Below are 55103 nucleotides of genomic sequence, written 5' to 3' on the forward strand. Positions count from 1 at the left end.
CGCGACTCCGGTACCTCGCCGCCGTGTTCCTCGATCAGGATGCGGCAGGTCTCGATGACGTTCTTGGCCTTGGTGCGATACAGTCCGATGGTCTGGATATAGGGCATGAGCTGGTCCACGCCCATGCGGTAGATGGCCTCGGGCGTGTTGGCCACCGGATAGAGCTTGCGCGTGGCCTTGTTCACCGACACATCGGTCGCCTGGGCTGACAGCAGCACGGCGATCAGCAGCTCGAATGGCGTGGTGTATTCCAGTTCGGTAGTGGGCGTGGGGTTGGCCTGGCGCAGGCGCTCGAAGATCTCGCGGCGTTTGGTCGGATTCATGGTTGTGGGCTGTCGGGCTGGGGGCTGGCTTGTTCGGCTTGCAGTTTCTTCAGGCGCGCGCGTTCCATGGCGGCCTGGATGATGGCTTTCTTGCGGGCCAGTTCGGCTTGTTCCTCGGGCGTGCCGGCCGCCGCTGCTTCCACTTCCTTGAGCTTGGCCGCGGCCTTGGCGGCCAGACGGGCATCGTTCTCTTCCTTCTCGCGCTGCAGGCGCAGGGTGCGCCAGTCATGTCGCGCGCGGGCGGCATCGGCTTGCTCCTGGCTCCAGGCTTGCCAGCCGGTGCGCCCCGGCGTGGCTTCGACCATGCTGATGCAATCGACCGGGCAGGGGGCCACGCACAGGTCGCAGCCGGTGCAGAGCGATTCGATCACCGTATGCATCTGCTTGGCCGCACCGGCAATCGCATCGACCGGGCAGGCCTGGATGCAGAGCGTGCAGCCGATGCAGATGGCTTCATCGATCAGCGCCAGGCGGCGTGGCTGTTCGCTGCCGTTGGCGGGATTGAGCGGGATCACCGGTTTGCCCAGCAGTTGTGCCAGCCGCGCCACGCCTTCCTGGCCACCGGGCGGGCACTGGTTATAGGAAGCAAGTCCCTCGGCCATGGCCTCGGCATAGGGACGGCAGGCCGGGTAGCCACATTTGGTGCATTGGGTTTGCGGCAGCAGGTCTTCGAGGCGGTCGGCCAGGGTGGCAGAGGCGGTGATGGCGGATGGCGGCACGGCGGTCAGGCAATTCAACGGGACAAGGGCGCTATTATCCGGCCAAACCGCCGTCAAGTCATGCCGCAGCCACAAAGCAAAACGGCACCACCGTGGAGACGGGGTGCCGTTGTTGCCGCAACGCGCTGCCTTACGCGTTGGCGCGGATGAATTCGCCGATCTTCGGACAGACGATTTCGCGCCAGCGGCGGCCCGAGAAGATGCCGTAGTGGCCTGCCTTGGGCACCGTGAAATGCTGCTTGCGTGTCTTCGGGATGCTGCTGCACAGTTCCTGCGCCGCCTGGGTCTGGCCGGAACCGGAGATGTCATCGAGCTCGCCTTCGATGGTGAACAGGGCGACCGACTTGATGTCCTGCGGGCGCACCAGCTTGCCTTCGATTTCCCAGGTGCCACGGGCCAGGTTGAAGTCCTGGAACACCACCTTGATGGTCTCCAGGTAGAACTCGGCCGGCATGTCCAGCACGGCGTTGTACTCGTCGTAGAACTTGCGGTGCTCTTCGGCGGAGGCATCGTCGCCATCGCGCAGGTGCATGTAGAAATCCCAGTGGCTCTGGGCGTGGCGACGCGGGTTCATGGCCACGAAGCCGGCATGCTGCAGGAAGCCGGGATAGACCTTGCGGCCGAAGCCGGGGTAATTGGCCGGCACGCTGTAGATCACCGTGTTTTCGAACCAGGAGAAGGGCTTTTCGGTGGCCAGGTCGTTGACGGCGGTGGGCGACTTGCGGGCATCGATGGGGCCGCCCATCATGGTCATGCTCTTGGGCAGCTTGGGATCGTTGGCGCTGGCCATGAGCGAAATGGCCGCCAGCACCGGCACGGTGGGCTGGCAGACGGAAATGACGTGCACGTCCGGGCCCAGGGTGCGGATGAAGTCCTGCACGTAATAAACATAATCGTGCAGGTGGAATTCACCGGCTTCGACCGGCACCATGCGGGCGTCGGTCCAGTCGGTGATGAAGACGTCATGTTCCTGCAGCAGGGCGCGCACGGTCTCGCGCAGCAGGGTGGAGTGGTGGCCGGACAGGGGCGCCACCACCAGCACGGTAGGCTGCTTCAAGGCGGCGCTCTGGCGGGCCGACAGGTCCTTCTTGAAATGGATCAGGCGACAGAAGGGCTTCTCTTCGACCACTTCCTCGGTGATGCCGACCGGCTTGCCGTCCACGGGCACTTCACCGATGTTGAAGAGGGGCTTCTCGTATTCCTTGGAAAGGCGATAAAGCAACTCGTAGCCGGCGGCGATACGTTGCGAGAAAGGGGTGTGGGCGAGCGGGGAAACCGGGTCCGAGAACAGTTTGGCCGAGGTTTCGGCCCATTGCATCATGGGGTTCAGGAACGCGCGATTGAGTTCATGCAGTTGATAAAGCATAGCTGACCTTTATACAAGCACCGGCTGGCTTTCCCGTCCGGATGGATAACCCGGACCAGGTGCGCAGCAAGCATGTGCCACAAACGTTTGGCGACGATCATCGGCTGACAGACTTCATATTATGTCTACTCTGTCAACTTTTTCCTTGTTGCGACGCGGTAGCATAGCACGCTTTGCCTTACGCCCCGCTTGCTGGTCAGACCAGTGGTGCGGGCCCCACAGGTTTCTGCAAAAACCTTCATAAACAAAAAGCCCCCGTACCGGACGGGGGCTCTGCAGGCCGCTTGCAGCGGCACGGGTGGTCAGGCGACGGAAAATCAGTCGAAGACCGGGCTTTCCACGCCCAGGATCTTGTGCAGCTTGGGCGAGGTGGTGGTGTACTGCATGTGGATCTTCTTTTCCGGGAAGATGTAGGGCGCAGCGCCGAAGGCGGCCAGCGCGGCTTCGTGGAAGCCCGACAGGATCAGCTTCTTCTTGCCCGGATAGGTGTTGATGTCGCCCACGGCGAAGATGCCCGGGACGTTGGTCTCGAACTTCTCGGTGTCCATCACCTTCAGTTGCTTGCGCTCGATTTCCAGGCCCCACTCGGCGATCGGGCCCAGCTTGGGCGACAGGCCGAAGAATACCAGCAGCATGTCCAGCGGCAGGCGGCGGGTGACGCCGTCGGCACCCGTGACCTTGACTTCGGACAGCTTGCCATCCTTGATCTCGGTGCCGGTGACCTGGCCGATGACCAGCTGCATCTCGTACTGTTCGCACAGTTCCTTCATCTTGGCCACGGACGCGGGCGCGGCGCGGAATTCTTCACGGCGGTGCAGCAGGATCACCGATTCAGCCTTGCCCACGAAGTTCAGGGCCCAGTCCAGGGCGGAGTCGCCGCCGCCGCAGATGACGATGTTCTTGCCTTCGAACAGCGCCGGGTCCTTGACGCGGTAGAACACCTGCGAACCTTCGAACTGCTCGATGCCTTCGACCTTCAGGGTGCGCGGCTGGAACGAGCCCACGCCGGCCGCGATGAAGATGGTCTTGGTGATGAACTTGGTGCCGGTGGAGGTTTCGACGTCGAAACGGCCATCTTCGCGCTTGTTCACCAGGGTCACTTCCTGGCCCAGGTGGAAGGTGGGCGAGAAGGGCTCGATCTGCTTCAACAGGTTGTCGGTCAGTTCCTGGCCGGTGCACACGGGCACGGCCGGGATGTCATAGATGGGCTTGTCCGGATACAGCTCCACGCACTGGCCGCCGACCACCGGCAGCGAATCGATCACGTGTGCCTTGATTTCCAGCAGGCCGAGTTCGAACACCTGGAACAGGCCGACCGGGCCGGCGCCGATGATGACGGCGTCGGCATCGATGACACCGTTGACTGCCGCAGTCTGGACATTGTTTTCCATGATTTTCTTGATATTCCTGTTTCAGTAGATCAGATCAGTAGAGCGGCTTTTCCCTCTTGCGCTGGGCGCTGGCTGGCGGCGGGGCCGCTGGCGGGGGAGAGGCCAGGTAAATGCGATGCGAAATGCTTGCCGAGAGCGCCACAGGACGGTAAGGCAGCGGGCAGTTCAGCCCGGCCATGAGGCTCTCAGGGGTATTGCTGGCGGCCAAATGCAAACGGCTGCGCATCTGGCGTGGCGATGAAACTGCCGGGCTGGATGCGCAACCGCCATGGCTGGCCGGGACAGGCCCGGCCAGCTTGATTCTTCGCAGGAATCAGCGCTGCAGGTATTGCAGCTTGTCGGTCTTGTCCTTCCATTCCTCGGCTTCCGGCAGCGGTGCCTTGGTCTTGGTGATGGAGGGCCAGCTGCGGGACAGATCGGCGTTCAGGGCGATGTATTGCTGCTGGTCGGCCGGCACGTCTTCTTCCGCGTAGATCGCATTGACCGGGCACTCGGCCACGCAGACGGCGCAGTCGATGCACTCGTCCGGGTCAATCGCGAGGAAATTGGGGCCTTCGCGGAAACAATCCACCGGGCAAACATCCACGCAATCCGTATAGCGGCAACGGACGCAGGAATCGGTGACAACGTGGGTCATAACTGTCCTATCTGTAAAATTTCTTCAAACCGATGGCTAACTGCGCCGCAATTGATGGCAATATGGCACGGTTAAAATCATGTTGCGGCTGGTCAACCTGTGGTTGAGGTGCTTGGGCCGGCATCCGGCGTCTTGTGGACGCTGTCGTGAAGGACTCTGGAAGCCTCTCATGATGCTGCTGCGCAACCCGCCGCAAAGCCTTGTATTTTAAGGTAATTCGATTTTTCCCACAAATGAGGCTTATACAGATTACGTATAAGTAAATAAACAAGCTCGCGATAAGCCCAGCCGCCGCCAGGGTCTTGTGGCCTGCGGTTCCAGCCCATGGAGCCAGGTCCGCCGGCATGGCGCCGCTTGTCGCACATCACCAGAAGGAAGTCCCGGCGTGAACGCTGCAGGCCCCCAGTCCTCCCCCCGATTCCGTCTTTCGCTGCTGCCGGCCTTGCTCGGTGCGCTGGCAGTGGCCATGTCCCTTGCGCTGCCCGTGGGCGCTGTCGCCGCCGAGCCCATCCGCATCGGCGAGATCAACAGCCAGGGGCGAGCCTCCACCGCCGGCCAGGCCTATCGCAATGGTTTGTCGCTGGCGCTGGAGCAGATCAACGAGTCCGGCGGCATCCATGGCCGCCCCTTGCAGCTCATCAGTCGCGACGACCAGGGCGATGCCGACCAGGCCGCCCGCAATGCCCGCGAACTGGTCAGCAAGGAGCATGTGGAGGTGCTGACCGGCACCATGCTCTCCGATGTGGCCCTGGCCGTGGCGCGCGAAGCCGCGCGCAGCAAGACCGTGCTGGTGGTGGGCGATGCCCTGTCCGATGCGGTCACGCTGGACAAGGGCAATCGCTACACCTTCCGCGTGCGTCCCTCGACCTACATGCTGGCCGCGATGCTGGCCGAGCAGGCCGCACGCATGCCGGGGCGGCGCTGGGCCATGGTGGCGCCCAACTATGAATATGGCCAGAGCGCCGTAGCCAGTTTCAAGATGCTGTTGAAGCAGGCGCGTCCGGATGTGGAGTTCGTCAGCGACCAGTGGCCGGCCATGGGCAAGATCAAGGCCGACGATGTGGCGCGGGCGATCCGCCAGTCGCGTCCGGACGCCATCTTCAATGCCACCTTCGGCGAGGACCTGCAGAAGTTCGTGCAGGCCGGCAATCGCCAGCAGTTGTTTGCCGGCGTGCGGGTGGTGTCGATGAGCTCGGCCGGTGCGCAGAGCCTCGATCCCAGCCAGAGTGAAGCCATTCGCGACTGGGTGGCCGTAGGTTACCCGTGGGACCAGATCAATACGCCCGAGCATCAGCGCTTCCTGGAAGCCTATCTGAAGAAGTTCAGCGAACGTCCGCAACTGTCGGCGGTGCTGGGTTACAGCACCATGATGGCCATTGCCGGCGGCCTGAAAAAGAGCGAAGGCGGGGATGGCGAAGTGCTGCTGGAATCCCTGCGTGGCCTGCACTGGTCCTCGCCGCTGGGTGAGTTGAGCTTCCGCGCGCTGGACCAGCAATCCACGATGGGTGCTTTCATCGGCCTGGTCTCCCAGAAGGACGGGCGCAGCACCATGCGCGAATGGCGCTACCTCGATGGTACGGCCTACCTGCCGCCGCCGACCTATGTGCGTGGACGCCGTCCGGCTTCAGCGGGCAAGTGATCCGGTCTTTCGCCGCCCTCGGCCCTGTCAAAGCCCCCTCATGGCAGGGGGCTTTGCTTTGTGCGATCTCGGTTAAGATAGCGGTCGCGACGCTTCAGGGCGTGGCCAACGCATGACGCGGCGCGCTCCGGGGCAGCCCTCATGCACGTGGACCATCAACATGGCAGCATGCGGCATGTCCGCATCCGGACTTCATGATCATCACATCCTTACTCGACACCGACCTGTACAAATTCACGATGATGCAGGTGGTCCTGCATCACTTCCCCGGCGCGCAGGTCGAATACAAGTTCAAATGCCGCAACGAGCACATCGACCTGACGCCCTATGTCGACGAGATCCGTGCCGAGATTGCCGCACTGTGCCGCCTGCGTTTCAAGGAAGATGAACTGAATTACCTGCGCGGCCTGCGTTTCATCAAGAGCGACTTCGTCGACTTCCTCGACCTGTTCCACCTGAACGAAAAATACATCACGGTCCAGCCTGATCCGGCCGGCAATGGCGAGATCGAGATCCAGGTGAAGGGGCCGTGGCTGCACACCATCATGTTCGAAGTGCCGGTGCTGGCCATCGTCAATGAAGTGTATTTCCGCGCGACCCAGCGCTCGCCCGATCTGGAAGAGGGCAGGGCGCGCCTGCGCAAGAAGATGTCGGTCATCACCGATGATGCCGAACTGGCCGGCTGCAAGATCGCCGATTACGGCACCCGCCGCCGCTTCTCGCGCAGCTGGCATGCCGAGGTCATCGACGAGATGAAGCAGCACATGGGGGACCACTTTGCCGGTACCTCCAACGTGATGTACGCCATGCAGCATGACCTGACCCCGCTGGGCACCATGGCGCATGAATACCTGCAGGCCTGCCAGGCACTGGGTCCGCGCCTGCGTGATTCGCAGACGTTCGCCTTCGAGATGTGGGCGCGCGAGTATCGCGGCGACCTGGGCATCACGCTCTCGGACGTTTATGGCATGGATGCCTTCCTGCGCGACTACGACATGTATTTCTGCAAGCTCTTCGACGGCGCGCGCCATGATTCGGGCGATCCGTTTGAATGGGGCGAGCGCCTGATCCAGCATTACCGTGACAACCGTGTCGATCCGTCCAGCAAGGTGCTGGTGTTCTCCGACAGCCTGGACTTCGACAAGGTGCGTGCGCTCTACCTGCGCTTCAAGGATCGCGCCAAGGTGGCCTTCGGCGTGGGTACCAATCTCACCAATGACCTGGGCTACACGCCCCTGCAGGTGGTCATGAAGATGGTCCGCTGCAATGGCCAGCCGGTGGCCAAGCTGTCCGATACGCCTTCCAAGAACATGTGCGATGACCCGGCCTATGTGAATTATCTGCGCCAGGTGTTCCAGATCAAGGCCTGACCGGAGACGGAGTGATGCGGCATCGGGGAGGCGGGGCTTGAAGAAGCCGATGTTGTTCCGTCGGGTACGGACGCTGCGGTTGAGCCGCAAGATCAGCCATCGGGGCTTCCCGCGCCTGTTCATGCTGCTGCTCATCACGCTCGCCGCCAGTCTCGGATTGCTCGCCTCGGCATGGATGCTGCGGCATGGCTGGCACAACATGGGACTGCGCTATGGGCTGGCCTGCCTGGTGGCGTATCCGGGTTTCCTGTTGATGCTGTCGGTCTGGCTGTGGCTGCTGCGGCGGCGCGACCGGCGCAGGGCGCTGGCCGGGACCGGGGTGGCGGCCAGCGCGGGCGCGCAGTTCGCGTCAGGCGTGCAGCCGGAGCAGGACGGGCGCAACCGCCGCAATGACGGCTCCGGAATCGACGCCGGTTTCGTCGGCGATATACCCCTCAATATTTCTCTGTCCAAGTCTGCGCAACAGTGGCAGGGCGGTGGTGGCAGCTTCGACGGCGGCGGGGCCAGCGCCAATGTGGATTTCAGTCTTGCTGACGGGGGCGATGCGGCGGGCCTGGCGGACGGCATCGACCTGGGCGAAGCACTGGGCTTGTTGATCTTCGCAGTGTCGGTGGTCTCGCTCATCGCTGCCGCGCTGTATTCCGTCGTCACCATGCTGGGCATGGCCCCCGTGCTGTTTTCCGAACTGATCTTCGACGCATTGCTGGCGGCCGGGCTGTATCGGCGCTTCGGCTACCGTACCGATCGCCACTGGCTGGAGACGGCCGTGCAGCGCACCTGGCGACCCTTCCTCGCGGTCCTGCTGCTGGTGAGCGCGAGCGGACTGTTGCTGTCCTTGATATGGCCCGATGCAGTCACGCTTGGTGAGGTGTGGCGCCAGCTGCGCAGTTGACGCAGGGGCATGCATACTTGAAATTTTTTCGCATGCCCGGCTTTCGCTTCGGACGCGCTCGCGTGGCTGGTATAGTGTGGCTCCCTCTGGCCGCAGATTCTCGCGTGACGGCCACCACCTCTATTTGCCATCAGGACCTTCATTTGCAGATCAGAGCTCTCACAATTCGTCTCTCCGCAATCCTGGCATCGATGCTGCCCGCCGTTTCCCAAGCCGCCGATCTGGACGGTGCCGGGCTGTCCCTGGCCTGGGCCTTGCCGTTCGCGGGCGTTCTGCTGTCCATTGCCGTACTGCCGCTGCTGGCCCCGGCCATGTGGCATCACCATTTCGGCAAGATCGCCGGGGCCTGGGCGCTGGCCTTCCTGCTGCCGTTTGCGGCCCTGCATGGTGCGCATGCGGCCCTGGCCATCAGCGTGCATGCGCTGGTGGCGGAATATCTTCCCTTCATCATCCTGCTGACCGCGCTCTTCACCGTGGCCGGTGGGATCTGCGTACGCGGCAACCTGCATGGCACGCCCGCACTCAATACCGGACTGCTGGCACTGGGCACCTTGCTGGCCAGCGTCATGGGCACGACCGGTGCGGCCATGCTGTTGATCCGCCCGCTCATCCGCGCCAACGATGACCGCAAGCACACGGTCCACGTCGTGGTGTTCTTCATCTTCCTCGTTGCCAATGCGGGCGGCTCACTGACGCCGCTGGGCGATCCGCCGTTGTTCCTGGGCTTCCTCAAGGGCGTGGATTTCTTCTGGACCGCGCGCCATCTGCTGGGTCCGATGGCCTTCCTGTGCGGTGCGTTGCTGCTGATCTTCTATCTGCTGGATCGCCATTTCTATCTCAACCACGAAGAGCGCCGCCCGCTCGATCCCACGCCGGACTCGGCGCTGCGGCTGGAAGGCAAGTTCAATTTCCTGCTGCTGGGCGCAGTGGTCGGTCTGGTACTGATGAGCGGCTTGTGGAAACCTGGTGTGGCGACCGAGGTGCTGGGCACGCCGCTGGAGTGGCAGAACCTGCTGCGCGATGGCGCGCTGCTGGGCGTGATCCTGCTGTCGCTGTGGCTCACGCCCACATCTGCCCGCGCTGGCAATGACTTCGGCTGGGGGCCCATGCTGGAAGTGGGCAAGCTTTTTGCCGCCATCTTCCTGACCATCGCCCCGGTGATCGCCATGCTGCGGGCGGGCGAGCAGGGCGCGTTTGCCGCCGTGGTGCGCGCCGTGACCGGTCCGGACGGCAAACCGGACGACGTGATGTATTTCTGGATGACGGGCGTGCTGTCTTCCTTCCTCGACAATGCGCCGACCTACCTGGTGTTCTTCAACACCGCCTCCGGCGATGCGCGGGAACTGATGGGGCCGCTGGCCTCGACGCTGGCGGCCATCTCCGCCGGCGCCGTCTTCATGGGGGCCAACAGCTATATAGGCAATGCGCCCAACATGATGGTCAAGGCCATCGCCGAGGAGCGCGGCATCCGCATGCCGAGCTTCTTCGGCTACATGGCATGGTCGGTGGGCATCCTGGTGCCGCTGTTCATCGTCATGAGCTTCCTGTTCTTCTGAGTGCTAACCCCGCTTTCTTCCGATAACGAAACCGAGACCACGAGACCCGCATGAAACCCAAGATCTTCGTCGCCCGCGCCGTCTTCCCTGAAGTCCTGGCGCGCCTGGAGCAGCATTTCGAGGTCGAATCCAACCAGGATGACCGCATCTACAGCGCCGATGAGCTGCTGGCCAAGGCCAATGGCAAGGATGGCCTCTTCACCACCCCGAGCGAGCCGGTGACGGCCGCGCTCTTCGCCGCCAATCCGCAACTGAAGGCGGTCTGCAACATGGCCGTGGGCTACAACAACATCGATGTTGCTGCCGCTACAAAAGCCGGCGTCATGGCCACCAACACGCCCGACGTGCTCAATGAAACCACCGCCGACTTCGGCTGGGCCCTGATGATGGCGGCTGCGCGCCGCATCACAGAATCCGAGCACTTCCTGCGCGCCGGCAAGTGGAAGAAGTGGAGCTATGACAGCTTCGTCGGCCCCGACATCCATGGAGCCACCCTGGGCATCATCGGCATGGGCCGCATCGGCCAGGCCATCGCCCGCCGTTCGCTGGGCTTCGACATGCAGGTGCTGTACCACAACCGTTCGCGCCTGGCACCCGAGCTGGAAGCGCGCGCCAACAACGCCCGCTACGTCAGCAAGGAAGAGCTGCTGCAACAGGCCGACCACGTCGTGCTGGTGCTGCCTTACTCGAAGGACACGCACCACACCATCGCCGCCCCCGAGCTGGCGCTGATGAAGCCGACCGCCACGCTCACCAACATCGCGCGCGGCGGCATCGTCGATGATGCAGCGCTGATCGCCGCCCTGCGTGAAGGCCGTATTGCTGCCGCCGGGGTGGATGTGTTCGAGAATGAACCTTCGTTCAAGCCGGAATTCCTCGACCTGAGCAACGTCGTGCTGACCCCGCACATCGCCAGCGCCTCCACCCCCACGCGCCTGGCCATGGCCAACCGTGCGGCTGACAACCTGATCGCGGCGCTGTCGGGCCAGCGTCCACCCAACCTGCTCAATCCGGACGTGGCGGCACGCTGATTCGCCGCGCCTGCTGAAGCATCAAACAAAACGGGCGCACCTGAGACCAGGTGCGCCCGTTTCTTCATCGACAGGCGGCGGGCATCCGGGGATGCCGCCGTCATGCCCGCATCAACCCTTCAGTTCATTGAAGATGTCGATGTATTCCTGCTGCGCTTCGGCTTGCGGCTTGCCCTTGAGGGCGGCCCAGGCGTCGAACTTGGCGCGGGCCACGAAGTCGGTCATGCCGGGGCGCTCGCCCTGCACGTCGCCGTTGCTGCCCTGCTTGTAGAGGCCATACATCTTCAGCAGGGTCATGTTGTCGGGACGCTCGGGCAGGCTCTTGGATTCTGCGACCGCGGCTTCGAACTGTTCTTGCAGGGTACTCATGTCTCTCCTCCCTCGGGCTCAGACGGCCAGCAGTTCGACTTCGAAGATCAGGGTGGCATTCGGGGGGATCACGCCGCCCGCGCCACGGGCACCGTAGCCCAGGCCTGCCGGGATGATCAGCTTGCGGGTGCCGCCGACCTTCATGCCTTGCACGCCTTCATCCCAACCCTTGATGACGTGGCCAGCGCCCAGCGGGAAGGCGAACGGGTCATTGCGGTCCTTGCTGGAATCGAACTTGCTGCCGGCGGTGCCGTCCGTGTTCTGCAGCCAGCCGGTGTAATGCACGGTGACGTGGCTGCCGGCCTTGGCTTCATCGCCAGCGCCAACGTTGATTTCTTCATATTGCAGCCCGGAAGCTGTGGTGATGATGGACATCGGTTTCCTTTCGGTGAGGGGATCGGTTGGCGGCCGCATGGCCAGATTCCTGACGACTGCTGACCATGCAAAATGCTTCATGGAAACATTGCGTGTGCCAGACCGTGCATCAGGCGTCGCAGGTGCGTTGCGACTGGCGTTCAGGCCGCCCCGGTGGCGTCATGCGACCGGATCGGCAGGCAGTGTAAACCAAAAATCTAGAAATTTTTCATATTGCTTCAGTGGGCTGTCAGCGGGATCGTTGCAGCGAGCGTTAAGAGCCGAGGACGTGCTCCAGGGGCTGCTCTGGCACGATAGATCAGGCATTTTTGAGTAAAGTTCTTCATGTTGCGTCGATTCAGCCAACTTTTATCCCTTTCCCTGCGCGCCGCCTGTGTCTCGGCCGTGCTGGCCTGTATGGCCGCCCCGGCCCATGCCAACGTCGTCGTGGTACTCAACTCCGGTGACGCTTCGGTATCGCTGCTGGACGAAACCGGCGAGAAGGAGTTGTCGACCTTCTCGGTGGGCAAGGAGCCGCACCACCTGATGGCCACGCCGGACAACAAGTCCTTGATCGTGGCCAGCGCCACCGGCAACCAGTTGCTCTTCCTCGATCCCAAGACCGGTGCTGTGCAGCGCAAGCTGCGCGACATCATCGATCCCTACCAGATCGGCTTCACGCCCGACCAGAAGTGGTTCGTTGCCACCGGCCTGCGCCTGGACCGGGTCGATGTCTACAGCTATGACGGCCAGGACCTGAAGCTGTCCAAGCGCATCCCGCTGGCCAAGACCCCCAGCCACATCGCCTTCGACAACGCCAGCACCACCGCCTTCATCACCCAGCAGGGCAGCGACCAGATCAGCGCCATCGACCTCGCCACCCAGCAGGTCAAGTGGACCATGCCGGTAGGCAAGCTGCCGGCCGGCATCATCATGACCCCCGACAACAAGTACCTGATGGTCGGCATCATGGGCAGCGACTACGTCGAAGTGATCGACTGGCGCACCCAGAAGATGGTCAAGAAGATCAAGACCGGCATCGGTGCCCACAACTTCCGTGGTCAGGGCGACAAGCGCTACGTCTACGTCTCCAACCGCGTGGCCAACACCATCAGCGTGGTCGATATGACCACTTTGGAGAATGTCGGCACCATCAAGGTCCCCGGCGGCCCGGACTGCATGGAAGTGACCGCCGATGGCAAGACCATGTGGGCCACCCTGCGCTGGAGCAAGAAGGTCGCCGTGATCGACCTGGAAACCCGCTCGGTGACCAAGGTGATTCCGGTAGGCCGCTCGCCGCACGGCATCTACCTGTACAACCGCGCGCCGGATCTGTAATGGCGGACGCATCGTGGAGGACCTGCCGATGACGTTGCGTCCTTTGAAACCCTCCCTGCGCGGCCTGTGCCTGTTCGCCATCCTGGCGGCCGGCCAGGCCGTTGCGCAATCGGCGGCGCCGGAAGCACCCGCCTGCAAGGGCAGGATCTACCTCACCTTCGATACCGGCAGCCAGTCCCAGGCCGAACTCATCGAGCAGACCCTGCAGCGCCACCACATCAAGGCTACTTTCTTCCTCGCCAACGAGAAGACCATCCACGGCGACTATTCCCTGGATCCTGCCTGGGCACCGCTGTGGAAGCGGCTGGTGGCCGAAGGGCACGCCTTCGGCACCCATACCTTCGACCACGTCTACGTGGTGCGCGACCTGCCCGAGGGCAAGATCGAGGTACGTCCGCAGTTCGGGGCGCAAGCCGGCAAGAAGCTGCAATGGACGCCGGCCCAGTATTGCGAGGAAATGAAGCGTGTCGATCAACGCTTCCAGCAACTGACCGGCCACAAGCTTGATCCGCTCTGGCGTGCGCCCGGTGGCCGACTGACCCACAACCTGCTCAAGGCCGGCGAAGCCTGCGGCTATGCCCATGTGGCCTGGGCCCCCGCTGGTTTCTCGGGCGATGAACTGCCCAGCGACAAATTCCCCAACGAGATGCTGTTGAAGAAAGCCCTGGACGGACTCAAGGATGGTGATATCTTCCTGGCCCATATGGGTATCTGGTCGCGCCAGGATCCGTGGGCGCCAGCCGTGCTGGAGCCGCTCATCAGCGGGCTGGAGCAGAAGGGGTTCTGCTTTGCCACGCTGCGCGAGCATCCGTCCTACCGCCACCTGTTCGCTGCCGGGAAGGAACACTGACCCCGGACACCAGTCCAAACCGGCGCCGGCCCAGGGGAGGGGAGCTGCCGCCGCCACCGTCACACCGAATCAACGCTATCCATGATCCAGACCATTTCCGACCTCTTTGCCACCGTCCAGGGCTGGCTCTTCGAAACCCTGGTGCAACCACTGGTGTTCTTCATCGGCATGGGGGAATTCGTCGAAGAAGCTTTCACCGGCACTGAATTCGTCCTGGTAGGCATCTGTGAGCTGGTGATCCTGTTCCTGATCCTGCGCCCGCTGGAGTCTGCCATCCCGGTGCATCCCATCACCGACCCGCGCGCCCGCTGGAACGATTTCATCTACACCGTGCTGCAGCGCCTGGGCATCATCCCCATCATCGCCTTCCTGCTGCTCGATCCGGCGCTTTCGTATCTTTCCGAAGCCCTGCACCTGGAAGGCTGGGGCACCTTCAACCTCGACCAGGTCTGGCCCGGCGTGACCGACCGCGCGCTGGTGAGCTTCCTGCTCTACATGGTGGTGCTGGACCTGTGTGAATACATCTACCACTGGGCCCAGCACAACGTGCGCTGGATGTGGGCGCTGCACAGCCTGCACCACAGCCAGCAGAACATGAACCTGTGGAGCGACGACCGCAACCACATGCTGGACAACCTGGTGCACGACATCATCTTCGGTCTGATTGCCGTCCTGATCGGCGTGGAACCCTCGCAATACATTCTGCTGGTGTCGCTCTCGCGCATGCTGCAAAGCCTGCAGCATGCCAACGTGCGCATCCACTTCGGCCGCCTGGGCGAATACCTGCTGGTGTCGCCGCGCTTTCACCGCACCCATCACGCCATCGGGCTGGGCCATGAAAGCCGGGGCCGCAATTCGCTGGGCGGACACAACTTCGCGGTGCTGTTCCCGATCTGGGATGTGCTCTTCCGCACCGCCCACTTCAGCCAGGGCTTCGCCATGACCGGCGTGCGCGACCAGCTGCCGCCGCCGGCCGGCAAGGGACGCGACTACGGACGCGGCTTCTGGGCGCAGCAATGGCTGGGTTTGAAACGCCTGGTCGAATTCACCCGCAGGAAGCCCCGCTGATGCGCCTGTTCATCGCTTCCTTCGGGCGTGCCCTGCTGGCGCAATTGCATATCCGCATGTTGTGGCTGACAGTGCTGCCCTTCGTCGTGTCGCTGGGCTTGTGGGCGGTTTGCCTGTGGCTGGGGCTGCAACCCATCATCGACTGGCTGCAGGGCTACTTCGTCTCGCACGGCATGTTCGGCGAGATCGGTGGCATGCTGGCCTGGTTCGGCATGGGGGCGCTCAAAACGGTATTGGTACCCTTGCTGGCCATGTGGACGCTGCTGCCGCTGATGATCCTGACGGCGCTGGTGTTCGTCGGCTTGTTCACCATCCCTGCCATCGCCCGTCACATCGGCATGCGCCACTATCCCATGCTGGACAAGCGCCACGGCGGCAGCGTGGCCGGCAGCCTGTGGACCTCGCTGTGGTGCTTCGCCGTCTTCACGGTGCTGTGGCTGGCCACGATCTGGGTATTCCTGATCCCGCCGCTGGCCTTCGTCATTCACTCGCTGCTGTGGGGCTGGCTGACTTATCGCGTGATGGCCTATGACACCCTGGCCGACTACGCCAGCACCGAAGAACGGCGTGCCGTCCTGCACCTGCATCGCTGGCCGCTGCTGGCCGTGGGCACCATCGCCGGTGCGCTCGGTGCGGCACCGACGCTGCTGTGGCTGGGCGGGGTGCTGTCGGTGATCCTGCTGCCGGCGCTGGCGGCGGTGGCGATCTGGCTGTACGTCGTGGTGTTCGTCTTCACCGGCTTGTGGTTCCAGTTCTATTGCCTGGAAGCGCTGCTGCGTTATCGCAGCGGCCAGGCACCCGATGGTCCTGCCGACACCAACGTCATCGACGTGACGCCACGTTGACGCCGGTTTGATGGTCCCTGCCCGAGACGAACCCGGGGCAGGGCAATCCGTCCCGGCCCGAATCGGGCATAATCGCCGCAATGTTTCATCAACCTATCGGGCAGACAGACTCATGGCATTCGGACTCATCATCATCGGCGACGAGATCCTCTCGGGCCGCCGCATCGACAAGCATTTCCCCAAGGTCCTGGAGCTGCTCAGCCAGCGCGGACTGCAACTGTCCTGGGCCGAGTACCTCGGCGACGACCCCGAGCGCATCACCGCCACCCTCAAGCGCACTCTTGCCACTGGCGACGTGGTGTTCTGCACCGGCGGCATCGGCGCCACCCCTGACGACCACACCCGCCAGTGCGCGGCCGCTGCACTGGGCGTGCCGCTGGTGCTGCATCCCGAAGCCAAGGATAAGATCCAGGAGCGCATCGCCGACATGGCCCGCGAAGCCGGGACCACGCCCGACTTCAACGCAGCGGACAACCTGCACCGCCTCAAGATGGGCGAATTCCCGCAGGGCGCCTCCATCATCCCCAACCCCTACAACAAGATCCCCGGTTTCTGGCTCAAGAACACCAGCGGCACCGGTGCCCATTACTTTGCGCCGGGCTTCCCGGTGATGGCCTGGCCGATGTTCGAATGGGTGCTGGAGACCCATTACGCCGACCAGTTCCACCGCCAGGCCTGGGCCGAGCGCTCCATGCTGGTGTTTGAAGCGATGGAGTCGACCCTGACCCCGCTGATGGAAGCCATCGAAGCGCAATTCCCGCTGGTGAAGGTGTTCAGCCTGCCGCACGTGGGCGACGACAAGACCCGCCGCCACATCGACCTGGGCGTCAAGGGTGACCCGGCCCAGGTGGAACCGGCTTTCGAGAAGATGCAGGAAGGTCTGCGCGCGCTGCACGCCGAGTATCAGATCAGCAACTGAGGCCGCTGCCGGCGTTGGCGCAGGTCAAAAAAAATGCCCCGGCCAGACCGGGGCATTCATTTCTGCGGGAGAACCCGGAGATTACTTCTTGGTTGCGCGGGTCACCTTGGCGCCGGCCTGGGAGATCTGGTCCACGGCGTTGGTCACGTTGGCTTCCAGCACTTCAGCGGCTTGCTTGGCGTTCTTGGTGAACTGCTCGTAGCCGGCGCTCATGTTGCCGATGGCCGACTTGAACATCGAAATGGCCTGCTCGGAACCGGCGGGGGCGTTCTTGGCCACTTCGTCGATCATCGCCACGACCTTGCGGTTGACTTCGGCGATCTGGGCTTCGGCAGCCTTGGTCAGTTCAGCCTGGGTGCTGGAGAAGATGCCGCTCAGGTGACGGCTGTAGGCCACCGACTTTTCCAGCGTCGGCTGGGCGTGCGAGCTGGTCAGGGTGAAGAATTCCTGCGGGTCCTTGGCCGAGAACAGCTTTTGCGCAGCAGCCTGGGTTTCTTCGAGCGAGGACTTGGCAGCCTTCAGGTTCAGGTCCACCAGTTTTTCCACGCCTTCAAAGGTCTTGCTGGCCAGCTGGTTGAACAGGGCGATTTGCGCTTCAGCGTTGGCTTTGGCAGCGGCGGAAAATTGCTCGGTGTAGGTCGTCATGTTGAAACATCCTTCTCGTTGATGGGTTGATGAACAAGGCAGCGACAGTGATTGCTTACGGACCGATCAGTGTTGACAGGTGGATCCCCGATGTAATTTCTTCTTTGAATATGATGCGATGCACAAGGCGGATTCTAGTTCAATCGTGCATAAAGTCAAACGTTTCAATGCACGGGAATCATAAAAAGCGCTTCAAAATTGATCCAAGTCTAATCAAGGACTTAGCGCTGTTTTAGGAATTTTCTGAAAAGAGATGCCATTCCGGATGAGCTTTTGCGTCGCAGCATCAAAAGCGGTTATCGTTGCGGGGCGCGCAATCGTTTGCGCTGCGCAGCAAAGCGTTTTGTTGCAATGCGGCAATCACATCAACGTAACGGAAAATCAATGTGAAAGCGTACTACAGTGATCACTTCGTTTTACCCCTGCCACCGGGCCACCGCTTCCCGATGGTGAAGTACCGGATGATCCGGGAGGCGGCTGCGGCTGCCGTGCCGGATCTGGACTTTCACGAGGCTCAGCCCGCCAGCGACGGCGAACTGGCGCTGGCCCACCATCCGGACTATATCGCCCGCGCCAGTGCCGGCCAACTGTCCGCCGTCGAACAGCGCGAGATCGGCTTCCCTTGGTCGCCGCAGATGGTAGAACGCTCGCGCCGCTCTTCCGGTGCCACCATTGCCGCCTGCCGCGCCGCCTTCAGCGAGGGAATCGCGATTAACCTGGCCGGCGGTACGCATCACGCCTACGCCGATCATGGTGCAGGTTTTTGCGTCTTCAATGACGCCGCCATCGCGGCCCGGCTGATGCAGGCGGAACGCCGTGCGGCGCGGGTGGCCATCGTCGATCTGGATGTGCATCAGGGCAACGGCACCGCTTCCATCCTGGCGCGTGATGATTCAGTGTTCACCTTGTCGCTGCACGGAGAGAACAATTATCCTTTCGAGAAAGAGCAGAGCGACCTCGACGTGGCCTTGCCAGATGGCGTGGGGGATGCCGATTACCTGCAAGCTCTGCGCGACGCCCTGCACACCCTGCAGCAGCGCTTCGCCCCGCAGTTGCTGATCTACCTGGCCGGGGCCGACCCGCATGAGGGCGACCGCCTGGGCAAGATGAAGCTGACCCTGGGCGGACTGGCGGCCCGCGACGAGACGGTCTTCGCCTATGCCCGCGAGCATAAAATCCCGGTTGCGGTTACGATGGCGGGCGGTTACGGACGAGATATCGAACAGACCGTCGCCGTACACATACAAACGATAAGACTCGCCAGCCTCCACGCTGCCCGCTGGAGCGCACGTTGAGATGACCCGGGCAGCACCCCCGTGCGCCCGCTGATGGAAAAGAAATGATGCAATCCGCCGCCGGTGCCCGCCGGCCTCGCCAGCTCCTGATGAGCCTGGTGCCTTTGTTGTTCGTGCTGATCTGGAGTACCGGCTTCATCGTGGCCAAGTTCGGCCTGCCGTATGCGCCGCCGTTGACGTTCCTGCTGCTGCGCTTCACCGGGGTGCTGGTGGTCCTGCTGCCGCTGGTGCTGTTGTTCCGCGCCCCCTGGCCGCACGGCCGCATCCGCCATGTGGCGGTGGCCGGTGTGCTGCTGCAGGCGGGTTACCTGGCCGGGGTCTGGTGCGCCATCAAGGTCGGCATGCCGGCCGGCTTGTCGGCCCTGATCGTCGGGCTGCAACCCATCCTCACCGCCTTCGCCGCCCCCTTGCTGGGCGAATCGGTGAAGGGCCGGCAGTGGATTGGCCTGGCGCTGGGCCTGTGCGGGGTAGGGCTGGTGGTGGCCAACAAGATTTCACTGATTGGCCTGTCCACTGCCAGCATCGCGCTGTGCGTCTTTGCCTTGCTGTGCATCACGGCCGGTACGCTGTACCAGAAGCGTTATTGCGCCCACTTCGATTTGCGCACCGGCACGGCGATCCAGTTCATGGCTTCCATCGTCGTCGTCTTGCCCTTTGCCGTGGCCGTCGAAGGACTGGACTGGCAGTTGAGCAACGTCCATTGGACACCGCAATTCATCGGCGCACTGCTGTGGTCGGTGCTGGCGCTGTCGATTGGCGCGATCTTCCTGCTGTTTGCGCTGATCCGGCGCAGTGCTGCCACCAGCGTCACCAGTCTGCTGTACCTGACGCCGCCGACCACGGCCGTCATGGCCTGGCTGATGTTTGGTGAAGCGTTCAGCCTCATCGGTGCGCTGGGCATGCTGGTAGGCGTGATCGGCGTGGCCTTCGTGGTGCGCAAGTAAGCCGACCGGTGCCTTGCCTTCTTCAGCCGGGCGTCATCGCGCCCGGCATCAGCGTCACCAGCTTCAGGTCGGGGCGGTTGGCCACGCGGAAATTGACCTGACGGTACAGCAGTTCCCCCAGCTGCGGATGCTGGAAGCGGCGCTCGCCGCCTTCACGTTCGATCACATCCTGCAGGTGCCAGGCCCGCTGGAAAAGCGGGCTGGCGGCCGACAATTCCTCCACCAGCCCCAGCAGTTCCGGATCATCCAGCAGGCTGGCGCTATCGGCGCGGAATTCGGCCACCAGCCGCCGCGCCCGTTGTTCCCATTCCACCGTCAATGATTGCGCGGCCGCGCTGCTGAACATGAAGCGCAGCAGGTTGGGCGGTTTTTCCTTGCCATCCAGCCACCCTGCAAAGAGCTTGCGCGCGGCCGGATTCCAGGCCACGGCATTCCAATAGCGGTCCAGCAAATAGGCCGGGGCGCGGAACTGGCTGACCACTTCCAGGATTTCCGGCGCCACCGCGGTGGCGGCCTGCTGCTCCGGCAACACCGGATCTTTCTTTCCCGCCAATTCAAACAGATAGGCCCGTTTGGCACGCGGCAGGTGCAGCGCATCGGCGATGCGCGCCAGCGCCTGGGGCGAAACCGAATCCGTGCGCCCCTGTTCGATCCAGGTGTACCAGGTCACGCTGATGCCGCACAGTTGCGCCACTTCCTCACGCCGCAGGCCGGGCGTGCGGCGTCGCCCATGGGCCAGATGCGGCAGGCCGGCCTGGGCCGGTGCGGTCTGTTCGCGCTGGGATTTGAGGAAGTCGCCAAGGGCGCGGCGGGCGAGGTCGGGTTCCATGAAGGCGGGCAGGGTGGTGGTCGGGGTAATAGTATAAATGCTTCACTTGTAACAGGATAAGAATTCGCTAGACTGGCGTTTCCTTCACAGCACTGCTGTCTTTTCCTTCATATCGCCCCGGAGCCCCGCCATGCGCAGCCATCAGCAAGTCGTCACCGAACAGTTCGGCAGTACCGCCGCCGCCTACCTCACCAGCAGCGTCCATGCCCAGGGAGCCGACCTGCAGGAGCTGGCGCAGATTGCCGCCTCCATCCCCGGTGCACGCGTGCTGGATCTCGGCTGCGGTGGCGGCCACGCCAGTTTCGCCGTGGCACCGGTGGTGGAGAAGGTGATTGCCTATGACTTGTCCGAAGAGATGTTGAAGGTGGTGGCCAGCGCCGCAATCGAGCGCGGCCTTGAGAATCTGGCCGTGCGCCAGGGCAGTGCCGACCGGCTGGATTTTCCTGATGCCAGCTTCGACCTGATCTGCACGCGCTTTTCGGCCCACCATTGGCGTCAGTTGCCGCAGGCCTTGAATGAAGTATTTCGCGTGCTCAAGCCGGGCGGGCGTTTCATCGTCATCGACACCGCCGCGCCGGCGGATGTCCTGGCGGATACCTATGTGCAGGCCATCGAATTGTTGCGCGATACTTCACACGTACGCAATGTCAGCCTGAACTCCTGGCGCAAGCTGCTGCGCGGCGCCGGCTTTGCCATCGCCAGCGACAAGACCTGGAAGCTGCGCCTGGAATTCGATTCCTGGGTGGCCCGGATGCGTACTCCGCAAGACAGCATCACTGCCATTCGTGCCCTGTGGCAGGCTGCGCCCGGCGAGGTGAAGGAGTATTTCGACCTCGACGCGGCTTGTTCCTTCTCCATCGACGTGGCCATGCTGGACGCCCGCAAACCTTGACCGGCCAGTGCCGGTGCCTGCGATTCGGGCCAATGGAAACGCCCCGTCCCCCGCCCTTGAAGGCAGGAGACGGGGCGTCAACGATATGTGACACTGCCTCGTTATCATTTCACTTTGGATTATGGTAAAGCGAACATCTGGGGTCAGTATTGCCGTCTGTTATCGTGATTGTGACCGAAAGCTGACAGCTAGACTGGTAATATGCCGTGTCGTTGGCCTGGGTTTTGCTTGAGAAAATTCGAAAAACATCGAGCAGCCACCCGGCAAATTTGCAGTAAATCCCGAAAAAGTGTGGGGCACCGGATCGGGCGCGGAGATAGAAACGCGTTTAAAAAAATGCGCTAACGTCTTAATTCTCTTGCGAAAAATCTGCATTTTGCTACACTGCCAACGTTTCTCTTGTGTACTTTCAGGGTAAATTGGGGGGAGTTCCACCTATGATCAAATCAGCGCTGGCCATTTTCACATCACTACTGTTCATCCACGCTGGTTTGGCTCCTGCCGCTGCCCAGACGGTCAACAATGCCGCCAAGAAAGCGCCGGCCAAGAAAGTCGTGGCCAAACGCTCGGCCCAAGCCGTCAGCAAGACGGTGGCCAAAGGCTCCCTGAACAACCGCGAAAAACTGGTCCGCAAGGTCAGCGTGGTCAAGGGCAAGCGTCACATCAGCTACCAGCGCGTTTCGGCCGCGCCGTCCATTCCGGTGGTGCCGCCGGTGATGACCGCCGGTGATCTGGCCGGCCTCAATCTCACTCCTGATCCGGTCGGCCTGCGTTCCAACGTGGCGCTGGTGATCGACCAGGCCAGCTCGCAAGTCCTGTTCGAGAAGAATTCTTCAGTTGCGCTCCCCATTGCCTCGGTCACCAAGCTGATGACCGCGCTGGTGGTGGTCGAAGCGCGCCTGAACATGGAAGAAACCCTGACCGTCACCGATGACGACGTCGACCGCGAAAAGCACAGCAGCTCGCGCCTGCGCGTGGGCGCGACCCTGAGCCGCGATGACATGCTGCACATCGCCCTGATGAGCTCCGAAAACCGTGCTGCCTCCGCGCTGGGCCGCAACTACCCGGGTGGCCTGCCGGCCTTCGTGGCGGCCATGAACGCCAAGGCCCGTTCGCTGGGCATGACCGATACCCGCTATGTCGATTCGACCGGCCTGTCCAGCCAGAACGTGGCCAGCGCCCGTGACCTGGCCAAGCTGGTGGTGGCGGCGTACAACTATCCGATCATCCGCCAGTACTCCACCGATCCCAAGTACATGGTCGAGCCCAGCGGCCATGCCATGCAGTACAACAGCTCCAATCGCCTGACCTCCAACAAGGAGTGGGATATTGGCCTGCAGAAGACCGGTTTCATCAACGAAGCCGGCCACTGCCTGGTCATGTATACCCGTATCGAAGGCCGTCCCATCGTGATGGTGTTCCTCGACTCCAAGGGCCGCCTGTCGCATGTGGGCGATGCCGCGCGCATGCGCAAGTGGCTGGTGGAAGACCAGCCCAACCTGACCCGCGTGAAGATGGTGCGGGCGGACGAGGGTTGATTCTTTCTTCATCTGCTTCACCGGCTGCAAATAAAAAGCGAACCTGATGGTTCGCTTTTTTAATGCCCGTCGTTTGCCATGCAAGCTTTGTGATCACGCCTGAGTGTCCGAAACGCTTGTATCAATTCAATATTTCAACAATAATTGAAATGTTGAATTAACAGGAGAAGCGTATGGAAACCGGCCCCGTCATTGCGGCCTTGGCGGCCCTGGCCCAGGAATCGCGACTGGCGATCTTCCGTCATCTGGTGCAAGTCGGGCCCGCGGGCAGCGCCGCCAGCAAGATCGGCGAGGCCTTGGCCATCGCACCGTCCTCGCTTTCCTTCCATATGAAGGAACTGTCGCACGCCGGACTGGTGACTTCCCGCCAGGAGGGGCGCTTCGTCATCTACGCGGCCGATTATTCCCGCATGAATGAAGTCTTGCGCTTCCTGACCGACAACTGCTGCGGCGGCAATCCCTGTACGCCCGTTGCCGCCTGCTGCGAACCCTCCAGCGGCATCGCTGGAGCGGCGGCCAAACCGTGTTGAGCCAGGAGAGAACGTGCTGACCGCTTTATTCATCTTCCTGCTGACCCTGACGCTGGTGATCTGGCAGCCCAAGGGACTGGGCATCGGCTGGAGCGCCTGCGGTGGTGCCGCCCTGGCGCTGGCCTGCGGCGTGATCCACCTCGCCGACATCCCGCTGGTCTGGCATATCGTCTGGAACGCCACCGGCACCTTTGTTGCCATCATCATCATCAGCCTGTTGTTGGACAAGGCCGGCTTTTTCGAATGGGCCGCCTTGCACGTGGCCCGCTGGGGCGGCGGACGTGGCCGCATGCTGTTCGTGCTGCTGATCCTGCTGGGGGCGGCGGTCTCGGCCTTGTTCGCCAACGACGGCGCCGCGCTGATCCTCACGCCCATCGTCATCTCGATGCTGCTGGCACTGCGCTTCTCGCCAACGGCGACACTGGCCTTCGTCATGGCGGCGGGATTCATCGCCGATACCGCCAGCTTGCCGCTGGTGGTATCGAACCTGGTCAATATCGTTTCGGCGGATTTCTTCAACATCGGCTTTGCGCAATACGCTTCGGTCATGGTGCCGGTCAACCTGGTCTCGGTGGCGGCAACTCTTCTGGTGCTGCTGATCCATTTCCGCCGCGACCTGCCAGAGCGCTACGACCTGGCGCAGCTGCGCACGCCCGCCTCCGCGATCCGCGATCGCGCCACGTTCATTGCCGGCGGCTGGGTGCTGGCGCTGCTGCTGGCCGGCTTCTTCTGGCTGGAAGGAAAAGGCTTGCCGATCAGTGTGGTGGCGGCTGTCGGGGCATTGATCCTGTTGCTCGTGGCCGGCAGAGGGCGCGTCATTTCCACCCGTGCGGTCATCAAGGGGGCACCGTGGCAGGTGGTGTTCTTCTCGTTGGGCATGTATCTGGTGGTCTATGGCCTGCGCAATGCCGGGCTCACCAACGCTCTCACCGGTGTACTGAATGAATTCGCCACGCACGGCGTCTGGGGTGCCGCCCTCGGCACGGGTGTGCTGACGGCCTTGCTGTCGTCGATCATGAACAACATGCCTACGGTGCTGGTCGGTGCGTTATCCATCGACGCCACGTCGGCGCAAGGTGTGGTCAAGGAAGCGATGGTCTACGCCAACATCATCGGCTGCGACCTCGGCCCCAAGATCACGCCCATCGGCAGCCTAGCGACCTTGCTCTGGCTGCATGTGCTGGACAGCAAGAACATTCATATCTCCTGGGGTGCCTACTTCCGCACGGGCGCCTTGCTGACGCTGCCGGTGCTGCTGGTCACCTTGTCGGCACTGGCGCTCAGGCTGGGTGCCGGGGCCTGATCATCCCGGGATGCAATCCACTTCAACACGGACCTTCACCATGACTACCATCTATCACAATCCTGCCTGCGGAACCTCCCGCAATACCCTGGCCATGATCCGCAACAGCGGTGAAGAACCGACCATCATCGAGTACCTGCAGCACCCGCCCAGCCGCGAACAATTGGAGACGATGATCCGCGAGGCTGGTCTTGCGGTGCGCGAAGCCATCCGCCAGAAGGGGACGCCTTATGCCGAACTGGGCCTGGACCATCCGGCCTTGACGGACGCGCAGTTGCTGGATGCGATGCTGGCCCATCCGATCCTGATCAACCGGCCCTTCGTAGTGACTTCGAAGGGGACGCGCCTGTGCCGTCCTTCCGAACTGGTGCTGGAGATCCTGCCGCATCCGCAGCAAGGTCCGTTCACGAAGGAAGATGGGGAAGTGGTGGTGAATGCGGACGGCCAGCGCGTTGCTGCCCGGTGAGTCTGCAGAGGGTCGTGCTCAGCCGCGATCCTTGCGATACCCCAGTGCCGAGGAAATCTGGCTGGCCGTGCTCACCAGGTCATCCACCCATTCATCCTGCAGGCGGTCGGCCGGGGCCGAGATCGACAGGCCCGCCACCAGCTTGCCGCTGTCGTCGCAGATGCCGGCGGCCATGCAGCGCACGCCCAGTTCCAGTTCCTCGTTGTCGCGCGCATAACCCAGCGCGCGCACCATGGACAGTTCGCGCTCCAGCTTGGTCAGGTCGGTAATGGAGTTCTTGTTGTGGCCAGCCAGCCCGGTGCGGGTGGCATAGGCGCGCACGTTCTTGGGATCGTCCACCGACAGGAACAGTTTGCCGGTCGAGGTCAGGTGCAGCGGCGCGCGGCCGCCGATGGCGCGTACCACCTGCATGCCGGAACGTTCAGAAAAGGAGCGGTCGATATAAACGATTTCATCAGCCTGCCGCACCGACAGGTTGATTGTCTGGTGCGTCTTGCGATGCAGCGCCCGCATGAAGTCCAGTGCCGCTTCCCGCACCGACAGCCGGCTCTTGACGATGTTGCCCAGTTCCAGCAGGCGCATGCCCAGGCGATAGGTGCCCGGCTCCACGCGGTCGACGAAGCGCTTCACGACCAGGTCATTGAGGATGCGGTGCGCCGTCGACGGATGCAGGTCGGTCGCCGCCGACAATTCCTTCAGGCTCACCGGGTCGGGATACTCCGCCAGCGCGTCGAGCAGCGACACCATGCGCTCGATGACCTGGATTGAAATCTGTTCTGTCTCGCCTGCAGCTTCTTTTTTCATGGCGCGGCCTGGTGCGTTGCAATATGAAGGTTATACCACAATGTGAAAAGAACAAAAAGTCCGGTCGTGCTTTTCTTGCGTGACGGGAGCTTCACATGGCCCGATGTGAGGGGCGCAAAGCCGCGTCGGGCGGGGAGGGCGGCCTGGTACGATTTCAGCACGCTCGTCCCCTCAACCAAGACTTTGGTTATATAAACCGGGATCCTTATTCCGGCGCCGTGTTCTTTCATATCTGTTTTTCGCATATCGAGAGAAGAAAGTATTCGTTCTTTTTGGACAGCAGGCTCATTAACCTGTGTGCTCCAAAACAACAGAACATTCGGGAACGGATATGCTGAAGAAGATCATCAAATCGGTCGCTGCCGCTCTGGTGCTGGCGCAAGCCGCCTCGCTGGCGCACGCGGCCGATATTTCGCTGCTCAATGTCTCTTATGACCCGACGCGCGAACTCTACGCCGACTACAACAAGGCCTTCGCCAAGTACTGGAAGGAAAAGTCCGGCGACAACGTCACCATCAAGGCCTCTCACGGCGGCTCCGGCAAGCAGGGCCGTTCTGTGATCGACGGTATTGATGCCGACGTGGTGACCCTGGCCCTGGCCTATGACATCGACGAAATCTCGGAAAAGGCCAAGCTGCTGCCGGCCGACTGGCAAAAGCGCCTGCCGCACAACAGCTCGCCCTATACCTCCACCATCGTGTTCCTAGTGCGCAAGGGCAACCCCAAGGGCATCAAGGACTGGGGCGACCTGATCAAGCCGGGCGTCTCCGTCATCACCCCCAACCCCAAGACCTCGGGCGGTGCCCGCTGGAATTACCTGGCGGCCTGGGCCTATGCCAAGCAGAAGGGCGGTAGCGACGACGCCGCCCGCGACTACATCGCCAAGCTCTTCAAGAACGTGCCGGTGCTGGATTCCGGTGCCCGTGGCGCCACCATCACCTTCGTCGAGCGCGGCATCGGTGACGTGCTGCTGGCCTGGGAAAACGAAGCCCTGATCTCCTTGAAGGAATGGGGGCCGGACAAGTTCGACATCGTCGCTCCCTCGGTTTCCATCCTGACCGAGCCGCCGGTGGCCGTGGTGGACAAGGTGGCTGACCGCCGCGGTACTCGCAAGGTGGCCGAGGAATACCTGAAGTACCTGTACTCGGAACAGGGCCAGGAAATCATCGCCAAGAACTACTACCGTCCCATCGATCCCAAGATCGCCGCCAAGTACGCTTCGCAATTCCCCAAGCTGAACCTGGTGACCATCGACAAGGATTTCGGCGGCTGGCAGAAGGCGCAGAAGACGCACTTTGCTGACGGCGGTACTTTCGACCAGCTCTACGCTCCCAACAAGAAGTGATCTGAACCTGCAAGAGGGACCGGCCCGGCCGGTCCCATCCACCCCTCAGCACAAGCACACGACATGACCATCCTGTTACTGGCCGGCAGCCCCTCGGCGCCTTCCCGCTCCACCCGTCTGTTGCACCACGTCGGCGACAAGCTGGCCCATCTGGGCCACCGCTATGCACGCTTGGATGTGCGCGACCTGCCGGGACAGGCCATCCTGCGCGCCGACTGGAACGATCCGGACATCAAGGCGGCCCTGGCTACCGTCGAAGAAGCCTCGGCCGTGGTGGTCGCCACCCCGGTCTACAAGGCGGCCTACAGCGGCATCCTGAAGGCTTTCCTGGACCTGCTGCCGCAGTTCGGCCTGACCAACAAGCTGGTGCTGCCGCTGGCCACCGGTGGCAGCCAGTCGCACATGCTGGCGCTGGACTATGCGCTGCGCCCGGTGCTGTCGTCGCTGAACCCCAAGCACGTGCTGCCCAGCATCTACGCCACCGAGGCGCAGGTGACCTGGAGTGAAGAAAACGGCCTGGTGCTGGATGCGCCCATCGAAGCCCGCGTCAATGAAGGCGTGGAGCAGCTCTCGGCCAGCCTGCAGGCCCTGCACAAGGTGGCACCTGAACAATTCCGCGAGATTCCCTTCTCGCAGTTGCAATACAGCGTTTCCTACTGAACCTGGCCGGATTCATTCCGGCTTTGCCCTCGACTGAAAAATCACCGGCTGGTGCAGCGGAAGGCCCGCTGTACGCCTGAATTTCTGGAATCTGGAGAAAACATCGTGTCCGCCAACAAGAACAAGACCCTTCGTTCCCCGCGTCGCCGCACCCTGCAGCGCCTCTCTGCCATCGCTTTGGGCGCACTGGCCTTCTCCCTGGGCGCGGCCCCGGCCCAGGCGCAGGAAACCAAGCTGCTGCGCATCGGCTATCAGAAAGCCGCCAATACCCTGGTGCTGCTCAAAGCCCACGGCGCGCTGGAAAAGCGCCTGCAGCCGCTGGGCGTGGAAGTGAAGTGGGCCGAGTTCGCGGCGGGTCCGCAACTGCTGGAAGCGCTCAACGTGGGCTCGGTCGATTTCGGCTACGTCGGTGAAGCGCCGCCGGTCTTTGCGCAAGCGGCCGGTGCCGACTTCGTCTACACCGCCTATGAAATCCCGACCCCGGATGCCGAAGGGCTGCTGGTGCAAAAGGATTCACCGATCAAGAGCGTGGCCGAACTGAAGGGCAAGAAGATCGCCTTCAACAAGGGTTCGGACGTGCATTGGCTGGTAGTGGCCTTGCTGAAAAAGGCCGGTCTGCAGTACAGCGACATCCAGCCGGTCTACCTGGCCCCGGCTGACGCCCGTGCCGCCTTCGAACGTGGTGCGGTCGATGCCTGGGCGATCTGGGATCCGTTCCAGGCCGCCGCTGAAAAGCAGGTCGGCGCACGCCGCCTGGCCTCGGGCGTGGGGGCGGTCAGTCACCACCAGTTCTTCCTGAGCGCGCGTCCCTTTGCGTCCAAGAATCCACAGGTCCAGAAGATCCTGCTGGAAGAGATCACCCGTGAAGGCGAATGGGTCCGTACCCACACTGCAGAAGCCGCCGCCCAGCTGGCGCCCATCCAGGGTCTGGATGCCGACATCATTCAGACGGGCCTGAAGCGCTATGCCCACGTCTACAAGCCGGTCGATGCCCAGGTGCTGGCCGAGCAGCAGAAGATCGCCGACGCCTTCTTTGAGCTCAAGCTGATCCCCAAGCAGCTCAAGGTCAGCGACGCCGTCCTCAAATAAACAACATAGTGATCGAACACCCCTAGTCCAGCAGCACAGGAGTCAAGCATGAACGTTTTCTGGTTTATCCCTACCCACGGCGACAGCCGCTACCTCGGCACCTCCGAAGGAGCGCGCCCGGTGACCCACGACTACATGAAGCAGGTCGCCGTGGCGGCCGATACCCTCGGGTATGACGGCGTGCTGCTGCCCACCGGACGTTCCTGCGAAGACGCCTGGGTGGCTGCGGCCAGCCTGATCGATGCGACGCAGCGCCTGAAATTCCTGGTGGCGGTGCGTCCCGGTCTGACGGCGCCCACGCTGTCGGCGCGCATGGCCGCGACCTTCGACCGCCTTTCCAATGGCCGCCTGCTCATCAACGTGGTCACCGGTGGCGATCCGGTCGAGCAGGAGAGCGATGGCATTTTCGGCAGCCATGCCGAGCGCTATGAAATCTCTGACGAATTCCTCAAGATCTGGCGCGACGTACTGGCAAAAACCCGTACCGGCGAAGAGACCAACTTCGAGGGCAAGCACCTGAGCGTCAAGGGCGCCAAGGCGCTCTACCCGCCGGTGCAGACACCCTATCCGCCGCTGTACTTCGGTGGCTCCTCGGACGAAGCCATCGACCTGGCCGCCGAGCAGGTCGACGTCTACCTGACCTGGGGCGAACCCCCGGCGGCCGTGGCCGAAAAAATCGCCCGCGTACGCGAACGCGCCGCCAAGGCCGGCCGCACGCTGCGCTTCGGCATCCGCCTGCACGTGATCGTGCGCGATACCAATGAAGCCGCCTGGCGCGCCGCCGACGAACTCATCAGCCGCCTGGACGACGAGACCATCGCCAAGGCCCAGGCCAACTTCGCCCGCATGGACTCGGAAGGGCAGCGCCGCATGGCTGCCCTGCACGGCGGCCGCCGCGACAAGCTGGAAGTGAGCCCCAACCTGTGGGCCGGCGTCGGCCTGGTGCGCGGCGGTGCCGGTACTGCGCTGGTGGGCGATGGCCCGACCGTGGCTGCCCGTATCAAGGAGTATGCGGACCTGGGCATCGATACCTTCATCCTCTCCGGCTATCCGCACCTGGAAGAATCCTACCGGTTTGCCGAACTGGTGTTCCCGCTGCTGCCGCGCACCCAGCGCGAAGGCCTGGCCGGTCCCTTCGGCGAGATCGTCGGCAATACCGAACTGCCCAAGCCCGCGCCGGTGCGCGTGTCGGCAAGCTGAGGCCGGCATGACCAGTGCATCCAATCCCGTGCTCGCCAACACTGCTCCGCAGGAGCAGGCGCGCCCCAAAGCCGCTGCCAAGGCCGCACGCAAGCCGCGTGGCGCCTGGGTCGGCTGGCTGCTGCCGGTCCTGCTGCTGGTGTGGTGGGAGATCGCGGCACAGGCCGGCTGGCTGTCCAGCCGCATCCTGCCGGAACCGTTCGCGGTGTTGAAGGCCGCGTGGAACCTGTCCGCCTCCGGCGAGCTGTGGCGCCACCTGGCTGTCTCCAGCGGCCGTGCGGCTTCCGGCTTTGCCGTCGGCGCAGGACTGGGACTGATCCTGGGCCTGCTCTCCGGCAGCCTGCGTTCAGCCGAACTGCTGCTTGATACCACCCTGCAGATGGTGCGCAACATTCCGGCACTGGCCCTGATTCCACTGGTGATCCTGTGGTTCGGCATCGACGAGACGGCCAAGCTGTTCCTGGTCTCGGTGGGCGTGTTCTTCCCGGTCTACCTGAATACCTTCCACGGCATCCGCTCGGTGGACCAGGGTTTGATCGAGATGGCCAAGAGCTACGGCCTGTCGGGCTGGCCGCTGTATCGCGACGTGATCCTGCCGGGCGCCTTGCCCTCCATCCTGGTCGGCCTGCGCTTTGCGCTGGGTCTGGTGTGGGTGCTGCTGATCGTGGCCGAGACCATCTCGGCGCAGGCCGGCATCGGCTACATGACCATGAATGCCCGCGAATTCCTGCAGACCGATGTGGTGCTGGTGGGCATCCTGCTCTACGCCTTGCTGGGCAAGCTGGCCGATACCGCGGCGCGGGCACTGGAACGCTTCTTCCTGCGCTGGCACCCCGGCTACCAATGACGAGCCCCATGAATGCATCAGGAAACCATCATGCGCAATGACACCCAGGAACACCAGCAAGTCAGCCGTGCCGCCGGCCGGGGCGTAGGCCTCAGGCTGCGCGCCTTGTCGAAGTCCTTCAGCGGACGCACGGTGCTGCACGACATCGACCTCGACATCGAACCCGGCGAATTCGTCGCCATCGTCGGCCGCAGCGGCTGCGGCAAGAGCACCTTGCTGCGTCTGGTGGCCCAGCTCGATGGCGCCAGCGGCGGCGAGGTCGTCTATGAACACGAAGGCAGCGGCGAGCCCGAGATCCGCATCATGTTCCAGGATGCGCGCCTGCTGCCCTGGAAACGGGTGCAGGCCAACGTCGCGCTGGGCTTGCCCAAGCAGGCCGCGCCGCAGGCGCTCAATGCCCTGCGCCAGGTCGGCCTGGACCAGCGTGCCGGCGAATGGCCGGCGGTGCTCTCCGGCGGCCAGCGCCAGCGCGTGGCCCTGGCGCGCGCACTGGTCCACGACCCGCAATTGCTGCTGCTGGACGAGCCGCTGGGCGCGCTCGATGCGCTCACCCGTATCGAGATGCAAGCCCTGATCGAATCGCTCTGGCGCGAACGTGGTTTCACCGCCTTGCTGGTGACCCACGACGTGCAGGAAGCCATCGCCCTGGCCGACCGCGTGCTGCTGATTGAGGACGGCCACGTGGCACTGGACCAGCGCATCGACCTGGCGCGCCCGCGTTCACGCGGCCAGGCCCAGTTTGCCGCGCTGGAGGAAGCCATCCTGGCGCGCGTGCTGCGGCACCCCGGCAGCGAGGCGGCTACGGAGCCATCTGAAGATTTCTTCACGCCACGCGGCGTACATCAGGTGCAGTGGGCGGTGTGAGTTTGACCGCATGAAGGTTTGACCCGATTTTCAGTTTTTTAGTGGTACCCCATTTCAACCCATGCGGCGCGGCAGGTGCCGACGCCGTTTCATCAAGGAGCAGAGCATGACCATTCAAGCAATCAACGTCCGTAACCAGTTCAAGGGCAAGGTCAAGGCCATCATCGAAGGTTCGGTGGTGTCCGAAGTGGATGTGGAAACCCCGGCCGGTATCGTGACCTCGGTCATCACCACCCGCTCCGTGAAGGACCTGGGCCTGACCATCGGCAGCGAAGTGGTGGCACTGGTCAAGGCCACCGAAGTCTCGATCGCCAAGCTGTGATCGTCTGGCCGTCCTGGCCGGTGATGCCGGCCGGGCGGTGTCTTTTTTTCAGGAGCAGGCCCGATGGCATATCAGGCACTGAAGGCTTATCTGGCCCGCCTCGATGCGCAGCATACTGGCGGCACCGCGTCCGCCAAGGTCTGGCTGGATGAACAGGGGCGCGCCGCGGGGCGTTTCTTCAATACTTCGCTGACCTCGGCCTTCCAGCCGGTGCGCAGCTTCGACGATGGCCACATCGTCGCCTGCGAGGCCTTCGCCCGCAGCCACTCGGCCGTCGACGACGGCCTGCATCTGTGGAAATTGCTGGACCAGGCCGCCAGCGACGACGAGTCGGTGGAACTGGACCGGCTGTGCCGCATGCTGCACGCCATCAACTACTACCGCCAGGTCGGCGAAGATGCGCCCGAACTGCACCTCTCGGTGCATGCGCGCCTGCTGGCCGCCGTCAACAACAATCACGGCGTGGCCTATCGGCGCATCCTGGCCGCGCTGGAACTGCCGCACGAACGCATCGTGCTGCAACTGCCGGTGGTCACGCCCAACCAGCGCTGGCTGCTCAACTACGTGCTCGACAATTACCGCCGCAACGGTTTTCGCCTGGGCGTCTCGGCCAACAGCCCGCTGGAAGCACTGGGACTGCTGGACAAGGTCAAGCCGGATCTCATCAAGGTCGATGCGCGCGAACTGGCCGATCCCGACAGCGTGGCTTTGCTGCTGCTGCGGGCGGCCGAGCAGGGGGTGCGCATCTTCTTCAAGCGGGTCGAGAACCGCGAGGTCTTCGACAAGCTGGAGCAGTATGGCCAGGCCCTGGCGCAGCCCATCCAGGCCCAGGGGTATCTGTGGGACGTGCCCGGTGCGCGCCTGCCGGACACCTTGCTTGGCCTGAAGGATGCCGCGTAAGGCATACTGCATGACTTCATCACTCGCTGCGGGGCCTGCATGAGTCTGACTTCTCCTTCTTCTTCCACCACACCGGCCCGGCTGGCGGATTTCCGGGTGCTGGTGGCGCCGGGCCTCTCCGACAGCGGCCCGGAACACTGGCAATCGCGCTGGCAGCGGCTCTATCCCGCCTTCGAACGGGTCAAGCAGGATGATTGGGAAACCCCGGACCTGCCGCGCTGGTCGGCCCGCCTGGGCGAAGTGCTGGCGCGTGATGGCCGCCCTACGGTGATCGTGGCGCACAGCTTCGGCTGCCTCACCACCGTGCATCGCACGGCGGCCCTGCAGGCGGCTTCCGAGGGGTCTGCGCATCCCATCGTGGCGGCCTTGCTGGTGGCGCCGGCCGATCCGGTCAAGTTCAGCCTGAGCGCAGCGGTGCGCCACAAGCTGCCGTATCCGGCATTGGTCGTGGGCAGCGACAACGATCCCTGGATGAGCGCCGAGCGCGCCCGCCACTGGGCCGAGGCCTGGGGCGCGCAATTCCGCTCGGTGGGCGCGCGCGGGCATATCAACTCCGAATCAGGCCTGGGCGATTGGACCGAAGGGCAGCAGTGGCTGCTGGAGCTGCTCGAACGCATCGCCTGAAGCTTTTTTCTTCACCTCTCCATGAGCGCATAAAGACGGATTCCAGCCCGGCTTTATGCGCTTTTCTTCTAAGGACATGCAAAAAGTTTCGTTCTCTTTATAACTGGTGAGTGCGAATATCGCTCACCTATAGTCGCATTTGTAATAATAAGAGATCGACATGTCCGCATCCCCCGTTTCCCTTGCCGCTCCAGCGGCCGCGCCAGCCCGCTCGGCGGGCAGCGCCAACCGGCGCGTATTGCCCGGTTTCCGGCTGTCGCTGGGCTTCACCATCTTCTACCTGGCGCTGATCGTGCTGATCCCGCTGTCGGCGCTGTTTTTGAAGACCTTCACCCTGACCTGGGACGGCTTCATCGACGCGGTGACTTCGCCCCGGGTGATGGCGTCCTATCGCCTGAGCTTTGGTGCCTCGCTGATCGGTGCCTTCCTCAACGTGATCTTCGGCGGCATCGTGGCCTGGGTGCTGGTGCGCTATCGTTTCCCCGGCAAGCGCATCATTGATGCCCTGGTGGACTTGCCCTTCGCCCTGCCCACGGCGGTGGCCGGCATCGCCCTGACCACGCTGTATTCGCAGAACGGCTGGCTGGGCAAGCTGCTGGCGCCCCTGGGCATCAAGGTCGCCTTCACTCCGCTGGGGGTGCTGGTGGCGCTGACCTTCATCGGCCTGCCTTTTGTCGTGCGTACCGTGCAACCGGTGCTGGAAGAAGCCGAGCGCGAGCTCGAAGAAGCCGCCGCCAGCCTTGGTGCCAGCCGCTGGCAGACTTTTACCAAGGTGATCTTCCCGACCGTATTGCCTGCTTTGCTGACCGGCTTTGCGCTGGCCTTTGCGCGCGCCTCCGGGGAATACGGCTCGGTGGTCTTCATCGCCGGCAACATGCCCATGGTCTCTGAAATTACCCCTTTGTTCATCGTCACCAAGCTGGAGCAGTACGACTATGCCGGTGCGACCGCCATTGCGATGGTCATGCTGCTGGTTTCCTTCATCCTGCTGTTGACCATCAACCTGCTGCAAGCCTGGACTCGCAAGCGCGGCCAGTCGGAAAGGACCTGAGATGAGCGCTGCCCCCATTTCCGCTGCCCCGCAAGCCAACGCGATTGCCCGTGGCGAGCCGCCGCTGACCCCCGGCGCCATCACCGAACCCTGGTGGGTGCGTGCGCTGCTGATCGGCATCGCGCTGGCCTTCCTGACCCTGTTCCTGTTCGTGCCGCTGGTGGCGGTGTTCTACGAAGCGCTGCGCAAGGGCTGGGATGTCTACGTGGCGTCCATCACCGAGCCTGACGCCTGGTCTGCCATCAAGCTGACCCTGCTCGCTGCCGCCATCGCCGTGCCGCTGAACCTGGTCTTTGGCGTGGCGGCCGCGTGGGCGATTGCCAAGTTCGAGTTCCGTGGCAAGAACGTGCTGCTGACCCTGATCGACCTGCCGTTCTCAGTCTCGCCGGTGATCTCGGGTTTGATCTACGTGCTGCTGTTCGGCCTGCAAGGTTACTTCGGCCCCTGGCTGCGCGAGCATGACATCAAGATCCTCTTCGCCGTGCCGGGCATCGTGCTGGCCACCATCTTCGTGACCTTCCCGTTCGTGGCGCGCGAGCTGATCCCGCTGATGCAGTCGCAGGGCAGCGAGGAAGAAGAGGCCGCGCTGGTGCTGGGTGCTTCCGGCTGGCGTACCTTCTGGCACGTCACGCTGCCCAACATCAAGTGGGGCCTGCTGTATGGCGTGATCCTCTGCAATGCGCGCGCCATGGGCGAGTTCGGTGCCGTCTCGGTGGTCTCCGGCCACATTCGCGGCGAGACCAACACCATCCCGCTGCAGGTCGAGATCCTCTACAACGAATTCAACATCACCGGCGCCTTCGCCGTGGCGTCGCTGCTGGCCTTCCTGGCCGTGGTCACGCTGGCCATCAAGAGCGTCATCGAGTGGCGGCTGCACCAGCAGCAAGCCGCCAGCGAACAAGCTTAAGGAGTCATCATGAGCATCGAAGTCCATCACATCCAGAAGCGTTTCGGCAGCTTCACCGCGCTCAACGACGTGTCCCTCAATTTCCCGGCGGGCGAACTGACGGCCTTGCTGGGTCCCTCCGGCTGCGGCAAGACCACGCTGTTGCGCATCATCGCCGGTCTCGAATCGCCTGATTCGGGCCAGGTGCTGCTCGATGGCGAAGACGCCTCGGCGCGCCACGTGCGCGAACGCCAGGTCGGTTTCGTGTTCCAGCACTATGCGCTGTTCAAGCACATGACCGTCTTCGAGAACATCGCCTTCGGCCTGCGCGTGAAACCGCGCGCCCAGCGTCCCTCGGAAGCGGTCATCCGCGAGAAGGTCAAGCGCCTGCTGGAACTGGTGCAGCTGGACTGGCTGGCCGACCGCTATCCGCCGCAACTCTCCGGCGGCCAGCGCCAGCGCATCGCGCTGGCCCGCGCACTGGCCGTGGAGCCGCGCGTGCTGCTGCTGGACGAACCCTTCGGCGCCCTCGATGCCAAGGTGCGCAAGGAACTGCGCCGCTGGCTGCGCCGCCTGCACGATGAACTGCACGTCACCAGCATCTTCGTCACCCACGACCAGGAAGAAGCCCTGGAAGTGGCAGACCAGGTGGTGCTGATGAACAAGGGACAAGTGGAGCAGATCGGCACGCCCGAGACGGTGTACAACCATCCGGCTTCGCCCTTCGTCTACGGCTTCCTGGGCAATGTGAACCTGTTCCATGGCCGCCTGCATGAAGGCGTGCTGGACGCCGGCGGTGCGCGCTTCGAGGCCCCCGGCCACGTCGATATCCGCGATGCGGCCGGCGTCGGTTTCGTGCGTCCGCATGACCTGGACGTGGAGCGCTACTCGCCCGGCGCCGAAGGTATCGTGGTGCAACTGCGCCGCTCGCATGCCATCGGTCCGCTGGCGCAACTGGAACTGGAACGCGATGACAATGCCGAGCTGATCGAGGCCGTCATCCCCAATGAACGTTTTGCGCAGCTGGGTTTGAAGAATGGCGAGACCCTGGTCGTGCGTCCGCGCCGCCTGCAGGTCTTTGCGCAGCAGGAAGGAGGGCAGGCACGATGAATTTCCAGCAGCTGCGTTCCATCCGCGAAGCCGCGCGTTGCGGCTTCAACCTGACCGAAGTGGCCAACGTGCTCTTCACCTCGCAACCGGGCGTGAGCCGCCAGATCCGCGAGCTCGAAGAAGAGCTGGGCGTGGAGATCTTCGAGCGCAACGGCAAGCGCCTGACCGGCCTGACCGAGCCCGGCAAGGGCATCCTCGGCATCGTCGAGCGGCTCCTCCTGGAAGCCGAGAACCTGCGCCGCGCCAGCAAGGAATACGCCGGCGAGCAGAGCGGCACGCTCTCCATCGCCACCACCCACACCCAGGCGCGCTACGTGCTGCCGCGCGTGGTGCAGGCCTTCCGCGATGCCTTCCCGCAGGTGCGCATCGCCCTGCAGCAGAGCGCGCCGGAACACATTGCAGAATGGGTCATCTCGGGCAAGGCCGACATCGGCATCGCCACCGAAGGCCTGTCGCAGTTCAAGGAACTGGTGTCCTTCCCCTGTTATACCTGGAGCCACGTGATCGTGGTTCCCAAGGGCCATCCGCTGCTGGGGCTGGAACAGGTGTCGCTGGAAGACCTGGGTACCTGGCCGCTGATCACCTATGACGTCGGCTTTACCGGCCGTGGTCACATCGACGAAGCCTTCCGCCAGGCCGGCATTGAGCCTGATATCGTGCTCACCGCCATGGATTCGGACGTGATCCAGCAATACGTCTCGCTGGGCATGGGCGTGGGCCTGGTGGCCTCGATGGCGGTGGACCAGGGCAAGCACACGGAGATGGTGGCCATCAATGCCTCCCACCTGTTCAAGGCCAACATCGCCCGGCTGGCGGTGCGGCGCGGTGCCTACCTGCGCGGCTATGCCTTCGATTTCATCCAGCAGTTTGCACCGGATCTCAAGCGCGCTGACATCGTCAATGCGCTCAATGAGGCCAACGCCCAGGCGTGAAGCAGGCGGGCATCAGCAGCTATCTGAGGTTCTTGCGATAGACGATGAAGCCTGAATCCACGGCCAGGTGGTCATAAAGTTTGCGGGCCGTGGCATTGGTGTGATGGGTGTGCCAGTACACTCGCTCGGCACCGTCCGCTGCGGCGTACCGGTACAGTTCTTCGATCAGTGCACGTCCCACGCCACGGCCGCGTGCGGCTTCGGTGGTGAACAGGTCCTGCAGGTAGCAGGTGGGGCCGATCAGGATGGTATTGCGGTGATAGAGGTAATGCGCCAATCCCAGCAGCCGTCCGCCGGATTCGGCCACCAGCGCATGCACCGGCTCGTCGGCTGCATGGATGCGTGACCAGGTGGAACGGGTGATGTCCAGGGGCAGGGCAGTGGCGCCACTGCGGCCGTAGAAGGCATTGTAGTCATCCCACAGGATCTTCCATTGCGGGTAGTCATCCTGGCGGGCAAGTCGGATGTGCAGGGCTTCGGGGTGCAGCGGATCTGGCATGGCGGCTCCTGGCGTCTGAGGTCGCAGTATAGCCGTACCGGGCCAGTTTCCAGGAGTGTCAGGACAAAGGCCGGACAGTGTTTGCGCACTGTCCGGCCTTTGTCATTGCGGGCAGGATAATTCTGCTTACACCGTGCGGGTCGGTGTCGTGGTGAAGGTGCTGGTATCTGTACTGCTGGGCTGTGCGGAAGTGGACTGGGCCACTTGGGTGGACTGTCCGGCGGCTTTCAGGACGTCATTGAAATTGACGGCCGGCTTCTTCGCAGCCTGCTGGCCGCCTGCCGGTGCGTTGCCGTGATAGACGGCGGAAATGGAATTGGTCGACATGCGTGCACTCCTCAAGTAAGGCTGTCCCCCGGGCCAGCGCCCAGACCGGTATTGCCGGGGCAGTATAGGGGCGCGCCATGAAGCTGCTGCGCTGGTTTACCGAAACTTGCCGATCTTTACCTGTTCGGCATGGACTGAGGGCTGCTTACTTGCGCAAGCGTGCGGCGCACTGGTCGCGCAGGCGGCTGTCCTCGGGGGCATCGTCGTCGCCGGACGCGGTGGCATTGACCGTGGCGGGATGGGCACACTGGCGATAGCGCGTCACATAGCGTTCAAACTCGGCGCGCGCCTGGGCCTTGGGCAGACTGGCCAGTTTCAGGATGAAGCTGCGGCTGCCGATCTCGAAGTGCTGGTAATCGATGGGTTGTTTCCACTGGCCGCCCCAGACCAGGAATCCATGTTCATAAAACACGCTGACCACCTCCTCGGCCATGCCCGGCTGCAGGGGCGCGCGCTGCAGGTAGGCCGCGCCCTGCGGCGGCAGGACTTCCTGCTCGGGGCTGCCGGCCTTGCTCACATAAGGATTCTGCAGCGGATTGATGTCGATGGCCGCGCCATAGGCGTGCTTGGACCAGCCACCGCCGCCCGTCATGGGGCGCCCATTGAAGGCCGAACTGTTGTTGGCGGCCATGGAGCGCTGGTCGTCGCCGTCATAGGCTTCCAGCCCTTGCGCCCCGGCCAGCGGGAAGGAGCGCAAGAGCAGCTCACCGAACAGCGCTTCGACCTGCGGAGCCAGCGCGTCGAGCACCACCACGCTGCCCTGGCGGGTGGCCCCGCCGAAATCGGTGTAGTCGAAGCTGACCGTGGCCAGGCGCGTGCAGGGGACCGGATTGCCGGAGGTGATGACCTTGCTGGCCCGCATCTGGGCGCATTGCGCGGGGGAAACCGGCGTGATGTCGGCCTGGGCGGCCAGCGGCAGTGCCATCGCCAGCACGGTCGCGGGAAGGGCCAGCGCGCGGCGCAGGAGGGTCAGGCGGGCGAGGGCGGGGAAGCGGGCGGTGAAGGTCATCATGGGAGGCGATGATACGGGTTTTCAGGGGGAAATGCTTTGTCAGGATTGTCAGATTGCCTGTGATGGCTGACATCAAGATGCGCCGTTTTCTGACAGCGTTGGAACGGCTGAACGGGAATAATCGGTGTCCAGAAGCTGTCGAATTCCGGCAAGCACGTGCTCTGTGCCTGTTTGTCCGCATTTCGGCAAATCCCCCTCAACAACTTTAGGAGGCAACATATGAAGATTCGCCACACCCTCTTGGCTGCCGCCGTGTTCACTGCTGTGCTGGCTGGTTGCAACAAGCGCGACGAAGCGCCTGCAACGCCTGCCGCCACCCCGCCGGCCGCTTCGGAACCGGCACCGGCAAGCAGCACCCCGACCACGCCGGCACCGGCTGATTCCGGTACGGCTGCGGGCTCGACCGCTACGCCGGCGACCCCGACCCCGACTACGCCTTCGGATTCCTCGGCCATTACGCCGAGCACCCCGGCCGCCTCTGGCGACAGTGGTACGCAAAAGTAAACGCCTCACAACAAGAGCCAACAAGACGGCAAGCGCCGCACCCTCTCCCGCAGTGGGAACAGCACTGCATGCGCCGCGACGGGCAACTGTCGCGGCGTTTTCTTTTGGGGCGCTGGAAAGGTGGTTTTTGCGGTAAATGTGAAGAATCTTGCCAAGCACCTGGCCCTTGGGGGCAATTTGCGCGTTGGCTGGAAAAATCTTTCCGAACTTTTTTTTGCGGCTTGCAGTCGTACAGGTGGTTGAACTGTTCCTTCAACCTCCCTCTTGATAGGGAACTTGCCCGCAGTTCATTGGCTGCGGGCTTTTTTTCGTCCCTTCAACGGGTGGACAAGACTGGCTGTCTTCGCCATCTTTTCGCATGTGCCAGCTACTTCCCCCCATGCCCCTTCACCACCGCAATCATTGCCCCGAACGCCGGACCCATATTGGCTTCCAGCGTGGGATACATGCGCGAAATGCTGCCATCCAGGTACAAGGCGTCACTGCACTTGAGCTCATCACGAAGGAAACTGGCGAAATCGTAAAAGCTGATCGGATTGCGCGCGATGGCCAGCGTGACGATGCCCGCGGCATCCAGGCACACCGCATTGCGCACCACCGTGTTGGCTGACTCGGGATCGAAGCGCGGATTGATCTTGCCGTCCACAATCATCAGCGGACCCGATTGCGTGGCGTAGCGCGTCACGCCATTCCAAAGACCCAGTTCGGCTTCATAGTCGGAGGTCTCGACGATGTAAGCCTGGCGCTCGCTCAACACGAAGACCCCATTGGGCTGCAGATAGAAATTGCCATACGCGTTCTTGCGCGTATTGAGGCGGCGCAGCTGGTTGCCGCCTTCCACGTACAGCCCCAGCGGCTGCAATTGCTTGTCGTAGATGCCGGCATTGGTGGCGCAGACCATCTCCTGTCCCTGGCTGCGCAGATGCGCATCGAGCCGGCTGAAGTTGCCCAGCGGCGTGCCAGCGGCATCCTTCCAGTACATGCGGATGGTGTCGCTGCGCGGATCAGCGCGGCAGGTGCTGATGAAGACCTGGTGATACTGGTACTGGCGCACCTCGGCCGCCTGTGCCGGCGGGCTGCCCGATCCCACCAGCAGCGCCGGTATCACGCCGGTCAATGCGAGCAGGCGCAGCAGTGTGCGGCGGAAACCAGAGGCAGGGAGGGAAGGGGAGCGAAGCATCGAAACCAGGTCTTGTTCTGCGGGAACGCGGAGGGCGAGGCGGTATTGTAAATGGCGCAAGCCGGGCTTGCCACGGGAAAACGGATTTTGGCCGCAAATCCAGTCCCATCAAGACTTTGCAGGTGATGCACCGAATTCGCTCATGCTGCAGTGCAGTTCTGCACCGAATATGGGAAAATGAAGAAAAACGGCATGAAATGTGCGAAAAATCGAAGACCACAGCGCATTAATGATGGGGTTTGACGAAATTTCAAAAAAAATTTGCCCCATATGACGGCAGTGTTACACTCTGCCCCCATGTTGCGGCCAGCCTCCCGTAAAACGGGGTCAGGTATCCACAACCCTACGCGCGCCGGCCTGTTCGCCAGGTAACGGCGCCTCTTGAATCCGTTCCATCCTGGAGGAAACGACAATGAAGTTTGCAAGCCGTCTGACCAAGATCGCCCTGGCCGCCGCCACCTTTGCCGCCTTCGCCGGCGTGGCCCACGCCGAAACCGTCAAGATCGCCATCGCCGGTCCCCTGACCGGTGCCGTGGCCCAGTACGGCGACATGGTCAAGGCCGGTGCCCTCACCGCCATCGAACAGATCAACGCCGCCGGCGGCGCCAACGGCAACAAGTTCGAAGCCGTCATGATGGACGACGCCTGTGAACCCAAGCAGGCCGTCGCCGTGGCCAACAAGATCGTCAGCCAGGGCATCAAGTACGTGATCGGTCACGTCTGCTCCGGCTCCACCATCCCCGCCTCCGACATCTACGAGAACGAAGGCGTGGTCATGATCACCCCGTCGGCCACCGCGCCGCAGCTGACCGAAGCCAAGCCGCACAAGTTCATCTTCCGCACCATCGGCCGCGACGACCAGCAAGGTCCTGCCGCCGCCCGCTATGTGATCGAGAAGCTCAAGCCCAAGAAGGTCGCCGTGCTGCACGACAAGCAGTCCTACGGCCAGGGCGTGGCGTCGTCGGTGAAGTCGGCCTTGGAGGCGGCCAAGGTACCGGTGGTGGTGTTCGAAGGCATCAATGCCGGTGACAGCGATTACTCGGCCATCGTCACCAAGCTGAAGTCGCAGGGCGTGGACTTCGTCTACTTCGGCGGCTACCACCCGGAAATGGGCCTGATCATGCGCCAGGCGCGTGAGCAGGGCGTCAAGGCCGTCTTCATGGGCCCCGAAGGCGTGGGCAACAAGGACATCACCGCCATCGCCGGCCCTGCCTCCGAAGGCATGCTGGTGACCCTGCCGGCCGACTTCGCCGCCGATCCGGCCAACGCCGCCCTGGTCAAGGCCTTCGCCGCCGCCAAGCGTGACGCCAACGGTCCGTTCCAGATGCCGGCCTACTCGGCCGTGAAGATCATTGCCGATGCCATCACCGGCGCCAAGTCCACCGATCCGGACAAGGTCGCCGCCTACATCCACGGCAACAGCTTCAAGACCCCCATCGGCAACGTCGAATACGACAAGAAGGGTGACCTGAAGGCCTTCAAGTTCGTCGTCTTCACCTGGCACAAGGACGCCACCAAGACCGAAGCCAAGTGATTCGCCCCGAATCGCTGGCCTGACTGTCTGACCTGACGTCAAACCGCGAAATGCCCCATTGCAGTCGGAATGGGGCATTTCCACTTTATGGGTTCCCTCATGAATGAATTGCTCCCTCAACTGACCCAGCAGCTCGTCAACGGGCTGTCGCTGGGTGCGATCTATGCCTTGATCGCCATCGGCTACACCATGGTCTACGGCATCATCGGCATGATCAACTTCGCCCACGGCGAGATCTACATGATCGCCTCCTACGTCGGCCTGGTGACCTTGACCGCCATCGGCGTGCAGTCCGGCTATCCCTTGCCGCTGCTGCTGGGTGGCGCGCTGATCGTCTCGGTGCTGGTGACCGGCCTGTACGGCTGGACCGTCGAACGCGTGGCCTATCGCCCGCTGCGCGGCGGCCCGCGCCTGGTACCGCTGATCTCGGCCATCGGCATGTCCATCTTCCTGCAGAACTACGTGCAGATCGGCCAGGGTGCACGCGACATGTCGGTGCCGGTGCTGATCTCGGGCGCGCTGGAATTCCAGATGGGCAGCGACTTCACCGTCACCGTGCCGTATTCGCGCATGGTCATCGTGGGCGTGACGCTGGTGCTGATGGTGGCCCTGACGCTGTTCATCGCGCGCTCGCGCATGGGCCGCGCCTGCCGCGCCTGCGCTGAAGACATGGGCATGGCCAACCTGCTGGGCATCGATACCAACAAGGTGATTTCCTTCACCTTCGTCCTGGGCGCGATGCTGGCCGCGGTCGGCGGTGTGCTCATTGCCCTGACCATCGGCAAGCTCAATCCCTACATCGGTTTCATCGCCGGCATCAAGGCCTTCACGGCGGCGGTGCTGGGCGGCATCGGCAGCATTCCCGGCGCCATGCTGGGCGGAGTGCTGCTGGGCTTGGCCGAGACCTTCGCGGCCGGCTACCTGCCTTCCGAATACAAGGACGTGGTGTCCTTCGGGCTGCTGGTGCTGATCCTGCTGTTCCGTCCCACGGGCCTGTTGGGCAAGCCCGACATCGAAAAGGTCTGAGCCCGCACGGCTCGACGGACAACGACATATTCAAGGAGGCGTGATGCCTGAGACTTTCAAGAATGCCGTGGCGGCGGCGCTGGTGACCGCCGTACTGACCATCCCGCTGCTGGGCATGCAGCTGCAGCTGGAGGGCTACCGCGTGGTCCTCAATACCCACTGGACCCCGGTGCTGGTGGCGGTGCTGGCCGTGTTCCTGTTCCAGCTGGCCAAGCCTGCGCTCTCGCGCGCCAGCGCCGGCATCAAGCTGCCTGCGCTGCCGCGCATGCAGCCGGGCCAGCAGCGCGCGGCCGTGCTGATCCTGCTGATGGCTGCGCTGGTGTGGCCCTTCTTCGGTTCGCGCGGCTACGTGGACGTGATGACCCTGGCGCTGATCTACGTGGTGCTGGGCCTGGGCCTGAACATCGTGGTCGGTTTCGCCGGCCTGCTCGACCTGGGGTATGTGGGTTTCTATGCCGTGGGTGCCTACACCTATGCGCTGTGCAACCAGTACTTCGGCCTCTCGTTCTGGGAATGCGTGCCGCTCTCGGCTGCTGCTGCCGCGCTGTTCGGCTTCCTGCTGGGCTTCCCGGTGCTGCGTTTGCGCGGTGACTACCTGGCCATCGTCACGCTGGGCTTTGGCGAAATCATTCGCCTCTTGCTCAACAACATGACCAGCCTCACCGGCGGCCCCGATGGCATCTCCGGCATCCCCAAGCCGACCGTGTTCGGCGTGGTGATGGCGCGCAATCCGCTGACCGAAGACGGCACTACCTTCCACCAGTTGCTGGGCCTGACTTACCAGGGTGGCCACATGGTGATCTTCCTTTACTTCCTGGCCTTGCTGATGGTGCTCTTTACGTATTTCGTCACCAGCCGCCTGCTGCGCATGCCCATGGGCCGCGCCTGGGAAGCCCTGCGTGAAGATGAAATCGCCTGCCGCTCGCTGGGCATCAACCCGACCCGCGTGAAGCTTTCGGCCTTCACGCTCGGTGCCGCCTTCGCCGGCCTGGCCGGTTCCTTCTTCGCCGCCCGCCAAGGCCTGGTGACGCCGGAATCCTTCACCTTCATCGAATCTGCCCTGATCCTGGCCATCGTCGTGCTGGGCGGCATGGGCTCGCAGCTGGGCGTGATCCTGGCGGCGATCCTCTTGACCGTGCTGCCGGAACTGGCGCGCAGCTTTGCCGAGTACCGCATGCTGATCTTCGGCCTGGTGATGGTGCTGATGATGATGTGGCGTCCGCAAGGACTGCTTCCTGCCACCCGTCCGCATGTGGAGCTGCCGCAATGAACCCGACCGTGAAAACCATGCTGGAAGTGTCCAACCTGTCGATGCGCTTCGGAGGCCTCCTGGCCGTGGATGGCGTCTCGCTGGCCGTGCAGGAGCGCGAAGTCTTCGCCATCATCGGTCCCAACGGGGCCGGCAAGACCACCGTCTTCAACTGCATCAGCGGCTTCTATCAGCCGACCTCGGGCGAGATTGCCCTCGATGGCGTCTCCATCGCTCGTCAGCCCAGCCACCAGGTGGCGCAGCAGGGGCTGGTGCGCACCTTCCAGAACATCCGCCTCTTCAAGTCCATGACCGTGGTGGAGAACCTGCTGGTGGCGCAACACCAGCAGGTCAATACCAACCTGCTGTCGGGACTGCTGAAGACGCCTTCCTATCGCAAGTCCGAGCAGGAAGCGTTGCAGCGTGCGGCCTACTGGCTGGACCAGCTCGGCCTGACGGCGCTGGCCAACCGCGAGGCCGGTACGCTCTCGTATGGCCTGCAGCGCCGCGTGGAAATCGCCCGCTGCATGATCACCAAGCCGCGCCTGCTGCTGCTGGATGAACCGGCGGCCGGCCTGAACCCGCAGGAGAAGCAGGAGCTGTCGCAACTGATCGACCGCCTGCGCCGCGAACATGGCGTAGCCGTGCTGCTGATCGAACACGACATGAGCCTCATCATGGGCATCTCCGACCGCATCCTGGTCATGGAGCACGGCAAGCCCATCGTCACCGGCACCCCCGAACAGGTGCGCAGCGACGAGCGTGTGATCAAGGCCTACCTGGGAGAAGAATGATGCTGCAGTTTGACAAGGTGCATACCCACTACGGTGCCATCGAGGCCCTGCACGGCGTATCGCTGACGGTGGAAAAGGGCGAGATCGTTACCCTCATCGGTGCCAACGGTGCCGGCAAGACCACGCTCCTGATGACGCTGTGCGGCCGTCCGCGCGCCTCCAGCGGCCGCGTACTCTTCGAAGGGCAGGACATCACGCAGCTGCCGACCCACGAGATCATGCGCCGCGGACTGGCGATCTCGCCCGAAGGCCGGCGCGTCTTCCCCAGCCTGACGGTGCTGGAAAACCTCAAAATGGGGGCCTTCTTTGCCAGCAATGAAGAGATCGAGCAGGGCATCGAGTATGTGTTCGGACTGTTCCCGCGTTTGAAGGAACGCGCGGCGCAGCGGGCCGGGACCATGTCCGGCGGCGAGCAGCAGATGCTGGCCATCGGCCGCGCGCTGATGAGCAAGCCGCGCCTGTTGTTGCTGGACGAACCCACGCTGGGCCTGGCCCCGCTGGTGATTGCGCAGATCTTCGAGATCATCCGCACCATCCGCGACAGCGGCGTGACCGTGTTCCTGGTCGAGCAGAACGCCAACAAGGCGCTGGGCGTGGCCGACCGTGGCTACGTGCTGGAAAACGGCCATGTGGTCATGTCCGATACCGGTGCCAACCTGCTGGCCAACAGCGACGTGCGCAAGGCCTATCTCGGCCACGGCTGATACCGGCAGCGACGCCACCCGATCCACGGCCCGGCCATGTACATGGCCGGGCCGTGTCGTTTCCAGTATCCTGAAAACCTGCTGCGCCCTTTGCTGCAGAGCAGCAACAAAGTGCGTAGAATACCGGCCCATCCTGGCCCCGGCGCGACGGCGCGGCACCTTGAGCGTGCTTTGGGGGCCTTTCATTTGGACGACGACATGACACATCCCACACGCCGCCGGGTACTGAAAGTGGCGGGCCTGATGGCAGGTGCCGGCGCTGCCGGCCTGTTCTGGTCCCTGCCGCACCGGGTCACGGCACAAAACAATCCGGCGACCGTGCCGGTGGACGATTTTCTTCAGGTTTCCCGGCAACTGACTGAACGCCAGGATTTGAGTCCCAAGCTGGGCGCGGCCTTGCTGCTGGCCCTGTCCAAAACCGAAAAAGACCTGGCACCTCGCCTGCAATCGCTCAAGGCCCTGCTGCAAGCCCAGCCGGCGCTGCTGCAAGCCGAGCGCCTGGCCTTCCCGGCCGAGCAGGGCGACAGCGAAAAGCTGGCCCGCGTCATCCTCGGCGCCTGGTACGACGGCGTGGTCGGCAAGGGCAAGAACGCCCAGTACGTCACCTACATCAATACGCTCTCCAACGGACTGGTGAGCGGCAAGCTGGTGCCGCCCAGTTTTTCCTATGGTCCCTGCGGCAGCTGGTCGCGCCAGCCCTGATTTGCGAGAGTGACATTCATGAGTAATCCCAATTCCGCCGACGTGGTGGTGATCGGTGCCGGTGTGACCGGCGCCTTGCTGGCCACGCGCCTGGCCAAGACCGGCAAGTCGGTGCTGCTGCTGGAATCCGGCCCGCGCATGGGCCGCGACCAACTGGTTGAACGTTTCCGCAGTTCGGCTTTCAAGTCCGACTTCATGGCGCCGTATCCGTATTCGCCGCTGGCACCGCACCCGCGCTATACCCCGGAGCCCAACGGCTATCTGCAGCAGAAGGGGCCTCATGCCTTCAATGCGCAGTACATCCGCATGTTCGGCGGCACTAGCTGGCACTGGGCGGCGCAGTTGTGGCGCTATGTACCCAACGACTTCCGCCAGCACAGTCTGTATGGCGTCGGCAAGGATTGGCCGATCAGCTATGACGACCTGGAAGACTATTACTACCAGGCCGAGGTCATCGCCGGTGTCGGCGGTTCGCCCGAGAGTGGCTCGCCGCGCAAGCATCCTTTCCCGATGGAGCGGGTGCCGGCCTCGTGGCTGCAGCAACGCGTGACGGCCCGCCTGGCGCCGGAATTCACCGTGCTCGACGACAGCACCGGCCGCAACAGCCGCAACTATGACGGCCGTCCGGCCTGCTGCGGCAACAACAACTGCATGCCGCTGTGTCCCATCGATGCCCAGTATCACGGCGGGCTTGCTGCGCAGCAGGCCGAAGACAGCGGCGTACAGGTCATCACCGAGGCCGTGGTCTATCGCCTGGAACATGACGACAAAGGCCGCATCGCCGCCGTCCATTATTACGACTGGAACAAGGTCAGCCACCGCATCACCGCGCAGACCTTCGTGCTGGCCGCCAATGCCATCGAGACCCCCAAACTGCTGTTGATGTCGGTGAGCGACAAGTTCCCGCAGGGGATCGCCAACGCCCGCGACAACGTCGGCCGCAACCTGTGCGACCACCCGGCCATCGGCGTGACCTTCGATGTGGATGAAGAAATCTGGCCCGGCCGTGGTCCGGTCAGCCCTTGCTCCATCGGCCAGTTCCGCGATGGCGATTTTCGTGCGGAGCACGCGCCGTTCCGCATCGATATTTCCAATGCCTCGCAGGTGGCCTCGGTGACCAAGGAAGTGCTCGCCGAGGGTTACTTCGGCAAGCGCCTGGAAGAGCAGATCCTGTTCCGCGCCGCACGCCGCCTGAGCATCAAGAACGCGCTGGAACAACTGCCCGACCGCAACAACCGCGTGACCCTGGGCGACAAGAAGGATGAACTTGGCCTGCCCGTCCCGGCCCTGTACTGGAACGTGGACGACTACGTCGTCAAGGGCACCGAGAAGACCCGCGCCGCCTACGACGCCATCGCCGCCCGGCTGGGTGCGACCAACATCAAGCACAGCAAGAGCGGGGCGTTCTCCAATCGCCAGCACATCACCGGTACGCTCTCCATGGGCCTGGATCCGGCCACCAGCGTCACCGATGCCTGGGGCCGCGCACACGACCACGAGAACCTGTTCATGGTCGGCACCGGCGTCATGCCCACGGTCGGCACCTGCAACGTCACGCTGACCGCGATGGCACTGGCGCTGCGCACGGCCGACAAGATCATCGAGGAGAGCCGCCATGCGTAAGCCGTTCAAGCGCCTGCTGGCGCTGCTGTCCTTGCTGGGCGTGGTCGCGCTGGCCCATGCGGCCAATGATGCGCAGTTGATCAAGCGCGGCGAGTACCTGGCCATCGCCGGCGACTGCGCCGCCTGCCACAGCGAGAAGGGACGCGCCCCGTTCAGCGGCGGGCATCCGATCAGCAGTCCTCTTGGCACCATCTACAGCACCAACATCACGCCCTCCAAGACCCACGGCATCGGCCAGTACACGCCGGAGCAATTTGCCGCTGCCTTGCGTCGCGGCGTGCGTGCCGATGGCAGCAACCTGTATCCGGCCATGCCCTATACCGCCTATGCGCGGCTGAACGATGAGGATGTGGCGGCGCTGTACGCTTACTTCATGCAGGGCGTGCAGCCGGTGGACCAGGCTGCGCCGGCGACGGCGCTGCCGTTCCCGTTCAACATCCGCATGTCGATGAAGGCGTGGAACTGGCTGTTCCTGGACACCAAACCCTTTGAGCCCGATCGGGCACAATCGGCGCAGTGGAATCGCGGAGCCTACCTGGTGCAGGGCCTGGCCCATTGCAGCACCTGTCATACGCCGCGCAATGTGCTCATGGCCGAGCAACTGGAGCGCCGCCTGCAAGGGGCCTCGCTCGGCACCTGGTACGCGCCCGACATCAGCCCCGCTGCCTTGCAGGCCAAGCCGGCCTGGACCCGCGCCATGCTGGCCGAGTACCTGGCCAGCGGCCACGCCGCCAATGGGGCCACCGCCGGCGGACCGATGCTGGAAGCCATCGAAAAGAGTTTCTCGCGCATGAGCCGTGACGATCTGGATGCGATGGCCACCTATCTGCTGCCGGCCAGTCCGGCCGAGGCGGCTCCGGCGTCCGCGACTGCGCCGGCTGCTGCCGTCCCTGCGCTGACCCCGGTGCAGGGCGACGATACGCCCCAGGCGCTGGCCGCCATGAGCGTGGGTGCACGTGTCTATATGAACAATTGCGCCTCCTGCCACAACACCGGCGGCCAGGGCCTCAACGGCCTGCCATCCTTGCAGCAGCATCCGCTGCTGCGCCAGCCCAATGCCGACAACGTGGCCATGGCCATCCTCGAAGGCGTGCTGCCGGAGCACGGACAAGGCATGATCGGCTTTGCCCATACCTTGAACGATGGCGAGATTGCGGCGGTGACCAACTACCTGATGCAGGATCTGGGTGGCAGCAAGGTCAGCATCAGCGCCGAGCGCGTCAAAGCCTTGCGGGCCGGCGGTGAGCCCTCGCCGCTGTTGTGGGTGGCGCGCGGCGGCATGGTGCTGCTGGTGCTGGTCCTGCTGGGCGTGGCGCTCTGGTGGCGTCGTCGCCGCAAGCCCGGCACGGCAGGCTGAAGCCGAAGGATGACCTTCCAACGCTCCTGACATGTCATACCAGATGCCGCCCGGCCCACACCGGGCGGCTCTTTTTTGTGCTGCGTGGCGGCTTTTGCGTGGCAATGGTCTGCTGCGAGTGACATTCGGGATTGTTTCGGGCTATCCTCGACATTCGATGAGGAAAAGCATGAAAAAGATTTCGCAGCACCTGAAGCAACTGGGCATGGGCAGCCTGCTGCTGGCCAGCGCCTGGATGATTCCCGCTGCGGCACACGCGGACCGGCTCGGCGAGATCCAGGAGCGTGGCTCGCTGATCTGCGCCACGCTGGCCAGCAATGAGCCGCTGGGTTTCCCCGATCCGCAGAGCGGCCAGATCGTCGGTTTCGATGTGGACATGTGCAGTGCCATCGCCGCCAAGCTGGGCGTCAAGATGCGGCAGCGCAGTTTGACCATAGAGGCCCGTCTGCCGGCGCTGATCGAGGGCGAGGTCGACCTGGTCTCGGGCGCACTGGGCTATACCCGCGAGCGGGCGCGCCAGATCGATTTCACGGCTTCGCATTACCAGACGCCGATCAAGCTGCTCGTGTACAGCGATTCCGGACTGAATCTGGTCTCCGACCTGGAAGGCAAGCGTATCAGCGCCAATCGCGGTTCCACCCCGGAGCAGGCGGTGCGGCGCGTACTGCGCAAGGCCACCTTGCTGACTTTCCCTGAGACCCCGCAAACCTTCCTGGCGCTGGCCCAGCGGCAGGTCGATGCCATGGCCGTGGCCATGCCCTCGGGGATCCGCTTCGTCAACGAATCGGGCGGACGCTTCCGCTTCGTCGAAGGCGCACTGGCCTGGGAGCCGACGGCGCTGGGTGTCAAGAAGGGCGAGCACCGACTGCTGGACGCCGTCAACAAGGCGCTGGCCGCGCTGGAAAAGGACGGCGAGATCGACGCCATGTGGACCAAGTGGTTCGGTCCCAAGACCAAGTTCAATATTCCTCGCGACAAGAAGCTGACGCCCATTTCGGCATTCCGCCAGGCGGGCTGACGGCATCATTCGATCCGGGTGCTGCGGCGTCCGTTTCCTTGCTTGGTTTTCCTCGCGCACGGACAGAGCAACAGAGCAATAGAGAACAGAGCGACAGAGCAGGTTCATGGCAGTTACTTCCGCATCGTCTTCCACTTCCCCCGATCATCATGACGGCCTGCCGCCGCGCCAGCGGCTGCTGGCCATTGCCACGGTGGTGCTGGGCCTGAGCATCGCGGTGCTCGACGGCTCCATCGCCAATCTGGCGTTGCCGGTCATGGCCACCGACCTGAAAGCCAGCGATGCAGATGCCATCTGGGTCATCAACAGCTACCAGATCGCCATGGCGGTGTGCCTGCTGCCGCTGGCCTCGCTGGGCGAAGTGATCGGCTACCGGCGCGTCTACCTGGGCGGCTTGTTCCTGTTCACCCTGGCCTCGCTGGCCTGCGCGGCCAGCGGCGACATGCTGCAACTGAGCCTGGCGCGGGTGCTGCAGGGGCTGGGGGCGGCTGGCATCCTGTCGGTCAATACCGCGCTGATCCGCTTCATCTATCCGGCCCGGCAGCTGGGCCGGGCCATCGGCTACAACGCGCTGGTGGCCGGGACCGGCAATGCGCTGGGGCCCACCGTGGCCGGAGTCATCCTGCATCTGGGCTCGTGGCACTGGCTGTTCCTCATCAACATCCCGCTCGGGCTGGCGGCGCTGGCCGTGGGCAGCCGCGCCTTGCCGTTCAATCCCTTGTCGGCCCGCCGTTTCGATCGTCAGTCGGCGCTGCTGTGCATGGCCTTCATCGGCTTGCTGCTCTACACCATCGATGCCATCGGCCACCTGCAAGGCGGCTGGGTGGTGGCGGGCTGCGCGCTGCTGACCGCCATCAGCCTGGCATTGCTGCTCAAGCTGCAGTCGCCGAGCGCGCCCATGCTGCCGCTGGACCTGCTGCGCATCCCCTTGTTTGCCTTGTCGATCGGGACCTCGTTCTGCTCCTTTGCAGCGCAGATGGCGGTCTTCGTGATGTTGCCCTTCATGCTGCAGAATCATCTGGGTATGGGCGCCGCGCGTGCGGGCATGCTGCTGACGGCCTGGCCGGTGGCTGTTGCGCTGACCGGCGTGGTGGCCGGCAAGCTGTCGGACCGCGTCGCTGCGGGTTTGCTGGGGGGGATCGGGCTGGCCGTGATGTGCCTGGGATTGCTGGCCTTGCTGACGGTGGACCGCAGCACGCCCGATGGCCTGATGCTGTCCATGTTTGCGGTGTGCGGTATCGGCTTCGGACTGTTCCAGTCGCCCAACAACCGCACCATGATCAGTGCCGCGCCGCGTGAACGGACCGGCGGAGCCAGCGGCATGCTGGGCACGGCACGCCTGACCGGGCAGACCGTGGGGGCGTCGGTGGTGGCGATGCTGATGGGGTTCTCGGGCTCGCCGTATGCGCTGGTCCTGTGCTTTGCCGCCGCCCTGGCGGGCGCGGCCAGCCTGGTCAGCCTGTCGCGGCTGCGTTATTGAGCGGGAGGACCGGGCAGGGCGTTGAGACCGGGTTTGCCGGGCTTACAGCGCCGGTGCCACCGTCTCGCCGTGCGCATGCTGGTGCGCGGCATGGGCCGCCACGGAGAGCGCCATGCTGAGATAGTTTTCGCTGCGGCGGCGCTGCTGCGCCTGCTGCTGTTCCAGCGCAAACAATTGCTGGTAGAGATTGCGGATCTGCTGCTGCAGCAACTGGCGCTGCTGCTTGCCATCCCGGTTGCCCGGGAAACGCGCCAGGGACTGCGCCTGCTGCTGCAGGAGCAGGATGCGATGGCTCAATTGCGCCACCAGCTCGGCGGGGTCATGGTCCAGCGTGTCTGCCACTGCGACTTCGGCGTGGGCAGGTTGTTCTTGTTCATACGCGACGTTCATGCGAACTCCAGCCCAAAGGGGCGCAAGGATTGCAAGGGGACTGCGATAGTGCCTTCGCTTTGTTTTACGGCAGCCACGCGGACATCTTGAGCCACGGAAAGTAAAAAAAGTAAAGGCGCAGTCCCGTAAAGGGTGCTGCGCCTTCGACATGCGGGCGGCCTCAGGGCGGCCCGCAGTGGCTTCGGTCAGGGGATCAGATCACGCCACGGCGCATCTGGTCCAGCTCGATGGATTCGAACAGGGCCTTGAAATTGCCCTCGCCGAAGCCGTCATTGCCCTTGCGCTGGATGATTTCATAGAACACCGGCCCGATCAGGTTCTGCGTGAAGATCTGCAGCAGCAGGCCCTGGCCATCGGTGGGCGCGCCGTCGATCAGGATCTTCAGTTCACGCAAGGCAGCCAGGTCTTCGCCATGGCCGGGGATGCGGCGTTCCACCAGGTCATAGTAGGTGGCGATGGTGTCCTGCAGCGGCACGCCGCGGGCGTAGAGGGCACGCACGGTCTGGTAGATGTCGTCGGTGCCCAGGGCGATGTGCTGGATGCCTTCGCCGTTGTACTGCTTGATGAATTCCTCGATCTGCGACTTGTCGTCGGCACTCTCGTTGATGGGGATGCGGATCTTGCCACAGGGGCTGGTCATGGCGCGCGAACGCAGGCCGGTGACCTTGCCCTCGATGTCGAAATACTTGATCTCGCGGAAATTGAACAGGCGCGTATAGAACGACGACCAGGTATCCATCGCGCCGCGCATGACGTTGTGGGTCAGGTGGTCGATGTAGGTCAGGCCCACGCCCTTGGGATTGCGCTCCACGTTCGGGAAGAACTGGAAGTCGACGTCATAGATGGAGCCATTGTCGCCATAGCGGTCCACCAGATAGAGCAGCGAGCCGCCGATGCCGCGAATGGCAGGAATGTTCAGTTCCATCGGGCCCAGCTTGGCTTCCACGCCTTCGGCACCGAGTTCGAGTGCACGTTTGTACACATGGGCCGCATCCTTGACGCGGAAGGCCATGGCGTTCACCGAAGCCCCGTGCACCTGGGCGAAGGCGGCGGCATTGCTGCCGGGTTCGCCGTTGAGGATGAAGTTGATCTGGCCCTGGCGATACAGGGTCACATTCTTGGAGCGGTGGCGCGCCACGGCGGTGAAGCCCATCAGCTCCAGCACGGCGGCAATGCCGGCCGGGTCGGCGGCGGTGTACTCGACGAACTCGAAGCCATCGGTGCCCATGGGATTGTCGAACAGGTCGCCGCTGGCGCGGGCAGGGGAATTGGCGGCTGCGGTGGCGAACTGGGTGTCTGCGTGGCCCATCTGGTGTCTCCTCGTGTGGGGAGGGCCGGCAAGCGCGGCCCATGCGAGGAGTTTATTGCGTCAAGACTGCAATTTGTGATTGTTTTTTGCGCGATATATTAGATAATATGCACAAATAATTCTTAAATATGAACTTTGGAGAGACAAATGAGCATCATCAACGTGGACCGCTACGACCTGGCCTTGCTGACCGAACTGCAGCGAGATGGCCATATTACCAATAGCGCCCTCGGTCTGAAAGTCCACCTGTCCACTTCGCAGATCAGCCGCCGCGTGCAGCGGCTGGAAGAAGCCCATGTCATCGAACGCTACACCGCCGTGCTGGACCCGGCCGTGGTCGGTCTGGGCGTGACCGCGTTCACCACCGTGACCCTGGACCGCCAGGGCGAAACCCGAGGCGAACTCTTCGAGAAGGCCGTGGAAACGATGCCGGAGGTGACCGAATGTTTCTCCGTCACGGGCGAGGGCGATTATATCCTGCGCATCGTGGCCCCCGACCTGGCGGCCTTCTCTGAATTCATGATGACGCGCCTGCTGCGCCTGCCGGGCGTGACCAACGTCAAGTCCAACATCACCCTCAAAAAGGTCAAGCAGTCCCATGAACTGCCGCTGGAACACGTGATGCAGCCGGTGAAGTCGCGCCAGCGCATCC

General features: G+C 63.4%; 58 protein-coding genes (2 of these 58 running past the window's edge). 42 read left to right on the top strand and 16 right to left on the bottom strand.

Going from position 1 to position 55103, the window contains the following annotated elements; translation table 11 throughout:
• The 5 genes from nth to fdxA all read right to left on the bottom strand — a co-directional run.
• Positions 1 to 323, bottom strand: the start of a protein-coding gene (gene nth, locus JOD78_RS16160) for an endonuclease III (protein WP_039787592.1). 328 nt of this gene lie to the left of the window's left edge; only the first 323 of its 651 coding nucleotides appear in the window; the start codon lies at positions 321 to 323; its stop codon lies beyond the left edge, outside the window.
• Entirely contained in the window at positions 320 to 1042 is a 723-nt protein-coding gene (gene rsxB, locus JOD78_RS16165) for an electron transport complex subunit RsxB (protein WP_134134939.1), read from the bottom strand. Before rsxB ends, nth begins: the two co-directional genes overlap by 4 nt.
• Positions 1043 to 1172: 130 nt before the next feature.
• Positions 1173 to 2408 (bottom strand): polyhydroxyalkanoate depolymerase, encoded by a 1236-nt coding sequence (gene phaZ, locus JOD78_RS16170; protein ID WP_134134941.1) that lies wholly within the window; start codon positions 2406 to 2408, stop codon positions 1173 to 1175.
• Between the two features lie 317 nt (positions 2409 to 2725).
• A complete protein-coding gene (locus JOD78_RS16175; protein ID WP_039787591.1) occupies positions 2726 to 3799 on the bottom strand; it encodes an NAD(P)/FAD-dependent oxidoreductase in 1074 nt (357 codons plus the stop codon).
• Positions 3800 to 4112: 313 nt separating this feature from the next.
• Positions 4113 to 4436, bottom strand: coding sequence for a ferredoxin FdxA (gene fdxA / locus JOD78_RS16180; RefSeq protein ID WP_039787587.1), 324 nt, complete (start codon positions 4434 to 4436; stop codon positions 4113 to 4115).
• A gap of 385 nt (positions 4437 to 4821) precedes the next feature.
• On the opposite strand from fdxA, the gene JOD78_RS16185 reads away from it, so the two are divergent.
• From JOD78_RS16185 to JOD78_RS16205, 5 genes are all read left to right on the top strand, one after another.
• Positions 4822 to 6075, top strand: a complete 1254-nt coding sequence (locus JOD78_RS16185) for an ABC transporter substrate-binding protein (RefSeq protein ID WP_204725227.1) — start codon at positions 4822 to 4824, stop codon at positions 6073 to 6075.
• A gap of 194 nt (positions 6076 to 6269) precedes the next feature.
• A complete protein-coding gene (gene pncB, locus JOD78_RS16190; RefSeq protein WP_034340811.1) occupies positions 6270 to 7445 on the top strand; it encodes a nicotinate phosphoribosyltransferase in 1176 nt (391 codons plus the stop codon).
• 79 nt (positions 7446 to 7524) lie between these two features.
• A complete protein-coding gene (locus tag JOD78_RS16195) occupies positions 7525 to 8337 on the top strand; it encodes a hypothetical protein (protein ID WP_245202157.1) in 813 nt (270 codons plus the stop codon).
• 191 nt (positions 8338 to 8528) lie between these two features.
• Complete coding sequence (locus tag JOD78_RS16200; protein ID WP_209568469.1) at positions 8529 to 9893, top strand: sodium:proton antiporter; 1365 nt, start codon at positions 8529 to 8531, stop codon at positions 9891 to 9893.
• A 50-nt stretch (positions 9894 to 9943) separates the two neighbouring features.
• Positions 9944 to 10924, top strand: coding sequence for a D-glycerate dehydrogenase (locus JOD78_RS16205; protein ID WP_209568467.1), 981 nt, complete (start codon positions 9944 to 9946; stop codon positions 10922 to 10924).
• A 111-nt stretch (positions 10925 to 11035) separates the two neighbouring features.
• On the opposite strand, the gene JOD78_RS16210 is transcribed toward JOD78_RS16205, so the two are convergent.
• Entirely contained in the window at positions 11036 to 11293 is a 258-nt protein-coding gene (locus JOD78_RS16210; protein ID WP_034340818.1) for an acyl-CoA-binding protein, read from the bottom strand.
• A gap of 18 nt (positions 11294 to 11311) precedes the next feature.
• The gene (locus JOD78_RS16215; protein WP_039787583.1) at positions 11312 to 11668 is read right to left on the bottom strand and encodes an FKBP-type peptidyl-prolyl cis-trans isomerase; all 357 of its coding nucleotides are present in this window, start codon (positions 11666 to 11668) and stop codon (positions 11312 to 11314) included.
• Between the two features lie 324 nt (positions 11669 to 11992).
• Here JOD78_RS16215 and JOD78_RS16220 point away from each other — a divergent pair, with 324 nt between their 5' ends.
• The 5 genes from JOD78_RS16220 to JOD78_RS16240 all read left to right on the top strand — a co-directional run bounded on the left by JOD78_RS16220 (position 11993) and on the right by JOD78_RS16240 (position 16667).
• Positions 11993 to 12985, top strand: coding sequence for a cytochrome D1 domain-containing protein (locus tag JOD78_RS16220; RefSeq protein ID WP_134134945.1), 993 nt, complete (start codon positions 11993 to 11995; stop codon positions 12983 to 12985).
• A gap of 28 nt (positions 12986 to 13013) precedes the next feature.
• Positions 13014 to 13835 carry a polysaccharide deacetylase family protein gene (locus JOD78_RS16225; RefSeq protein WP_134134947.1) on the top strand — a complete coding sequence of 274 codons (822 nt, stop codon included), beginning with the start codon at positions 13014 to 13016 and terminating at the stop codon, positions 13833 to 13835.
• Between the two features lie 81 nt (positions 13836 to 13916).
• The gene (locus JOD78_RS16230; protein WP_034340837.1) at positions 13917 to 14903 is read left to right on the top strand and encodes a sterol desaturase family protein; all 987 of its coding nucleotides are present in this window, start codon (positions 13917 to 13919) and stop codon (positions 14901 to 14903) included.
• The gene (locus tag JOD78_RS16235) at positions 14903 to 15748 is read left to right on the top strand and encodes an EI24 domain-containing protein (protein ID WP_121038840.1); all 846 of its coding nucleotides are present in this window, start codon (positions 14903 to 14905) and stop codon (positions 15746 to 15748) included. Before JOD78_RS16230 ends, JOD78_RS16235 begins: the two co-directional genes overlap by 1 nt.
• A 112-nt stretch (positions 15749 to 15860) precedes the next feature.
• The gene (locus JOD78_RS16240; protein ID WP_121038843.1) at positions 15861 to 16667 is read left to right on the top strand and encodes a molybdopterin-binding protein; all 807 of its coding nucleotides are present in this window, start codon (positions 15861 to 15863) and stop codon (positions 16665 to 16667) included.
• A gap of 81 nt (positions 16668 to 16748) precedes the next feature.
• On the opposite strand, the gene JOD78_RS16245 is transcribed toward JOD78_RS16240, so the two are convergent.
• Positions 16749 to 17312, bottom strand: coding sequence for a phasin family protein (locus JOD78_RS16245; RefSeq protein WP_121038846.1), 564 nt, complete (start codon positions 17310 to 17312; stop codon positions 16749 to 16751).
• Positions 17313 to 17692: 380 nt separating this feature from the next.
• On the opposite strand from JOD78_RS16245, the gene JOD78_RS16250 reads away from it, so the two are divergent.
• Complete coding sequence (locus tag JOD78_RS16250) at positions 17693 to 18607, top strand: histone deacetylase (RefSeq protein WP_227022633.1); 915 nt, start codon at positions 17693 to 17695, stop codon at positions 18605 to 18607.
• A 44-nt stretch (positions 18608 to 18651) separates the two neighbouring features.
• On the top strand, positions 18652 to 19551 hold the full coding sequence (locus JOD78_RS16255) for a DMT family transporter (protein ID WP_209568466.1): 900 nt from the start codon (positions 18652 to 18654) through the stop codon (positions 19549 to 19551).
• A gap of 22 nt (positions 19552 to 19573) precedes the next feature.
• Here the strand turns inward: JOD78_RS16255 and JOD78_RS16260 are convergent, their stop codons facing one another.
• Positions 19574 to 20380 carry a helix-turn-helix transcriptional regulator gene (locus JOD78_RS16260; RefSeq protein WP_134134955.1) on the bottom strand — a complete coding sequence of 269 codons (807 nt, stop codon included), beginning with the start codon at positions 20378 to 20380 and terminating at the stop codon, positions 19574 to 19576.
• Positions 20381 to 20510: 130 nt separating this feature from the next.
• Between JOD78_RS16260 and JOD78_RS16265 the strand changes: the two genes are divergently transcribed.
• From JOD78_RS16265 to arsC, 5 genes are all read left to right on the top strand, one after another.
• Complete coding sequence (locus JOD78_RS16265) at positions 20511 to 21272, top strand: class I SAM-dependent methyltransferase (protein ID WP_209568465.1); 762 nt, start codon at positions 20511 to 20513, stop codon at positions 21270 to 21272.
• Between the two features lie 437 nt (positions 21273 to 21709).
• Positions 21710 to 22810, top strand: coding sequence for a D-alanyl-D-alanine endopeptidase (pbpG, locus tag JOD78_RS16270; protein ID WP_209568464.1), 1101 nt, complete (start codon positions 21710 to 21712; stop codon positions 22808 to 22810).
• A 173-nt stretch (positions 22811 to 22983) separates the two neighbouring features.
• Positions 22984 to 23340, top strand: a complete 357-nt coding sequence (locus JOD78_RS16275; RefSeq protein WP_121038861.1) for a metalloregulator ArsR/SmtB family transcription factor — start codon at positions 22984 to 22986, stop codon at positions 23338 to 23340.
• Positions 23341 to 23353: 13 nt separating this feature from the next.
• The gene (locus tag JOD78_RS16280) at positions 23354 to 24643 is read left to right on the top strand and encodes an arsenic transporter (RefSeq protein WP_121038864.1); all 1290 of its coding nucleotides are present in this window, start codon (positions 23354 to 23356) and stop codon (positions 24641 to 24643) included.
• A 40-nt stretch (positions 24644 to 24683) separates the two neighbouring features.
• The gene (gene arsC, locus JOD78_RS16285) at positions 24684 to 25109 is read left to right on the top strand and encodes an arsenate reductase (glutaredoxin) (protein ID WP_134134959.1); all 426 of its coding nucleotides are present in this window, start codon (positions 24684 to 24686) and stop codon (positions 25107 to 25109) included.
• Positions 25110 to 25127: 18 nt separating this feature from the next.
• Here arsC and JOD78_RS16290 read toward each other — a convergent pair whose 3' ends face one another.
• Positions 25128 to 25913, bottom strand: coding sequence for an IclR family transcriptional regulator (locus tag JOD78_RS16290; RefSeq protein WP_034329682.1), 786 nt, complete (start codon positions 25911 to 25913; stop codon positions 25128 to 25130).
• A gap of 331 nt (positions 25914 to 26244) precedes the next feature.
• On the opposite strand from JOD78_RS16290, the gene JOD78_RS16295 reads away from it, so the two are divergent.
• The 13 genes from JOD78_RS16295 (at position 26245) to JOD78_RS16355 (ending at position 37743) form a co-directional block, all read left to right on the top strand.
• Positions 26245 to 27258, top strand: coding sequence for a sulfate ABC transporter substrate-binding protein (locus tag JOD78_RS16295; protein ID WP_034329680.1), 1014 nt, complete (start codon positions 26245 to 26247; stop codon positions 27256 to 27258).
• Positions 27259 to 27321: 63 nt separating this feature from the next.
• The gene (gene ssuE / locus JOD78_RS16300) at positions 27322 to 27918 is read left to right on the top strand and encodes an NADPH-dependent FMN reductase (RefSeq protein ID WP_121038873.1); all 597 of its coding nucleotides are present in this window, start codon (positions 27322 to 27324) and stop codon (positions 27916 to 27918) included.
• A gap of 105 nt (positions 27919 to 28023) precedes the next feature.
• Positions 28024 to 29007 carry a sulfonate ABC transporter substrate-binding protein gene (locus tag JOD78_RS16305; protein WP_121040312.1) on the top strand — a complete coding sequence of 328 codons (984 nt, stop codon included), beginning with the start codon at positions 28024 to 28026 and terminating at the stop codon, positions 29005 to 29007.
• Positions 29008 to 29055: 48 nt separating this feature from the next.
• A complete protein-coding gene (gene ssuD / locus JOD78_RS16310; RefSeq protein ID WP_121038876.1) occupies positions 29056 to 30207 on the top strand; it encodes an FMNH2-dependent alkanesulfonate monooxygenase in 1152 nt (383 codons plus the stop codon).
• 7 nt (positions 30208 to 30214) lie between these two features.
• Positions 30215 to 31054 carry an aliphatic sulfonate ABC transporter permease SsuC gene (gene ssuC / locus JOD78_RS16315; RefSeq protein WP_134134963.1) on the top strand — a complete coding sequence of 280 codons (840 nt, stop codon included), beginning with the start codon at positions 30215 to 30217 and terminating at the stop codon, positions 31052 to 31054.
• Between the two features lie 30 nt (positions 31055 to 31084).
• Positions 31085 to 31918 carry an ATP-binding cassette domain-containing protein gene (locus JOD78_RS16320; protein WP_121038882.1) on the top strand — a complete coding sequence of 278 codons (834 nt, stop codon included), beginning with the start codon at positions 31085 to 31087 and terminating at the stop codon, positions 31916 to 31918.
• Between the two features lie 106 nt (positions 31919 to 32024).
• Positions 32025 to 32240 carry a TOBE domain-containing protein gene (locus tag JOD78_RS16325; protein ID WP_006464491.1) on the top strand — a complete coding sequence of 72 codons (216 nt, stop codon included), beginning with the start codon at positions 32025 to 32027 and terminating at the stop codon, positions 32238 to 32240.
• Between the two features lie 63 nt (positions 32241 to 32303).
• The gene (locus JOD78_RS16330) at positions 32304 to 33140 is read left to right on the top strand and encodes an EAL domain-containing protein (RefSeq protein WP_121038885.1); all 837 of its coding nucleotides are present in this window, start codon (positions 32304 to 32306) and stop codon (positions 33138 to 33140) included.
• Positions 33141 to 33179: 39 nt separating this feature from the next.
• Complete coding sequence (locus tag JOD78_RS16335; RefSeq protein WP_039790379.1) at positions 33180 to 33764, top strand: alpha/beta hydrolase; 585 nt, start codon at positions 33180 to 33182, stop codon at positions 33762 to 33764.
• A 160-nt stretch (positions 33765 to 33924) separates the two neighbouring features.
• Positions 33925 to 34815 carry a sulfate ABC transporter permease subunit CysT gene (gene cysT / locus JOD78_RS16340; RefSeq protein WP_209568463.1) on the top strand — a complete coding sequence of 297 codons (891 nt, stop codon included), beginning with the start codon at positions 33925 to 33927 and terminating at the stop codon, positions 34813 to 34815.
• Between the two features lies 1 nt (position 34816).
• Positions 34817 to 35722 carry a sulfate ABC transporter permease subunit CysW gene (cysW, locus tag JOD78_RS16345; protein WP_121038892.1) on the top strand — a complete coding sequence of 302 codons (906 nt, stop codon included), beginning with the start codon at positions 34817 to 34819 and terminating at the stop codon, positions 35720 to 35722.
• 9 nt (positions 35723 to 35731) lie between these two features.
• On the top strand, positions 35732 to 36811 hold the full coding sequence (locus JOD78_RS16350; protein WP_204725236.1) for a sulfate ABC transporter ATP-binding protein: 1080 nt from the start codon (positions 35732 to 35734) through the stop codon (positions 36809 to 36811).
• The gene (locus tag JOD78_RS16355) at positions 36808 to 37743 is read left to right on the top strand and encodes a CysB family HTH-type transcriptional regulator (RefSeq protein WP_121038898.1); all 936 of its coding nucleotides are present in this window, start codon (positions 36808 to 36810) and stop codon (positions 37741 to 37743) included. The genes JOD78_RS16350 and JOD78_RS16355 overlap by 4 nt, the downstream gene beginning before the upstream one ends.
• Before the next feature lie 19 nt (positions 37744 to 37762).
• Here the strand turns inward: JOD78_RS16355 and JOD78_RS16360 are convergent, their stop codons facing one another.
• From JOD78_RS16360 to JOD78_RS16370, 3 genes are all read right to left on the bottom strand, one after another.
• Positions 37763 to 38242 (bottom strand): GNAT family N-acetyltransferase, encoded by a 480-nt coding sequence (locus JOD78_RS16360; protein WP_121038901.1) that lies wholly within the window; start codon positions 38240 to 38242, stop codon positions 37763 to 37765.
• Positions 38243 to 38368: 126 nt separating this feature from the next.
• The gene (locus tag JOD78_RS16365; protein WP_083859771.1) at positions 38369 to 38569 is read right to left on the bottom strand and encodes a hypothetical protein; all 201 of its coding nucleotides are present in this window, start codon (positions 38567 to 38569) and stop codon (positions 38369 to 38371) included.
• Between the two features lie 145 nt (positions 38570 to 38714).
• Positions 38715 to 39581: a M15 family metallopeptidase gene (locus JOD78_RS16370; protein ID WP_209568462.1), complete on the bottom strand. Its 867-nt coding sequence runs from the start codon at positions 39579 to 39581 to the stop codon at positions 38715 to 38717.
• A 219-nt stretch (positions 39582 to 39800) separates the two neighbouring features.
• Here JOD78_RS16370 and JOD78_RS16375 point away from each other — a divergent pair, with 219 nt between their 5' ends.
• On the top strand, positions 39801 to 40085 hold the full coding sequence (locus JOD78_RS16375) for a hypothetical protein (RefSeq protein WP_209568461.1): 285 nt from the start codon (positions 39801 to 39803) through the stop codon (positions 40083 to 40085).
• Positions 40086 to 40452: 367 nt separating this feature from the next.
• Here the strand turns inward: JOD78_RS16375 and JOD78_RS16380 are convergent, their stop codons facing one another.
• Complete coding sequence (locus JOD78_RS16380; protein WP_209568460.1) at positions 40453 to 41265, bottom strand: phosphodiester glycosidase family protein; 813 nt, start codon at positions 41263 to 41265, stop codon at positions 40453 to 40455.
• Positions 41266 to 41677: 412 nt separating this feature from the next.
• On the opposite strand from JOD78_RS16380, the gene JOD78_RS16385 reads away from it, so the two are divergent.
• The 10 genes from JOD78_RS16385 to JOD78_RS16430 all read left to right on the top strand — a co-directional run bounded on the left by JOD78_RS16385 (position 41678) and on the right by JOD78_RS16430 (position 52752).
• Positions 41678 to 42799, top strand: coding sequence for a branched-chain amino acid ABC transporter substrate-binding protein (locus JOD78_RS16385; RefSeq protein ID WP_039790367.1), 1122 nt, complete (start codon positions 41678 to 41680; stop codon positions 42797 to 42799).
• Positions 42800 to 42898: 99 nt separating this feature from the next.
• On the top strand, positions 42899 to 43825 hold the full coding sequence (gene livH / locus JOD78_RS16390) for a high-affinity branched-chain amino acid ABC transporter permease LivH (protein WP_034350126.1): 927 nt from the start codon (positions 42899 to 42901) through the stop codon (positions 43823 to 43825).
• A gap of 43 nt (positions 43826 to 43868) precedes the next feature.
• Positions 43869 to 45095, top strand: coding sequence for a high-affinity branched-chain amino acid ABC transporter permease LivM (locus tag JOD78_RS16395; RefSeq protein ID WP_209568459.1), 1227 nt, complete (start codon positions 43869 to 43871; stop codon positions 45093 to 45095).
• On the top strand, positions 45092 to 45868 hold the full coding sequence (livG, locus tag JOD78_RS16400; RefSeq protein WP_034338298.1) for a high-affinity branched-chain amino acid ABC transporter ATP-binding protein LivG: 777 nt from the start codon (positions 45092 to 45094) through the stop codon (positions 45866 to 45868). The genes JOD78_RS16395 and livG overlap by 4 nt, the downstream gene beginning before the upstream one ends.
• Positions 45868 to 46572 (top strand): ABC transporter ATP-binding protein, encoded by a 705-nt coding sequence (locus JOD78_RS16405; RefSeq protein WP_034338301.1) that lies wholly within the window; start codon positions 45868 to 45870, stop codon positions 46570 to 46572. Before livG ends, JOD78_RS16405 begins: the two co-directional genes overlap by 1 nt.
• A gap of 198 nt (positions 46573 to 46770) precedes the next feature.
• Positions 46771 to 47274 (top strand): sugar dehydrogenase complex small subunit, encoded by a 504-nt coding sequence (locus tag JOD78_RS16410; protein WP_209568457.1) that lies wholly within the window; start codon positions 46771 to 46773, stop codon positions 47272 to 47274.
• 18 nt (positions 47275 to 47292) lie between these two features.
• Complete coding sequence (locus JOD78_RS16415) at positions 47293 to 48897, top strand: GMC family oxidoreductase (protein ID WP_034334885.1); 1605 nt, start codon at positions 47293 to 47295, stop codon at positions 48895 to 48897.
• The gene (locus tag JOD78_RS16420) at positions 48890 to 50254 is read left to right on the top strand and encodes a cytochrome c (protein ID WP_209568455.1); all 1365 of its coding nucleotides are present in this window, start codon (positions 48890 to 48892) and stop codon (positions 50252 to 50254) included. The genes JOD78_RS16415 and JOD78_RS16420 overlap by 8 nt, the downstream gene beginning before the upstream one ends.
• 169 nt (positions 50255 to 50423) lie before the next feature.
• The gene (locus JOD78_RS16425; RefSeq protein WP_209568453.1) at positions 50424 to 51272 is read left to right on the top strand and encodes an ABC transporter substrate-binding protein; all 849 of its coding nucleotides are present in this window, start codon (positions 50424 to 50426) and stop codon (positions 51270 to 51272) included.
• A 106-nt stretch (positions 51273 to 51378) separates the two neighbouring features.
• Positions 51379 to 52752 (top strand): MFS transporter, encoded by a 1374-nt coding sequence (locus JOD78_RS16430; RefSeq protein ID WP_209568451.1) that lies wholly within the window; start codon positions 51379 to 51381, stop codon positions 52750 to 52752.
• 42 nt (positions 52753 to 52794) lie between these two features.
• Here JOD78_RS16430 and JOD78_RS16435 read toward each other — a convergent pair whose 3' ends face one another.
• Entirely contained in the window at positions 52795 to 53142 is a 348-nt protein-coding gene (locus JOD78_RS16435; protein WP_039790353.1) for a FlxA-like family protein, read from the bottom strand.
• Between the two features lie 193 nt (positions 53143 to 53335).
• Positions 53336 to 54451 carry a 4-hydroxyphenylpyruvate dioxygenase gene (gene hppD / locus JOD78_RS16440; RefSeq protein WP_204725249.1) on the bottom strand — a complete coding sequence of 372 codons (1116 nt, stop codon included), beginning with the start codon at positions 54449 to 54451 and terminating at the stop codon, positions 53336 to 53338.
• Between the two features lie 147 nt (positions 54452 to 54598).
• Here hppD and JOD78_RS16445 point away from each other — a divergent pair, with 147 nt between their 5' ends.
• Positions 54599 to 55103: the 5' portion of an Lrp/AsnC family transcriptional regulator gene (locus JOD78_RS16445; RefSeq protein ID WP_039785713.1), read on the top strand. Its footprint extends 14 nt past the window's final position; only the first 505 of its 519 coding nucleotides appear in the window; it begins with the start codon at positions 54599 to 54601; the stop codon falls past the right edge of the window.

The sequence above is a fragment of the Herbaspirillum sp. 1130 genome (assembly GCF_017833835.1).
Lineage (GTDB): Bacteria > Pseudomonadota > Gammaproteobacteria > Burkholderiales > Burkholderiaceae_D > Herbaspirillum > Herbaspirillum huttiense.

Bases quoted from the DNA above. Each gene is read 5' to 3' on its own strand.
- phaZ (WP_134134941.1), bottom strand. From the start codon at position 2,408: ATGCTTTATCAACTGCATGAACTCAATCGCGCGTTCCTGAACCCCATG.
- JOD78_RS16175 (WP_039787591.1), bottom strand. From the start codon at position 3,799: ATGGAAAACAATGTCCAGACTGCGGCAGTCAACGGTGTCATCGATGCC.
- fdxA (WP_039787587.1), bottom strand. From the start codon at position 4,436: ATGACCCACGTTGTCACCGATTCCTGCGTCCGTTGCCGCTATACGGAT.
- pncB (WP_034340811.1), top strand. From the start codon at position 6,270: ATGATCATCACATCCTTACTCGACACCGACCTGTACAAATTCACGATG.
- JOD78_RS16200 (WP_209568469.1), top strand. From the start codon at position 8,529: ATGCTGCCCGCCGTTTCCCAAGCCGCCGATCTGGACGGTGCCGGGCTG.
- JOD78_RS16205 (WP_209568467.1), top strand. From the start codon at position 9,944: ATGAAACCCAAGATCTTCGTCGCCCGCGCCGTCTTCCCTGAAGTCCTG.
- JOD78_RS16210 (WP_034340818.1), bottom strand. From the start codon at position 11,293: ATGAGTACCCTGCAAGAACAGTTCGAAGCCGCGGTCGCAGAATCCAAG.
- JOD78_RS16215 (WP_039787583.1), bottom strand. From the start codon at position 11,668: ATGTCCATCATCACCACAGCTTCCGGGCTGCAATATGAAGAAATCAAC.
- JOD78_RS16220 (WP_134134945.1), top strand. From the start codon at position 11,993: ATGTTGCGTCGATTCAGCCAACTTTTATCCCTTTCCCTGCGCGCCGCC.
- JOD78_RS16225 (WP_134134947.1), top strand. From the start codon at position 13,014: ATGACGTTGCGTCCTTTGAAACCCTCCCTGCGCGGCCTGTGCCTGTTC.
- JOD78_RS16230 (WP_034340837.1), top strand. From the start codon at position 13,917: ATGATCCAGACCATTTCCGACCTCTTTGCCACCGTCCAGGGCTGGCTC.
- JOD78_RS16235 (WP_121038840.1), top strand. From the start codon at position 14,903: ATGCGCCTGTTCATCGCTTCCTTCGGGCGTGCCCTGCTGGCGCAATTG.
- JOD78_RS16240 (WP_121038843.1), top strand. From the start codon at position 15,861: ATGGCATTCGGACTCATCATCATCGGCGACGAGATCCTCTCGGGCCGC.
- JOD78_RS16245 (WP_121038846.1), bottom strand. From the start codon at position 17,312: ATGACGACCTACACCGAGCAATTTTCCGCCGCTGCCAAAGCCAACGCT.
- JOD78_RS16255 (WP_209568466.1), top strand. From the start codon at position 18,652: ATGATGCAATCCGCCGCCGGTGCCCGCCGGCCTCGCCAGCTCCTGATG.
- JOD78_RS16260 (WP_134134955.1), bottom strand. From the start codon at position 20,380: ATGGAACCCGACCTCGCCCGCCGCGCCCTTGGCGACTTCCTCAAATCC.
- JOD78_RS16265 (WP_209568465.1), top strand. From the start codon at position 20,511: ATGCGCAGCCATCAGCAAGTCGTCACCGAACAGTTCGGCAGTACCGCC.
- pbpG (WP_209568464.1), top strand. From the start codon at position 21,710: ATGATCAAATCAGCGCTGGCCATTTTCACATCACTACTGTTCATCCAC.
- JOD78_RS16275 (WP_121038861.1), top strand. From the start codon at position 22,984: ATGGAAACCGGCCCCGTCATTGCGGCCTTGGCGGCCCTGGCCCAGGAA.
- arsC (WP_134134959.1), top strand. From the start codon at position 24,684: ATGACTACCATCTATCACAATCCTGCCTGCGGAACCTCCCGCAATACC.
- JOD78_RS16290 (WP_034329682.1), bottom strand. From the start codon at position 25,913: ATGAAAAAAGAAGCTGCAGGCGAGACAGAACAGATTTCAATCCAGGTC.
- JOD78_RS16295 (WP_034329680.1), top strand. From the start codon at position 26,245: ATGCTGAAGAAGATCATCAAATCGGTCGCTGCCGCTCTGGTGCTGGCG.
- ssuE (WP_121038873.1), top strand. From the start codon at position 27,322: ATGACCATCCTGTTACTGGCCGGCAGCCCCTCGGCGCCTTCCCGCTCC.
- ssuD (WP_121038876.1), top strand. From the start codon at position 29,056: ATGAACGTTTTCTGGTTTATCCCTACCCACGGCGACAGCCGCTACCTC.
- ssuC (WP_134134963.1), top strand. From the start codon at position 30,215: ATGACCAGTGCATCCAATCCCGTGCTCGCCAACACTGCTCCGCAGGAG.
- JOD78_RS16320 (WP_121038882.1), top strand. From the start codon at position 31,085: ATGCGCAATGACACCCAGGAACACCAGCAAGTCAGCCGTGCCGCCGGC.
- JOD78_RS16325 (WP_006464491.1), top strand. From the start codon at position 32,025: ATGACCATTCAAGCAATCAACGTCCGTAACCAGTTCAAGGGCAAGGTC.
- JOD78_RS16330 (WP_121038885.1), top strand. From the start codon at position 32,304: ATGGCATATCAGGCACTGAAGGCTTATCTGGCCCGCCTCGATGCGCAG.
- JOD78_RS16335 (WP_039790379.1), top strand. From the start codon at position 33,180: ATGAGTCTGACTTCTCCTTCTTCTTCCACCACACCGGCCCGGCTGGCG.
- cysT (WP_209568463.1), top strand. From the start codon at position 33,925: ATGTCCGCATCCCCCGTTTCCCTTGCCGCTCCAGCGGCCGCGCCAGCC.
- cysW (WP_121038892.1), top strand. From the start codon at position 34,817: ATGAGCGCTGCCCCCATTTCCGCTGCCCCGCAAGCCAACGCGATTGCC.
- JOD78_RS16350 (WP_204725236.1), top strand. From the start codon at position 35,732: ATGAGCATCGAAGTCCATCACATCCAGAAGCGTTTCGGCAGCTTCACC.
- JOD78_RS16355 (WP_121038898.1), top strand. From the start codon at position 36,808: ATGAATTTCCAGCAGCTGCGTTCCATCCGCGAAGCCGCGCGTTGCGGC.
- JOD78_RS16360 (WP_121038901.1), bottom strand. From the start codon at position 38,242: ATGCCAGATCCGCTGCACCCCGAAGCCCTGCACATCCGACTTGCCCGC.
- JOD78_RS16365 (WP_083859771.1), bottom strand. From the start codon at position 38,569: ATGTCGACCAATTCCATTTCCGCCGTCTATCACGGCAACGCACCGGCA.
- JOD78_RS16370 (WP_209568462.1), bottom strand. From the start codon at position 39,581: ATGATGACCTTCACCGCCCGCTTCCCCGCCCTCGCCCGCCTGACCCTC.
- JOD78_RS16375 (WP_209568461.1), top strand. From the start codon at position 39,801: ATGAAGATTCGCCACACCCTCTTGGCTGCCGCCGTGTTCACTGCTGTG.
- JOD78_RS16380 (WP_209568460.1), bottom strand. From the start codon at position 41,265: ATGCTTCGCTCCCCTTCCCTCCCTGCCTCTGGTTTCCGCCGCACACTG.
- JOD78_RS16385 (WP_039790367.1), top strand. From the start codon at position 41,678: ATGAAGTTTGCAAGCCGTCTGACCAAGATCGCCCTGGCCGCCGCCACC.
- livH (WP_034350126.1), top strand. From the start codon at position 42,899: ATGAATGAATTGCTCCCTCAACTGACCCAGCAGCTCGTCAACGGGCTG.
- JOD78_RS16395 (WP_209568459.1), top strand. From the start codon at position 43,869: ATGCCTGAGACTTTCAAGAATGCCGTGGCGGCGGCGCTGGTGACCGCC.
- livG (WP_034338298.1), top strand. From the start codon at position 45,092: ATGAACCCGACCGTGAAAACCATGCTGGAAGTGTCCAACCTGTCGATG.
- JOD78_RS16405 (WP_034338301.1), top strand. From the start codon at position 45,868: ATGCTGCAGTTTGACAAGGTGCATACCCACTACGGTGCCATCGAGGCC.
- JOD78_RS16410 (WP_209568457.1), top strand. From the start codon at position 46,771: ATGACACATCCCACACGCCGCCGGGTACTGAAAGTGGCGGGCCTGATG.
- JOD78_RS16415 (WP_034334885.1), top strand. From the start codon at position 47,293: ATGAGTAATCCCAATTCCGCCGACGTGGTGGTGATCGGTGCCGGTGTG.
- JOD78_RS16420 (WP_209568455.1), top strand. From the start codon at position 48,890: ATGCGTAAGCCGTTCAAGCGCCTGCTGGCGCTGCTGTCCTTGCTGGGC.
- JOD78_RS16425 (WP_209568453.1), top strand. From the start codon at position 50,424: ATGAAAAAGATTTCGCAGCACCTGAAGCAACTGGGCATGGGCAGCCTG.
- JOD78_RS16430 (WP_209568451.1), top strand. From the start codon at position 51,379: ATGGCAGTTACTTCCGCATCGTCTTCCACTTCCCCCGATCATCATGAC.
- JOD78_RS16435 (WP_039790353.1), bottom strand. From the start codon at position 53,142: ATGAACGTCGCGTATGAACAAGAACAACCTGCCCACGCCGAAGTCGCA.
- hppD (WP_204725249.1), bottom strand. From the start codon at position 54,451: ATGGGCCACGCAGACACCCAGTTCGCCACCGCAGCCGCCAATTCCCCT.